Here is a 57,542-nt window from a genome sequence, read left to right as displayed (position 1 = left end):
CGAGGAATGCCCGCCCCGGCCTGAGGCGGGTGCAAGCGAATGATGCGCCTTCGCCCCTTGCCCGAATTTTCTGAATTTTCCGCTGCGCCCGCCCGCGCGGCCACGCCCGAGGATATCTGATGCCCGATCTGCTGATTGAACTGTTTTCCGAGGAAATCCCGGCCCGCATGCAGGCGCGCGCTGCCGAGGATCTGAAGAAGCGCGTGACCGATGGTCTGGTCGAGGCGGGCCTCACCTATGCCGGGGCCGCGGCGCTGTCGACGCCGCGCCGCCTGACGCTGGCGGTGGATGGACTGCTGGCGGAAAGCCCGACCATCCGCGAAGAGCGCAAGGGGCCGAAAGTGGGCGCGCCGGACAAGGCGGTCGAGGGCTTCCTGCGCGGTGCGGGCTTGACCCGTGATCAGCTGGAAGAGCGCGAGACGCCGAAGGGCGCGGTGTATTTCGCGATGATCGAAAAGCCGGGCCGCCCGGCAGCCGAAATCATTGCCGAAGTGCTGGAAGACACGATCCGCAACTTCCCCTGGCCGAAATCCATGCGGTGGGGCGCAGGATCCTTGCGCTGGGTGCGCCCGCTGCATTCGATCCTCTGCATCCTGTCGGATGAGGCAGGCGCATCGGTGGTGGATCTGGATATCGACGGCATCAAGTCGGGCAACACCACCCGCGGCCACCGCTTCATGGCGCCGGAGGAAATCACCGTCACCGGTTTTGACGACTACGCCGCCAAGCTGAAGCGCGCGCATGTGGTGCTGGACGCCCGCGAGCGGGCTGAGGCGATCTGGCAGGAGGCGACCAACCAGGCCTTTGCCAGCGGGCTGGAGGTTGTCGAGGACAGGGGGCTGCTGGCCGAGGTTGCCGGGCTGGTGGAATGGCCCGTCGTTCTGATGGGCGCCATCGACGAGGAATTCCTGGAACTGCCGCCGGAGGTGCTGCAGACCTCGATGAAGGAGCATCAGAAGTTCTTCTCGGTGAAGAACCCCAAGACGGGCCGGATCGAGAAGTTCATCACCGTGGCCAACCGCGAGACCGCGGACAATGGCGCGACGATCCTGGCGGGCAACCAAAAGGTGCTGTCGGCGCGTCTGGCTGATGCCAAGTTCTTCTGGGAGAACGACCTGCGCACGGTGAAGGAACAGGGCTTTGAGCCTTGGGTGGAAAAGCTGGAAAGCGTGACCTTCCACGCGCAGCTGGGCTCAGTCGGCGATCAGGTGAACCGCATTGCCGCGCTGGCGCAGGCGCTGGCGCCCAAAGTGGATGCGGACCCGGCGCTGGCGCTGCTGGCGGCGCAGGCCTGCAAGGGTGATCTCTGCTCCGAGATGGTGTTTGAATTCCCCGAACTGCAGGGGCTGATGGGGCGCTACTATGCCGATGCGGCAGAACTGCCGGCAGCAATCGGCAAGGCCAGCGAGGAGCATTATTCGCCGCTGGGGCCGTCGGATGATGTGCCGTCCGAGCCGGTTTCGGTTGCGGTGGCGCTGGCTGAAAAACTGGATAAGCTGACCGGCTTCTGGGCGATTGATGAAAAACCCACCGGGTCGAAAGACCCCTTCGCGCTGCGCCGAGCCGCGCTGGGGGTGATCCGGCTGGTGCTGGAGAATGATCTGCGGCTGAACCTGCAGGAAAGTTTCGAGGCAGCGCTGCGGACCTTGCTGAAACTGTCCGAGTGGCAGGGGGCGCTGCTGGAAGCCAAAGCTGCGGAGAAAGACGCATCGGGCGAGGAGCTGGATGCCGCGAAGAAGCGCGTGCATGACATGGCGCATCAGGTCGAGGCCGCCAATGCGGTGACCGCGTCCACCTCCGCCGATCTCCTTTCCTTCTTCCACGACCGGCTGAAAGTCTTCCTGCGCGATCAGGGCATCCGCCATGACGTGATCGACGCCTGTGTCGCCATGGAGGGCAACGATGACCTGACCCTCTTGGTCAAGCGCGCCCGCGCGCTGGAGGATTTCCTGAAAACAGAAGATGGCGGGAACCTTTTGCAGGGCTTCAAGCGCGCCAACAACATCCTGTCCCAGGCAGAGGAGAAGGACGGGGTCGAATACTCCTTTGGCGCCGACCGCAAATTTGCCGAGGAGGACGCGGAAAAAGCGCTGTTTGATGCGCTTGCAGCGGGCGGGGATGCGATCTCTCCGGCCATCGAGGCCGAAGATTTCGCGGCAGCCATGCGGGGCATGGCTGCTCTGCGCGCGCCCATCGATGCGTTCTTTGAGGCGGTGCAGGTGAATGCGGAGAACGATATTGTCCGCCGCAACCGCCTGAATCTCCTCAGCCAGATCCGCCAGGTCTGCGGCCAGGTGGCCGATCTCACCAAGGTTGAGGGCTGATCGCGCACCAGCTCTTTCATCTTGCCAAAAATACTCCCGCCGGAGGCACCGGTCTTTCCACCCGGAAAGGCCGGTTTTTTCGTATCCGGGCCCGCATTCACGGTCATCTCCCTGTTACAAAACTCTTGCGCGATCCCCGCATGTCCTTATGGTGACTTGCAAAGGAGACGTGCTGCAGTGCAGAAAGATTTCGAACAGACCCCGCCGGCCTCGCTGATCACTTCGACAGCGCCCATTGCTACGGCCACCCATGGCGGCCGGGCGAAATGCCTGCAGCGGCTGGTGCGGCTGGACCTGCCGGTGCCGCGCACGGTGGCGCTGTCTTTTGATGCGGTGCATGCAATTGCCGAGGGGCAGATGCCGGACCTGAATGCGGTGCTGGCAGAATTCGACCAGGAAGCGCTGTTGTGCGTGCGGCCGTCCTCGGAAGATCCGGATTGGGGCGGCCCCGGGGCGATCCTGAACATCGGCATGAACGATGCGCGCTATGTCGATCTGTGCGACAGCCTGGGCCGCGAGGCTGCGGCGGCGCTGTATCTGCGGTTCGTGCAGTCTTATGCGGTGCATGTGGCGCGGCTGGACCCGGATGTGTTCGACGATGTCGAGGACGGCGGCCCGGATGCGTTGAGTGAAATTCTGCATGCCTATGAGGCGGAGACGGATGAGCCGTTCCCGCAGGACCCGGGTGAGCAGCTGGGGGCGGTGCTGCGGTCGATGGCGCGGGCCTGGGAGGGCACCTCGGCGCGGCTGCTGCGCCAGGCCAAGGGCGCGCCGGCCGATGCGGGCCTCGGGCTGGTGGTGCAGGAGATGATCCCCGGTGTCGGCCAGGGGGAATGCGGCTCTGGTGTGTTGCAGCTGGTGAATTCAACCACCGGACAGCCGCAGCTGACCGGCCGCTACCTGAGCCAAAGCCAGGGGCGCGATGCGCTGGGGGCAGGGGCCAAGGCGCTGTATCTGGGTAAGGACGCGCGTGGCCTGTCGCTGGAGGAACTGGCGCCGGAGGCCTTTGCGGACCTGAAGGCCCATGCGGCACTGATGCGCCGCAAGCTGCGCGAGGAGATGCAGCTGGAATTCGTGATCGAGAACGGCCGGGTGCATATCCTTGACGGTGTGCGCGTCGCGCGCACGGCGCAGGCTGCGGTGCAGATCGCGGTGGCGCTGGCCGACGATGGTATTATCCCGCAGGAAGAGGCGCTGATGCGTGTCGATGCGCATATCCTGAACGAGCTTTTGCACCGCCAGGTGGCGCCTGACGCCAAGCGCGACGTGATCGGCAGCGGCATTGCCGCCAGCCCCGGGGCCGCCACTGGCAAGCTGGTGTTCACTGCCGCCGGGGCTCAGGCCAGTGCGGCGCGGGGCGAACCCTGCATTCTGGTCCGGCGGGAGACCTCGCCCGAGGATGTGCGCGGTATGCATGCGGCGGCGGGGGTGCTTACGGAAAAGGGCGGCATGACCAGCCACGCGGCGGTGATCGGCCGCGGTCTGGGGCTGCCGTGCATTGTCGGCGCCTCCAACATGAAGTTCCATAGCAAGCGCAAGATGCTGGAAGCCGCAGATGGCCGGGTGTTCAAGCCGGGTGATATCATTACCATCGACGGCAGCAGCGGCCAGGTTCTGGCAGGGCAGCCGGAGATGCTGGAAGCGGCTGAGGATGGGGCGCTTTTGACCTTGCTGACCTGGGCCGACGAGGCGCGTGACATTGGCATCCGGGCCAATGCAGACACGCCGGAAGATGCTGAAATGGCAAGGAAATTTAATGCGCAAGGCATCGGGCTGTGCCGTACGGAGCACATGTTTTTTGAACCTGGGCGGCTAACCGTGATGCGGGAGATGATCTTTGCCGAGACGCCCTCGGGCCGGGAAGCGGTGCTGGAGCGTCTGCTGCCGATGCAGCGCGACGACTTCCGGGAATTGTTCCGGATCATGGGGGGCATGCCGGTCTGCATCCGCCTGTTCGACCCGCCGCTGCATGAGTTTCTGCCGGCCACCAAAACCGGCCAGCGGGAGCTGTCGGAGGCTTTGGGCATTCCCGTGAGCGATGTCACCCGCCGGGTCGAGGAAATGGGCGAATACAACCCGATGCTGGGGCTGCGCGGCGTGCGGCTGGGGGTTACTGTGCCGGAAATCTACGACATGCAGGCGCGGGCGATTTTCGAGGCCACGCTGGAGGCCTCGAAATGGGGTGAGCCGGTGGTGCCGGAAATCATGATTCCGCTGGTGTCGGCTAAACGCGAAGTGGAGCTGGTCAAGGCCCGCATTGATGCGGTGGCCGCTGCGGTCAAATCGGAGCGCGGCGAAGATTTCACCTACCGGCTGGGGGTGATGGTGGAAACGCCGCGCGCGGCGCTGCGCGCGGGGGAGATTTCGCCGCACACGGCCTTCCTGAGTTTTGGCACCAATGACCTGACCCAGATGACCTATGGGCTGTCGCGTGACGACGCGGGGCGGTTCATGTCGGACTACGTCAATCAGGGCGTTTTTCCGGAAGATCCGTTCCACGTTCTGGACACGGACGGGGTTGGGGAGCTGCTGAAACTGGGCGTTCAGCGCGGCCGGGCCGAGAACGGAGACATCACCCTGTCGATCTGCGGCGAGCATGGCGGCAACCCCGAATTGATTGCATTCTGCCGCGATGCGGGCTTTGATTATGTATCGTGTTCACCATTCCGGGTGCCGGTTGCGCGTTTAGCCGCAGCCCAGTTGGCAATTTCCAGCAAGACCGGGCAGACGGCGCCAACATACACAAAATATTAAGAAAAATCAGGGCATCCAGCGGCTGCCGGTGTCAGGTCGGCGCTATGTGCATGTTCCCCTTGAGTGCGATTGCGGCCCGGAAGCTGGACGTTTCGGGCCATTTCCATTAAGGGATGCGATCGCATGTACCGGGGGAACCGGGTACAAGCTGCTAGGACGGGGGAACCCTGAATGAAATTGTTGACTATGATTGCCGTGATGGCTGCCACCATCACGATGGGTAAAAGTGTTGCCGCCGAATCCGGCCTGGATGCGCTGATCGAGCGGGAACAGGCCAGCCTGAGTGCGGTGCCTGCGCGGAAGTTCAGCGGATTCTTCGGAATCCGGAACAATCCGTTTAAAAGCCGGAAAGCACCAAAGCAGGTCGAATACAGCAAGGCTTGGCTGGATGCCCAGCCAAAGGCCACCGGCGGCGAGCAATTCGCCTGCCTGGCAGAAGCGCTGTATTTCGAAGCCCGCGGCGAAACTGTAAAGGGCCAGTTCGCGGTTGCAGAGGTGATCCTGAACCGGGTCAGAAGCGCGCAGTTTCCGAATACGCTCTGCGGGGTGATCAAACAGGGGACCGGGCGCAAGTACCAGTGCCAGTTCACCTACACCTGCGACGGCTACAAGGAAGTGATCAACGAAAAGAAGGCTTACCAGCGGGTGGCCAAGGTGGCGCGCGCCGCGCTGGATGGGTTCAAGAGCGAATTGACAGAGGGCGCGACCTACTATCACACGACCGCGGTGCGCCCGCGCTGGAGCCGGAGCTTCACCAAGACGGCGCGCATTGGCGTGCATCTGTTCTACCGTGACGATCGCTATCGGACTGCGCTGAGCAACTGACCGCCTGAAGGCGGCATCGCGGTGCCGCTTTCAGCCACTGGCGTGGCGTTTGCGGGCCTGTTATGAGGGCGCTGAAATAGTAATGTCGGGTCCCATCACCTGACTCTGCCAGCCAAAGGCCCGTTGTTTCTCATGCCCTCTGAAATCCGCCTTGCCTTTGCGCATCCCTCCGAGCGTTCCATGGCCACTGCTGCGCCGGGCCCGCTGGACCGTATCTCCCTGCGCGACCACACGGTCGAGGTTGAGATCGGTGCCTTTCAGGCCGAGCGCGGCTCTACCCAGCGGATCAGCTTCAATGTGGTGGTTGAAATTGCACCGCTGCCCAAGGACCTGGACGATGATGTTGACCGGATCCTGTCTTATGACAAGCTGACCGAAGCGATTGCCCATGAGCTGGCTGCCGAGCGGCTGAACCTGCTGGAAACCCTGGCAGAACGGGTCGCCGAGCGGATCCTGCTGGAGCATCAGGCGGTGCGCGCCTTTGTGCGGATCGAGAAGCTGGACCGCGGCCCCGGCGCGCTGGGCGTCGAAGTGGTGCGCTCCAAGGATCAGCTGACCCATTCGGTGAATGAGGAAGAGCGCCCGCATCCGCGGCTGATGTATCTGTCAAACACGGCGATCGACAGCGGCAATCTGACTGGCTGGATCGACCAGATGCAGTGCCGCCAGCGGCCGCTGATCCTGTGCACCGAGGCGCATCCGCTGCAAGTGCCGCAGACCGGCCATAAATGGACCCAGCGGCGGATTGACCTGCTGGCGATTGAGCAGAATGCCTGGCGTCTGGCAGCCAAGGACGACCGCTGTGTGGTGGTCTCGACCCGGACCGAGCTGGACTGGGCGATGAAGAACGGGCAGATCTGTGTTTGGGCGCCGTCCAAGATTGTGCTGGACGCAGTTGAGGGGCCGTCGGCGCCGCCGTCGGATTCCGTTGCCCTGGCGGCCTGGTTTGCCGCCACGTTTGAAGCAGGTGAAATGATTGTGCTTGGCGGGGATTTGCCTGATAATCCCGGTGTCCCCTTGCGGGCCGTCAGCGTGGAGCAAGCACAACTGTGACATATTACCGGCCGTTGGTTCAGCATGGCGAGGCGCGCCCCGAGGGTGCGGTTCCGCTGGCGGGCAGTGCCCTGTGGTTCACTGAGGTAGAGATCCTCAGCCGCGAGGCGCCGCCGCGGATTGTGCCTGCCGGGCTGGTGCCCGAGATGGAGCGCCGCCGCCTGAGCGCACGGCGTGCCTCGATCGCTGGGCTGGATATGACCCAGCCGCAGATCATGGGTATTCTGAATGTGACGCCGGACAGTTTCTCGGACGGCGGCCGCCATGCGGGGGTTGAGGCCGGCAGGGCGGCGGCGCTGCAGATGGTGGCCGAGGGTGCCACGATCATTGATGTGGGCGGTGAATCCACCCGTCCCGGGGCCGAAGAAGTGCCCGAGGCCGAGGAAATCACCCGCACCGCGCCTGTGATCGCGGCTATACGCGCCGACAGCCCGGTGCCGGTGTCCATTGACACCCGCAAGGCCAATGTGGGGATGGAAGCGCTGGAAGCTGGCGCCAGCCTGCTGAATGACGTCTCCGGCTTTACCTTTGACCCGGCGCTGGCGCCGCTGGCGGCGCAGGCCAGCGTGCCGGTCTGCATCATGCATGCGCAGGGCGATCCGGCCACCATGCAGGATGACCCGCATTACGCCAACGTGCTGCTGGATGTTTATGATTTCCTGAGCGCACAGATCGACAGGCTGGAAGCGATCGGCGTGGTGCGCGAGCAAATTGTGATCGATCCCGGTATCGGTTTTGGCAAAACACTGGACCATAATCTGACGCTCTTGCGCAATCTCAGCCTGTTTCACGGGCTTGGCTGTCCGATCCTGCTGGGTGTGTCCCGCAAGGGATTTATCGGCAAAATCGGCGAAGTGCCGCGTGCCGATGCCCGCGCGCCCGGTTCTATCGCGGTAGGGCTTGCAGCCCTGGCGCAAGGCGTGCAATTCCTGCGGGTGCATGACGTGGCCGAGACGGTTCAGGCGCTGCGCCTTTGGCAGGCTGTCCGCTGAGGCCCTTTTGGGCAGGAAAGCATAATGCGTAAACTCTTTGGTACCGATGGCGTGCGCGGCACAGCCAATGTTCATCCCATGACCGCCGAGATGGCGTTGCGCATTGGCGCGGCAGTTGGCCGGTACTTCCGGCGTGACGGGTCTGCTGCGCACCGGGTGGTGATTGGCAAGGATACCCGGCTGTCCGGCTATATGTTTGAAAATGCGCTGACGGCCGGGCTGACCTCCACCGGCATGAACGTGCTGCTGCTGGGGCCTGTGCCGACGCCTGCAGTGGGTTTGATGACCCGTTCGATGCGGGCCGATCTGGGGGTGATGATTTCAGCCAGCCACAACCCGTCGGAAGATAACGGTATCAAATTCTTCGGTCCCGATGGTTTTAAGCTTTCGGACAGCGCTGAAATCGAGATCGAAGCGCTGATTGACAGTGGTGTCGAGCCTGCCCAGGCCGCCAATATCGGCCGGGCCAAGCGGATCGACGACGCCCGTTTCCGCTATGGCGAGCGGGTCAAAAGCTCGTTGCCGCGCAATCTGGGCCTGAACGGGCTGAAAGTGGTGATCGACTGCGCCAATGGGGCGGCGCACCGGGCGGCGCCGGAGATCCTTTGGGAGCTGGGCGCGGATGTAATCCCCGTGGGTGTCGCCCCCGACGGTCTGAACATCAACCGCGGCTGCGGCTCGACCCAGCCGCAGACGGCTGCCGAGGCCGTGGTTGCGCATGGCGCCCATGTAGGCATCTGCCTGGATGGGGACGCCGATAGGGTGATCGTGATCGACGAGACCGGCACCGTGGCCGATGGCGACCAGCTGATGGCGCTGCTGGCAGCCCGCTGGGCGGAGCAGGGTCAGCTGGCAGGCGGAGCGCTGGTGGCGACGGTGATGTCGAACCTCGGGCTGGAGCGTCATTTGGAGAGCCATGGGCTGGGGCTGGAACGCACCGCCGTGGGCGACCGCTATGTGGTGGAGCGGATGCGCGAGGGCGGCTTCAACCTGGGCGGCGAACAGTCCGGTCACATCGTGATGAGTGACTATGCCACCACCGGCGACGGGCTGATGGCCGGGCTGCATTTTCTGGCTGAGGTGGTGCAGACGGGCAGGAAGGCATCTGAATTGGCGCATCAGTTTGAGACCGTGCCGCAACGGTTGCGCAATGTGCGCTTTCAGGCGGGGCAGGCGCCGCTGGAGAATGACCGGGTGCAGGAGGCGATTGCCGCCGCAGAAAAGATGCTGGACGGGCAGGGCCGCTTGCTGATCCGCAAATCGGGGACCGAGCCGCTGGTCCGTGTGATGGCGGAAAGCGAGGACGCCGGGCTGATGACGCTGGCGGTCGATAGCGTGGTTGCCGCAGTGGAGGCTGCAGTTGCGGAATAAGGCCGGGGGTGTCAGCCCCCTTTGCCAAACAGCCGCCTCAGTCTGCCGAACTGGCTGAGGCCGAGGCCGCCGAGGATCATCACCATTGCCAGCAGCATCGAAGGCGGCAGTTCCTCACCCAGGAAAACGGCTCCCAGTACCACCGCCCAAACCGGCACCTGGTAGTTGGTGAGGGTCATGAAGGTGGGGCCTGCCTCGCGCACCACAATGACGCGCAAGAGGTTGGCGGCGGCTGTTGGGATCAGGCCGAGGACGGCGGCAATCAGCAGCGTCTTGGTATCCGGCATCACCGGCGGCCCTTCGGTAAGCCAGGCCGCCGGGAAGATGATGAAGCAGCCGATCACCAGAAAAACGGCCGCCAGTCCCACGGGGTCTGCTGGCGGCAGGCGGCGGGTCAGGATCGAGCTGACCGAGTAGCAGGCCGCCGCTGACAGGCAGGCGGCGCGGCCATAGGATTCGAGCGCCGCACCGCTGCTTTCAAATGCCTTGCCGCCGATCAGCAGGGCGACGCCAGCGAAACCGATGCAGAAACCGATGAGGCGGCGCAGGGTCATTTGTTCGCCCGGTACAAAGACATGCGCCAAGGGCAGCACCATCAGCGGGATTGCCGCCATGCTGACGCCGGTAAAGCCGGAGGAGACATGCTGCTGCCCCCAGGAGATCAGCATGAAGGGCAGGGCGGTGCTGAGGATGCCGATGAGGATCAGCGAGGGCCAGTTGGTTTCAGCCTTGAACAGCTTGAACCCGCGCCAGCCCCAGACCGCGCAGAGCAGCAGCGCGGCAAATCCGATCCTTCCGGCGGCGAGCCAGAACGGGGTGATGCCATCGAGGGCCAGCTTGATCAGCAGAAAGGTTGCACCCCAGACAAAGCCCAGGGTGGCGATCATCAGCCAGTAGCGCGGAGCGATATCGGGCATGGGTGCCTCTTGCCGGTTCACCGCGCGACAAGACCCCGCCGGGCGGGCGGGGTCAATGGCAATTGCTTTGTTATCGATCGAACGGTTTGCGGTTCACGCCGCGCGCGGGTGGCGGCTGCGGCTGAGCAGCAGGCCGCCGAGGATCAGCGCCAGGGCGGCAAACAGCTGCGGCGGCAGGGTTTCCCCAAGGAGGGCCGCGCCGAAGATCACCGACCAGACCGGCACCTGGTAGTTCACGGTGGACAGGAAGGCAGGTCCTGCGCTGCGGGCGACCTGGACCAGCAGCACCTGCGCCAGCGCTGTTGGCAGCAGGCCGAGGTAGATGACGGCGCCGAGCGCCAGACCAGCGGGCAGTTCGGGCACGCCTTCGGCCCAAAGCGCGGCGGGGGTCATCATCGCGGCGCCGCACAGGAGCGCCGCGGCGGAGAGAGACAGCATGTTCACCTGCGGGCAAAGCCGGGTAATGATCGAGCCGATGGCATAGCAGAGCGAGGCGCCGAGGCAGGCGAGGCGGGCCAGCGATTCAAAATCCGTGCCGGCAGAGCGGAAAGCATCAAGCCCGATCAGCACCACTACACCGGCAAAACCGATGAGGAAGCTGATGGCGCGGCGCAGGGTCATGTGCTCGCCCGGCACCAGCACATGCGCCAGCGGCAGCACAAACAGCGGCACCACCGCCATGCAGACCCCGGCAAAGCCGCTGGCCACATAAGTCTGCCCCCAGCTGAGCAGGGTGAAGGGCAGGGCGTTGGTAAAGAACCCCATGCCAAGGGCGCAGGCCCAGATGATGCGGCCGTCGCGTGAGCGCGGGGAGGGCAGGCCAATGCCCATCGCATAGACCACGCCCAGGAGGCACAGCGCGCCGATCGAGATCCTGAGCGCGGCGATGGTCATCGGCGGGAAGCCTCGCAGCGCCAGTGACACCGCCATGAAAGAGGCGCCCCAGATCACGCCGAGAAACAAAAGCTTGGCCCAATTGGCGGCACCGGGGGAGTCTGGCATATCTTCCTCCTTGCAATAACGTCACGCGTCAGAAGCTGAGGGCAGCGCCTGACCCTGGGTGGGTGCGAAGCGCCCTCCCGTAGGGAGGGGCGGGCGCGGCTCGGCCTATCGGCCGGGCGGCAGGGTCATTGAATGGCTTTCTGAAGAAAAAGGGCGCCCCGAGATGGAGCGCCCTGCAGAGGAAAAGGCTGCGGAAAATTCCGCGGGCGCCTTAGTTCTTTTCTTTGTCGACCATCTTGCCGGCCGAGATCCAGGGCATCATGCCGCGCAGCTTGGCGCCGGTCTCTTCGATCAGATGCTCGTCGTTGGCACGGCGGGAGGCTTTCAGGGTCGGCTGGCCAACCTGGTTCTCCAGCATGAAGTCGCGCACGAATTTGCCCTGCTGGATGTCTTCCAGAACCGCTTTCATGCGGGCTTTGGTTTCGTCGTACTTCAGGATGCGCGGGCCGGTGACGTACTGGCCGTACTCGGCGGTGTTGGAGATCGAGTAGTCCATGTTGGCGATGCCGCCTTCATAGATCAGGTCAACGATCAGCTTCACTTCGTGCAGGCATTCGAAGTAGGCCATTTCCGGGGCATAGCCGGCTTCGACCAGGGTCTCGAAACCGCAGCGGATCAGTTCAACCAGGCCGCCGCAGAGAACTGCCTGCTCGCCGAACAGGTCGGTTTCGCATTCTTCGCGGAAGTTGGTTTCAATGATGCCGGAGCGGCCGCCGCCGATGGCGGAGCAGTAGGACAGGCCGGTTTCCAGCGCTTTGCCGGTGGCGTCGGTGTGAACCGCAACCAGGCAGGGCACGCCGCCGCCTTTGGTGTATTCGCCGCGCACGGTGTGGCCCGGGCCTTTGGGCGCCATCATGATGACGTCGACGCCTTCTTTCGGCTCAATCAGGCCGAAGTGCACGTTCAGGCCGTGGGCGAATGCGATGGCGGCACCCGGACGGATGTTGTCGTGGACGTATTTCTTGTAGGTCTCAGCCTGCAGTTCGTCGGGCATGGTGAACATGATCACGTCGCACCAGGCGGCCGCTTCTGCGATGCCCATGACCTGCAGGCCTTCGCCTTCGGCTTTCTTGGCGGAGGGGGAGCCTTCGCGCAGAGCAACGACAAGGTTCTTGGCACCGCTGTCGCGCAGGTTCAGCGCGTGGGCGTGGCCCTGGGAGCCATAGCCCAGGATGGCCACTTTCTTGTCCTTGATCAGGTTCACATCGCAATCGCGGTCGTAATAAACGCGCATGATCCACGTCCTTTCGTTTGGTGTTTGAGGGCATCATAGGCATGTGGGCGGGGAAGGCGATTGCTGTTGCGCGATAATATCGCAGTATTATCGCGGTAGTTATTCGCGATTTTGCGTGATAGTGATGAAGTCATGCTTGATGACCTCGACCGGCGCATTCTGCGCTACATGCAAAGCGACCCGGAGCAATCGATTCCGGATCTGGCCGAACGGCTGGGCCTCAGCGCCTCGCGCCTGTCGCGGCGGCTGGAGAAGCTGCGCGAGAGCGGCGTGATCCTGGGCCAGCGGGCGGTGATCGACTGGCGGGCCTTGGGCTATGAGGTCGAGGTCTCGCTGCGGGTCACCCTGGACAAAACCAATCCGCGCGCCTTTGACGAGTTCATCGAGGCGGCCCGCACCATCGCCGAGGTGATCGAAATCCAGACTTTTCTGGGGCAGGTGGATGTGCGGCTTTCGGTGATTGCGCGCGACATGCCGCATTACCAGCAGATCTACCGCGCCGCCATTTTGAACCTGCCGCATATCACTGACATCGAGGCGCTGATGCATGTGGCGCGGATCAAGTCGGACGAGGTGCTGCCGGTATGAACGCGCTGGACGATCTTGATTTTACCATTCTGCGGGCACTGTCCGAGGATGCGACCCTGTCGGCAGGGGCGCTGGGGCGGCAATTGGGCCTCAGCCAGCCCGCCACCTGGCGGCGGATCAAGCGGCTGCAGGAGGCGGGCATCATCGCGGGCCGCAAGCTGGATCTCGACAAGGAGAAGCTGGGGTTCGGCGTGACCGTCTTTCTGGGGGTGAAACTGGCCACCAAGGGGCGGGTCTCACTGGAGGATTTTGAACGCGCGGTGTCCGCCATTCCCGAGGTGCAGACGGTGGAGCATGTGCTGGGCATGTATGATTACCGCCTGCGGGTGACGGCGCGGGATATCTCCGACTTTGAGCGCGTTTTGCGGCGCCGGGTGATGACATTGCCGGGAGTGGGGAATGTCGAGGCCAATGTGCTCCTTAGCGAGGAGCGGCGGCCCGGGCCATTGGGCTGACGTTTGTTTCCGATGCGAAACACCCTTGGCGCAAATTCACCTGCATTCTGTCGCCCATGGGCTGTCTTTTATCCGTGCCTTCGCCAGTATCGCCCCTCGGAGGACGGCTGCCGGATGTATGCCATGGTAGGCTTTGCCAAACCGCGCGGCACCGGCTAGCCGTAGGATGAGGAATTTTAGGGAGGCCAAGATGGCACTGCTCGAGACCGTCGACCCGCAGGGTCTGGATGAATTTTCGGTGGTTTTCACCGACCGCTCGCTGAATCACATGTCCAAGACTTTCCAGCAGGTGATGCTGGACATCAACGGGATGCTGAAAGAGGTTTATAACGCCGAAGCGGTGGCATTGGTGCCGGGCGGCGGGACCTATGCGATGGAGGCGGTTGCCCGCCAGTTTGCCCGTGGGGCCAATGCGCTGGTCGTGCGCAATGGCTGGTTCTCCTACCGCTGGAGCCAGATCTTTGAGGCCGGCGGTTTCACCGCATCCTCCACCGTGATGAAGGCGCGCCGCACCGGCAATGAAAGCGCTTCGCCGTTTGAGCCGGCGCCGATTGCCGACGTGGTGGCTGCGATTCACGAGCAGAAGCCCGACATCGTTTTTGCCCCGCATGTGGAAACCGCAGCCGGTGTGATCCTGCCCGACGATTACGTGACCACGATGGCCGCAGCCGCGCATGAGGTCGGCGCGCTGATGGTGTTGGACTGCATCGCGTCGGGCTGCGCCTGGATCGACATGAAGGCGACCGGCGTCGATGTGCTGATTTCCGCCCCGCAAAAGGGCTGGAGCGCCTCGCCGTCCGCGGGTCTGGTGATGTTCTCTGAGAAGGCGCTGGCGCGGCTGGAAGAGACCACCTCCGACAGCTTTGCCATCAACCTGAAACAGTGGCGCACCATCATGAAGGCGTATGAGGATGGCGGCCACGCCTATCACGCCACCATGCCGACGGACGCGCTGAAGGCCTTCCGCGACACCATGCTGGAGACCAAGGAATACGGGTTCGATAAGCTGCGCGATGCGCAATGGGCGCTGGGCAATGGCGTGCGGGCGATGCTGAAGGAAAAGGGCATCACCTCCGTGGCTGCCGAGGGCTTTGGCGCGCCGGGCGTGGTGGTGAGCTATACCACCGATCCGGAGGTGCAGAACGGCAAGAAGTTCCTCGCACTTGGCACCCAGATCGCGGCAGGCGTGCCGCTGCAATGCGATGAGCCTGCGGACTTCCGCACCTTCCGTCTGGGCCTGTTCGGTCTCGACAAACTCTATGACGTCGACGCCACCATTGCCCGGCTGAAAACCGTCGTGGATCAGGTGCTCTAAGCCCTTCCCGGGCGGGAAGCCGCCCGGATTCGCTCTTCTTCTGGCTGAAAATATCCCCGCCGGAGGCAGCGGCTTTCCCTTTGGGAAAGCCGCTTTTCTTATTTAACCCCCAGCCCCATCTGCATCAGGGTCTTGCGCACCGGCGCCAGCGAATAAAGCGCATTGAGGCCAATAGCGCGCAGGTCGCGCAAGGGGCGCGGCGCCAGCATCGAGGTGCGATTGAGCAGGTCGATGCCCTTCACCCGCAGCATGATCTCGCTGTGGCGGGCCTTGTGATAGGCGGCCAGCATCTGCGCGTCCCCCAGGCCTTCGGGGCGGGTCTCGGCCAGTTCCAGCAGGCTGCGCAGATCACCCAGCGACATGTTCAAACCTTGCGCGCCGATTGGCGGCACCACATGGGCGGCTTCGGCCATCAGCGCCAGGCGCTCGCCGTTGAGCCGCTCTGCCGACTGGCTGATGATCGGCCAGATGGTCCGGCGCGAGGCTAGTTTCAGGTCGCCGAACAGCCCGCAGCTGCGCTCGGTCATGGCGGCTTCAAAGGCGGCGGGGGCCAGGTTCAGCAGCTCCTGCGCCCGCGGGCCCCGCTCCATCCAGACAATCGCTGAGGAGGGCTGGCCCTGGTAGTCGGGCAGCGGCACCAGCGTGAAGGGGCCGCCGGAGCGGTGGATCTCGGTGGAGACGTTTTCATGCGGCACCGGATGGGTGACGGCAAAGGCCAGCGCCTTCTGGCCATAGCGCGTGGTCTTGACCGGGATGCCCGCAGCCGCGCGCATCGGCGAGTTGCGGCCGTCGCAAGCGACCACCAGTTTCGCGGTCACCTGGCTGCCGCCGCTGAGGCTGACGCGTGCCTCATCGGTGCGGGTGAACAGGCCCGTGGTGCCGGTGCCAAAGCGCAGGTCCACGTTCGGCAGCTCTGCCAACCGGGCAATCATCTCCCGCCGCAAGAGCCAGTTGGGCAGGTTCCAGCCAAACGGCTGTTCAGAGATGTCAGCGGCGTTGAAATCCTTGACCACCCGCGGCTCGGGCCGGGCGCCGCCGGCATCGACGATGCGCATGATCTGCAAGGGGGCGGCGTGCTCTGCCAGCCGGGCCCAGATGCCACAGCGCTCCAGCAGGGCTTGCGCAGGCTGCAGGAAGGCGGTGGTGCGCAGGTCGGAGCCTTCGGCGTCGCGCTCGGTCACCGGCGGGGCCGGGTCGGCGCAGATCACGCTGAAGCCTTGGGAAGCAAAAGCGGCGGCTGCGGCCAATCCCGCAATGCCGCCGCCGGAAATCAGGATGTCGCAGGTATCGGCCATGGTCTCAGCCCTCCGTCTCTTGGCTCAGAGATAGGCCCGGGGGCAGGGGGAAGACAAGCCGATACCGGCAGATACGGCTTTTAGCCGCGGGTGATGGTGATCAGCAGGATGAACATCACCGGCACCATGCACAGGGCGGGGATGTAAAGACCCGGAAGGCCGAACAGCAGGATTGCGCAGCCCCAGGCGCTGACCAGGGTTGCCAGCGCGTAATAGAGGTTCTCCTCCGGGCCATAGGCGACCTCCTTGATCATCCGTCCCAGCAGCGGCACGGCAAACAGGATTCGCTGCCACAGCGTCAGGCGGGCGGGAAGGGCATATGCGCTCATCGGTCAGGCTCCATCAGTTCGTTTCGCGGCGCATATATGCAGGAAAAGATACGGCAAACAGGTATATTTTGCCGCAGTTGCAAAGATTTGCCGGCATGCGTTTGTACACATTCTGCAATGCGGCAAACCGCGCCTGAAAAGCGTCCGGCGGGCAGCTTGGGATCAGGTCAGGGAAGACAGAAAACCGGCCAAGTCATCAGAGTGGTGATGGATGTGTTCCGCCTGAACCGGCTGCGGCGCCACGTGAACGGTGCGCATACCCATGTCGTGCGGCGCCGCCAGGTTGCGCGGGTCATCCTCGAACATGGCAGCCTGCTGAGGGATCACACCGGCGCGGGAAAAGATCCTGTCAAAGGCGCGGCGTTCCGGTTTGGGATGGTAATCGGCATGCTCGACACCGTAGACATCATCGAAAGGGCCGGACAGCCCGCGCGCTGCCAGCACCCGCTCGGCATAGGGGGCGGAGCCGTTGGTGTAGACGATCTTCTTTCCCGGCAGGTTGCGGATCGCCGTAGCCAAGGGTTCGTCTTCTTCCAGGTGGTCCATTGAGATGTCATGCACCGCGACCAGATAGGGAGCCGGGTCCAAGTCATGCTCGCGCATCAGTCCGGCAAGAGTTGTGCCATGCTCGCGCCAGTAGTGGCTGCGCAGCCGGTCGGCCTCTGCCCGCTCAACGCCCAAGGCCTCCATCACGTAAGCCGTCATCTTGACCTCAATCTGGTCGAACAGGCGCGCCGACGGGTGGTACAGCGTGTTGTCGAGGTCGAACACCCATTGGGTGACATGGGAAAAAGCATGTTTTGGCATGAGGCCCAAGTAGGCACCCCTGGCCGCATTTGCAATCAAAAGCGCATTTTGCCCGCAGGATTGAGATACATTAGCGCCATCAGGGTTGATTGCCGCCCAGCGGGCTGTAGAGATTGGCGGACCGGTAAAGACAGGAACAACTATGAGCCAGAACCGCAGCAACCAGAAAGATGCCTATGCGCTGATCCTCGAAGCGATTGACGTTGGCGTTTACAAGCCGGGCGACCGGCTGGTCGAAAGCGATCTGGCCGAGCGTTTCGGCGTTTCACGCACCCCGATCCGCGAGGCGCTGCAGCGGCTGGAGACGCAATCCTTGCTGGAGCGTGACGGACGGTCGCTGATCGTGGCCTCGCTGGACCATAACCAAATGGCGGAACTCTATGTCGTCCGGCGCGAGCTGGAAGGGCTGGCAGCGCGGCTGGCGGCGCGCCATGCCACCGAGGAAGAGATCAAGGTGCTGAGGGAGATGGTCGAAGCGGACAATGAGCTTGTTGGTGATCCTGCGGCGTTGTCCAAGGCCAACCGGCGCTTTCACGAGCAAATCCATCTGGCTTCGCACAACCGCTATCTGGTGCAGCAGCTGGATCTGGTGCACCGGACCATGGCGCTGATGGCGACCACTTCGCTTGCTGCCGAGGGGCGCAGCGAAATCGCCCAGTCGGAGCATAAGGGCATTGTAGATGCCATCAGCCGCCGTGACGAGGACGCGGCCGGCGACGCGCTGAAAGAGCATATCTCGATTGCCTTCATGACCCGGTTGAAGCAGGACGCCAGCGGGCGGGGATGATGCGGCGGCGGCGGCCCTGCGGGGGCTTTACCCCATGTGCCGTCTTGTCGCAGAAAAACGGGCGGGCCAGCAGCTCGTAGGCCGCCTTGGCCACCGCAACGGCGCCCATCGGGAAGTACAGGATCATCACCGGCGCCCAGACCGCCAGCCATGGGCGCCCCATTGCAGCGGCTGCGGTGGCGCTGATCACAAGGCCCAGCAGCTCAAAGAAGACCAGAGCCGCGGCGGCCAGTGACAGCAGCATAGGGGGCACAATACCCGCACTGGGATGCGGCAGGCCCAGTGCGACCAGCCAGAAGCTCCACAACAGCGGGGCAAACAGGAATTGCCCGATGGTGCCCAGGAAAAAGGCCTGAAAGCCGAAGAAGCGTTTCCAGCCAAGCTCCTTCAGCAGCTGAAGCGGCTGACGCATGTGGACCAGATAAGTCACCATAAAGCCCTTGAGCCAGCGGGAGCGCTGCTTAACCCACGGCCAGGGGCGGCAATTGGCCTCCTCGTAGGTTGTGCTGGGCAGCATTTCGGTGCGGTATCCGGCACGGTAGAGGCGGACCCCCAGGTCAGCATCCTCAGTAACGTTATGGGCATCCCAGCCGCCGAGTTCCTCCAGCACCTTCCGGCGGATGAACATGGTCGTGCCGCCCAGGGGCACCACCAGGCCGAGCCGGGCAAGGCCATGCAGCACGACGCGGAACCAGCTGCCGTATTCCAGCGTGAAGCAGCGGGAAATCCAGTTGGTGCGGGGGTTATAATAATCGAGCACCCCCTGGAAACACGCTGTTCTGCTGCCGGCCCGGGCAAAGGCCTGCGCGGCCTGATCCAGCTGGTCTGGAAGAGGGGCATCTTCTGCGTCCCAGACCCCGATGATATCGCCCCGGCAGAAGTTCAATGCATAGTTCATCGCCCGCGGCTTGGTGGTCAGCCCGCCGCAAGCGGGCACTTCCACAACTCGGATCCAGGGGGGCAGGCGGGTCTTTGCCAGGGCGCTGCGGGTAACGGTGTCATGCTGTTCCAGCACTAGGATCACATCCGTCAGCGCACGCGGGTAGCGCAGTTTGCGGATGCGGGTGAGCAGCGCCCGGCTGATTTCGGCCTCTTTGTAAAGCGGGACGAGCATGGATATGACCGGACGCTTCTGCAGAGCCGGCTGGTGTGTCTGCCGCTGCCGCTCTAACAGGCGGCGGCGGCGGGCGCGGGAGGTCCAATAGGCTGCCAGCCCGAAAAGCTTCAGCGCAGTGAACAGGAGCACCGACAGAAGTGCCATCAGGCAGAGCGCCGAAAAGACCGCTGCGGGCGCCGCCCAGCAGATCCAGAGCCCGGGCAGTGCACAGGCCGAAAATACTGCGCGTGACCTGGCGGGCTCAAGCGTCCGGCAGCTGAGCCGGGGCACCACACTGCAGTTCGCCTGGTGTGCCAGGTCCGGGCTGAAATGCTCTGTCAGCAGGCTTGTGATCTGGCCTTCGCTGGCCAGAACCGGAGTGATCTGGCCGAATGCGGCCTGCAGTTCGTGCTTCAGCGCATCAAAGCGGTCGGGATGGGCGATTGCAATGGTGACCGTCTGCCCAAACTGCATCCATGGCACAGCGCAGTGGCGAAGCCAGAATTGCGCGGGTTTACGGGCCAGCAGCCGGGCGTTGGGCATCTGGCCTGCCAGATCTGCCCGTTGCATTCTGTATTGGCGGGCGAGGGTGTCCTGGACCTGTGCCTCGCTGGCGAGGCCCTCTGCCACCAGCACGCGGCCTAATGCCGCTTTTTGATGCTGCCGCAAAACCAGGGCTTTCATCATGCTGCCGCCGTCCACAGGCCGGCTTCGCCCGCCGGCAAGGCCGGTGGCGCGTGAGGGTGGTGCCTGGCAGGCTGCGGCTGGCTGGCCTGCCGCAGCGGTTTTGACATAAAGCTCATCGTCAGCCCGCAGCAATTTCAGCAGAGACTGTCAGGCTGGCTGCGCTGGCTTAAGAAAGGGTGAATGCGGCATTAACCATGCCGCTTGCCGGCATGGTTAACAGCTTTTTTACGCGGATTTACGATCGGCCATGGCCTCGGCGAAACGCTCGAACAGGTAGAAGCTGTCCTGCGGGCCAGGGCTGGCCTCGGGATGGTGCTGGACAGAGAACACCGGCTTGCCGGAAATGCGGATGCCGCAGTTGGAACCGTCGAACAGCGACACATGCAATTCCTCGACCCCTTCCGGCAGGGTTTGTGCGTCGACCGCAAAGCCGTGGTTCATCGAGGTGATCTCTACCTTGCCGGTGGAATGCTCCTTGACCGGATGGTTGGCGCCATGGTGGCCGTGGTTCATCTTGACGGTCTTGGCACCCAGCGCCAGCGCCAGCATCTGATGGCCGAGGCAGATGCCAAAGACCGGCAGGTCTGCCTTCAGGACTTCCTGGATCATCGGCACCGCGTATTCGCCGGTGGCTGCCGGGTCGCCGGGGCCGTTGGACAGGAAAACGCCGTCGGGGTTGTGCGCCAGCACTTCCTCGGCCGTCGCAGTGGCGGGCAGCACGGTCACGTCGCATCCCGCGCTGGCCAGGCAGCGCAGGATGTTGCGCTTGGCGCCATAGTCAACGGCGACAACTTTGTGCGCAGGCGCCTCCTGGCGGGAATATCCGTCCGGCCAGGCCCAGCGCATTTCGTCCCAGCGGTAGCTTTGCGCGCAGGTCACGTCCTTGGCCAGGTCCAGGCCGACCAGGCCGGACCATTCGCGGGCCTTGGCAACCAGCGCCTCAACGTCGAAGTTGCCCTCAGGGTCATGGGCCAGCGCCACATGCGGCGCGCCCTGCTGGCGGATCGCACGGGTCAGGCGGCGGGTATCGACGCCGCCAATGGCGATGCGGCCGGTGCGGGTGAGCCAGTCCTTCAGCTCTTCCGTTGCGCGCCAGTTGGAGGCCAGCGTCGGATCCCATTTCACCACCATGCCTGCTGCAACCGGATCGCCGGTTTCGTCATCCTCAGGCGTAACGCCGGTGTTGCCGATGTGGGGGAAGGTGAAGGTGACGATCTGGCCGGCATAGGAGGGATCGGTCATGATCTCCTGATAGCCGGTCATCGCGGTGTTGAAGCAGAGCTCGGCCACGGTGTCGCCGGTCGCGCCGAAACCGGTGCCGTAAAAGACGGTGCCATCAGCGAGCGCCAGGCATGCGGTGGGCTTGGTCGGGGCGGAAGCGGCCATTGCGCGAGTCTCCATGCGGGTAAAATTCATGGGCTTGTAAGGGGGGCGCGGCAGCGGGTCAAGCCTGCAAGAGGCGGGCAGGCTGACGCCGGGTCCGGAATTGAAAATTTACTGTAAACTTGCACAGCGGCGGCAGAATGGATAACCATCGGTGTCCGGCAACCACAAGGATGCTTTTGCACATGGATACGCGCACACGGGTCAATCAGGCTCTGAAGCAGGCGATGAAAGACAAGGCCGCTGAGCGGCTGGCCACGCTGCGGCTGATCAACGCCGCCATCAAGGACCGGGAGATCGCAGCCCGGGCCGATGGTGAGGAAACCAGCATCGGTGACGAGGAAATCCTTGCGATTCTGGGCAAGATGACCAAGCAGCGCAACGAAAGCGCGCGCGCCTATGAGGAAGGCGGGCGGCTGGATCTGGCGGAGCGGGAGCTGGGCGAGATCAGTGTGATCGAGGAGTTCCTGCCGCAGCAGCTGAGCGAGGAGGAGGTCGCAGAGGCGATCTCTGCAGCGGTGGCGGAAACCGGTGCCGAATTGATTCGCGACATGGGCAAGGTGATGGGCGCGCTGAAGGCGAAATACACCGGCCAGATGGATTTCGGCAAGGCGGGTCCGATGGTGAAGGATCAGCTCTGCAGCAAGGGCGATTGCTGATATGCGGCTGCCGGGGCTGATACCGCGCTGGCGCGCGGTGCCTGCGGCGCGAGTATTTTAGACCAGAAAGAAGCTTGAAGGTCCGCGTCTGCGGGCCTTTTTGTTTGCCGCTCAGCGGGCAAAGGCGGATTTGAGGTCGCCGTAGAGCGCCAGCCGCTCATCCTCGGACAGGAAGGCGCCGATCTCCACTTCGCGGCCGCCGCCCTGCAGGGTGACATAGTGGGGGACCGGGCCGTCGTCGTCATGCATTTCGACGCGGGTCCAGTAGCGGTTGCACTGCCAGCTTTGGCGGTGGCCGTCGGGGTTGAAGCGCTCCAGCCTGGCGTCTTCGGGGCCGATTGTGAGAACTTCCAAAATTTGGTGGTCGCGGCGGCTGCGGTCCAGCGCCCATTTCATGCCGAACAGGGTGAGCAGCAGGAACGGCAAGAGCCCCCACAGCAGGAACGAGCCGAGCACCGGCACCAGCGGCACGCAAATCAATGCCGCAGTCAGGCCCAGGAAGCGCGCATAGCCTTTGGGCGGCAGCGACTGATGCGGCCAGAGGTGCATTTCGCGCTCGGCGCCATTGTGCGGTCGGGTCCAGTTGTAGGGCATCGCATCTGGCCTGTTGCGGTCGTGGGGTCACACTAAAAGATGTGCTGGAAAAGCGGAATTTCCACTGCGGGTTTTCCGCGCAGGCTTTCAAGAAAAAGGCCCCGGCGCATCTGCTCCGGGGCCTTTCGGTGTTCAGGGGCTAGAGCCGCTTAGTGCGAATGCGAGCGGTCCCAGTCTTCCTGCTTGGGCAGGATTTCAAAGGTGTGCTCCGGCGGCGGAGAGGGCAGGGTCCACTCCAGAGTGTCCGCGTATTCGTTCCAGTAGTTGTTCTGGGTGACGCGGGCGCCGCGCAGCAGCGAATAGATCACCACGCCGAAGAACAGCAGGAAGGAAGCGAAGGAGATGAACGCGCCGTAGGAGGAGATCTTGTTCCAGTAGGCAAAACCTTCCGGGTAGTCGATATAGCGGCGCGGCATGCCCTGGCGGCCCAGGAAGTGCTGCGGGAAGAAGGTCAGGTTGGCGCCGATGAAGAACATCCAGAAATGGATCTGTGCGCCCAGCTCGTTGTACTGGCGGCCTGTCATCTTACCGAAGTAGAAGTAGATGCCTGCGAAGATCGCGAAGACGGCACCCAGGGACATAACGTAGTGGAAGTGGGCAACCACGTAGTAGGTGTCGTGGTAAGCACGGTCCACGGAAGCCTGCGACAGCACCACACCCGTCACACCGCCGACGGTGAACAGGAACAGGAAGCCGAAGGCAAACATCATCGGTGCTTTGAACTCGATGGAGCCGCCCCACATGGTGGCGATCCAGGAGAACACCTTAACCCCGGTAGGCACGGCGATCACCATGGTGGCCAGCATGAAGTAGGCCTGCTGGTTCAGCGACATGCCGACGGTGTACATGTGGTGCGCCCAGACGACAAAGCCCAGCACGCCGATGGCGATGATCGCCCAGACCATCGGCAGGTAGCCGAAGACCGGTTTGCGCGCAAAGGTGGCGATGACGTGGGAGATGATGCCGAAGCCGGGCAGGATCACGATGTACACTTCCGGGTGGCCGAAGAACCACAGGATGTGCTGGTACAGGATCGGGTCGCCGCCGCCGGCTGCATCAAAGAAGGTGAAGCCGAAGTTGCGGTCCATCAGCAGCATGGTGATGGCGCCGGCCAGAACCGGCAGCGACAGAAGGATCAGCCAGGAGGTGACGAAGATCGACCAGGAGAACAGCGGCACTTTGAACAGAGTCATGCCCGGTGCGCGCATGTTCAGGAAGGTGGTGATCATGTTAATCGCACCCAGGATCGACGACGCGCCCGAGACGTGCACGGCGAAGATTGCCAGATCCATCGAGTAGCCGCCCTCGTTCACGGACAGCGGCGGGTACAGAACCCAGCCGACGCCGGAACCCAGCTGGTCATTGCCGCCCGGGGAGACAACCGAGAGGACCGCCAGCGAGGTGCCTGCAACATACATCCAGAACGACAGGTTGTTCATCCGCGGGAACGCCATGTCCGGCGCGCCGATCTGCAGCGGCATGAAATAGTTGCCGAAACCGCCGAACAGAGCCGGAATCACCACGAAGAACATCATCAGGATGCCGTGGGCAGTGATCATCACGTTCCAGAGATGGCCGTTCGGGGTACATTCCGCAGAGGCGTCTGCGAACAGGCGCGCGCCTTCCAGGCACATGTACTGAACGCCAGGGTCCATCAGCTCCAGCCGCATGTAGACGGTGAAGATGACGGAGATGAGACCTGCAATCGCCGAAACGATCAGGTAAAGAATGCCGATATCCTTATGGTTCGTGCTCATGAACCAGCGGGTGAAAAAGCTCCGCTCGTCCTCGTGGCCGTGACCATGAATGGCTGCGTCTGCCATTTAGGTGCCTCCTGCTGCATAACGAAAGGCCCCCGGAGAGGGACTCCGGGCGGCCTGGATTCCTTTGGAGTATTAGAGCGGCGTGACGGGGCCTTCAATGGCGGAGTTTGATCTGGATCAAGATTTATTGCCGCAGGGGCTTGAATGCCATTTCGGCCGGGCGATGCTGCGTGCTTGACCTGGCCGCTGGGCGGGCGCACAACCGGGACAATGCGAGAACAGGAGGCCTGACTGATGCCTGATTATGATCCCGAAAACATCTTTGCCAAGCTTTTGCGGGGCGAGATTCCTTCAACCCGTGTTTATGAGGATGACGACACGCTGGCATTTATGGATATCATGCCGCGGTCCGACGGGCATTTGCTGGTTATTCCCAAGACCCCTTGCCGGAACGTGCTGGACGCAAGCCCTGAGCAGTTGTCGGCTGTGATGCGGACGGTGCAGAAACTGTCCCATGCGGTGATCAAGGCTTTCGGGGCGGACGGGGTCACTGTGCAGCAGTTCAATGAGGCGGCCGGCGGCCAGGAAGTTTTCCACCTGCATATGCATGTGCTGCCGCGCCATGAAGGCGACCGCTTGCGCCCGCCGGGCAAAATGGGGGACCTGGACGCAATCCAAGCGCAGGCAGAAAAAATCAGGGCTGCATTGGCCGGAGAGTGAACCGCGGCGGCTGGCCTGTCCATTTTGTTTCCTGAAAACACCGGCTGTGCGGCAGCCGGTGTTTCGCATATGAATTTGTGCATTAGAAATAGATGTTGAATTTTAGTTGAATTTGATCATAGCTGTTTCGCAAATTGGTTGTAGGTCAATGAGGGCGTGTGCGCCCGAGCGTATGGGACCCAAGAATTGGGGGAAGCCGGCACCGAATGCGGGCTTGATTGAAAGCAGCATCAGCCGGGTGTTTTCAGTTTACAGGCTGGCAGCCTGAAACAGGCGGGGCAAAAGCCCGCGCCAATTCCTATGCTTGCAAAGCGCGCATCGGCTCAGTTGACGCATAAGCAGTATTGGAGGGCGCGCAGTGACGCTCTTTTGCCGTACGCAGGCCTTGTCGCAGGATCAGGTCGCCGCAGCAATTTATGAAACCATGATCCGGGCGGAGCAGTTCGACCGGTTCCTGCCTGTATCGTCACCCGATGGCGGCAATGACGCCGGGCCGGAGAAATTTGGAGGACGGCAGCGGGCGCTGCCGCTCCTGCGGGCGCATTTTGCCCGGGCCGCAGAAATCCAGGAACAGCAATGGCAGCGGGACGGGCGGCCGCTGCCTGGCGCGTATTCCGGGGAGTGCTGCCGCTTTTGGTTGCTGGCGGGTACCGGGGGACGGCTTTTGAACGCGTCTCAGCGCGCCGCCCGCCAGATGGCTGCAGGCGGCGGGCTAACCTCGGCAATGGGGATGAGCAGGGCGGCGGCCGAACGCTGGGCCAATTTTCTGGAGCAGGTGCGGGATGGCGCCTTTACCCGCCGCGATGTCCTCGTTTTGGGGGCTGGCCGCTCCGGTGAGATGTTTCTCTGCCGGCCAGTTCCGCTCAGCGGCGGCAGCTGTCCGGAATATGCAGTCATGGCGGAGCGGCTGGATTGCGAATGGAGCGCCGGGGCGGCTGGCCTGCTCGCGGCGGCATTTGGCTTGCAATCCGGTGATCTGGACCAGGTCCGACAGGTGATGACCGGGACCGGCGGGCGGGCGCCCGCCAGCCTTGCTGCGGTTGCTGCCAGGGCAGGGGCTCCTGGCGTGGCTGAGCTGATCCGGCTGACTGCTTTTTTGATGAATGAACACGTCCGGGACCTGAAGATTGCCCGGGGAAACCTGATGCCGCCGGCCCAGGAGATCCAGGACAGCCGCGGGCGCCGCAGCCAGTACTTCCGTCTGGGTTCGGAAACCGGTCAGCCGGTAATTTTTGCGCATGGGATTCTGGACGGGATTGCACCGCTGCAGCGGCTGCAGCCGCAACTCCGGAACCTGGGGTTCCGGGTTTATGCGCCAATGCGTGCGGGTTACGGGCATTCGGACCCGCTGGAACGCGGCCAGGACCCGGCTGACGCTTTTGTGCAGCAGCTGGACGCCTTGATGTCGCACGAGAACCTGCAACGGCCCATTCTGCTCTGCCATCGAGGCGGTGCGCTTTACGGATGTGCTGCCGCCAACCGCTTGCATGACCGTATCGGGGGAATGGTTTCTGTGGCCTCAAATTGCGCCTTCAGCACGCCGCGGCAGTTTCCGGGGCTGAGCGGTTATGCCTGGCTGATCGCTTTTTCCGCGGCGCGCGCCCGCTGGCTGCTGCCGGTCTTGATGAAAGGCTGGTCCGCTGCGCTGCGTTGGTACGGCCATAAGGCTTTGCTGCAAATCCAGACCGTGCGCGGCAGCCGGGAGAGAAATAAGCTGGATCAGCTTGATGTGCTGCCGTTGCTGAAACAAAGCCAATTGCTGTTTCAGCAGCAGGGCGGAGCCGGCTTTAGGGCAGATGTGCAGATGATGCGGCAAGGCTACCAGAAAATGGCGCTGGCCCGGAACACACGGTCCGTCTTCGTTCATGGCGGCGAGGACCATGTGGCGCCACTTCCGCTGATCCGCGACGCGCTGGGCGGCCTGCAGAATGCGCAGCTTTGCGTCAGCCAGGAAGCGGGCGCCTTGGTGTTTTATACTTTTCCGGAACTGGTGCTGACCGCTCTGCAGGATTGTGCTGCCGCCAGAAACTGAGCTTAGCCCGCTTCGAAGATCTGTTCAAAGCTGCGTTTCAGGGCGACATCTACATCGGCCATGGTCACAGGCAGTCCCAAGTCGACCAGGCTGGTCACACCGTATTCTGTGATGCCGCAGGGCACGATGCCGCTGAAATGCTCCAGCGTTGGCTCCACGTTGATGGAAATGCCGTGAAAGCTCACCCATTTCCGCAATCGGATTCCGATGGCGGCAATTTTGTCTTCTGCAATGTGGCCGGCCGCAGTGCGTGCCTTGTCCGGGCGTTCAACCCAGACCCCGACCCGGCCTTCGCGAATATGGCCTGTGATATTGAATTCATCCAGGGCGGCGATCACCCAGGTTTCCAGCTGCTGCACAAAACGCCGCACGTCATGGCCGCGCCGGCCCACGTTCAGCATCACATAAACCACCCGCTGGCCCGGCCCGTGGTAGGTGTACTGACCGCCGCGTTTGCTCTCGTAAACCGGGAAGCGGTCCGGGTCGGTCAGGTCTTCGCGCCTTGCGGAGGTGCCAGCCGTGTAGAGCGGCGGATGTTCCACCAGCCATATGCATTCTTCCGCCGACCCGCCGGCGATTGCAGCGGCGCGCGCCTCCATGAAGGCAACCGCTTGATCATACTCAACAAGACCGTCTGATGTGATCCATTCTACCATGACCGCTGCCGTCCTTCTGCGTCTACCGGATAGATTTGCCGCGCCAGGGCCTTAAAACCCTAGGTGCAGACCCCTCCAGTGGAGTATCCTGATTCCATTGTTAGTATCCATAGGGGGCGAGTTTCATGATTGCCAAACCGCTCAAGCCGGCTTTGACGGCAATTTTTCTGGCAACTACGGCTGCAGGGCCGGCAGTTTCAAGCGATTTGGGGGCCGCAATTGTCGGCGGCGTCATTGGCGGTGTTATCGTCAATGAGGTCCACAAGAACAAGCAGCGCCAGCGCAGCACCACCTACCGCAGGGCCCCGGCCTATTCAGCCACCCGGGCAGAGAACCGGGAAACCCAGGTTGCGCTGAATTATTTCGGGTTCCCCGCCGGCACGCCGGACGGGGTGCTGGGGCGCCGGTCGCGCGCGGCCATTTCCCAGTATCAGATCCATATGGGCTATCCAGCCACTGGCCATTTGGCGCCATATGAGCGTAACTTCCTGGTCAGTTCCTATAACCGCGCGCAGATCGGCGGCCCGCAGGTGATCAAGGCAATGCAGGGCCCGCAGGGCGTGCGCGGCCTTCTGCATACCTGGCGTGACGAGGCCGCGGGCCTGCGTACTGCAGGCAGCGGGTATGGCGGCAACACCTATGGCGGCCTGCCGCCGGAAGTCAGCCATGCCGTCGACGAAGTGGCAGCAAGCTCTGAGCCGACCGGCGAGCAGCTTTTGCAGCGCACCGGCTTCATGCAGCTGGCGGACCTGAACGGCGACGGCCGCAATGACTATGTGCTGGATACTTCGGTTTCCGGCAGTTCATTCTGGTGCGGCGCTTCGAATTGCTCTGTGATGGTCTTTGCGTCGACGCCGCAGGGCTATCAGCGCAACGATTTTCTGGCCCGCAATGTGACACCTGCCAGCTTTGCCTGTCACCAAGGGACCTGCCGCATAGCGGACACGGCAGGAGATGCGCCGGTCCAGGCAACCCAGCAGAGCGGCGGCACAGTGGCAGCCTTTGCCAGCCAGGACAGCGCGTCGCTGGGCGGTATCACCCTGTTCGACCAGCCGGAGCAGAGCGCCTCATTGACCAGCTATTGCAGCAAGGTGAGCCTCCTGACCAGCTCTAACGGCGGTTTCACCACCGTGTCGAATATGACCGACCCGGAACTGGCGCTGGGCGAGCAGTTCTGCTTGGCCCGCACTTATGCGATCAATTCAGGCGAAACCCGCGCCGCAAAGGTCAAAGGGGCCTCTCAGGCGCAGATCGACAGCCAGTGCGATGCCTTCGGCCCGGCAGTGCAGCCTTTCCTTGCCAAGCTCGGCACTGCGGGCAGCGGCGAAGTGATGGGCGATGTTCAGAAGTTTGTCCTGCAATCCGGCATGTCGCTGGAGCAGCTGGCCAATACCGCTGGGATCTGCCTGTTCTCCGGCTACCGCCGCGATGACATGGATGTGGCGCTGGGGGCTGCCTTGATTCTGTCCGGCACCGGCCAGCGCCCCTATGCAGAGCTGATCGGCCATCACCTGGCGCTTGGCTTTGGTGTCCCAGCGCTGGCTGAGCGGGCGCAAGACTGGTACGGGATGGCGGTGATTTCGCTCGAAGGCGGCGCGGCGCCTGTCTTTGCCCCTGGCCAGCCTGACCGGGCGGAACTGATCAAGACTGCTTCGTCCAAGCTGGCAGGCGGCCGGGTTCAGCCCGTGCAGGCTTCCGGTGGTGCGGCATTGCCCTCGTTCTCGACCGACTGACCAAGGCGGATTGCGGGGCAAGGCCATTTGCCCTGGATCGTGAGCGGCTGGTTTCACGGCCAGCCGTCACCGGGCACAAAATGTTCAGGCCATGCGGATCATTGACTGACGGCATGGCCTGCCAGCGGCATCCCTGATTCTGGCCTGGGTCAGGACAGAAAGGGGGCCTGTCCAGATCCTGAACAGGCCAATTCGGAAAGCTGCTTTCCAGCGCTTTGCGACGGGTAAACGAAATGGGTTACTGGCTCAGCTGATCAAAGCACTCCATCGCTTTGGCCGCATACATCATTGCAGGGCCGCCGCCCATCTGAATGGACATTGCCAAAACATCACCAACTTCTGAGCGTGCGGCTCCCGATTTGACCAGCGCCTCAACATGCAAACCAATGCAATCTTCGCAGCGCAAAGCGACCGCGATACCAAGTGCCACGAATTCCTTGTGCTTGAATTCCAGAACACCGCCTTGTTTCACCGACTTGCCAAGGGCGCCGAAGGCCTGAGCTGTCTCTGGGATTGCGCCATTCAAATTGCGCAGGCCCTTGCGGGTGCCGTCCAGTTTGCCGTGCCAGTCCATTTACTGCTCCTTCCATACATATTCTAATTTATAAATTTGTAAGGGCAGTCTTTTGTGCGGGCTTTGATCCAAGTCAGGCGGCAGGTTTTCCTGAGATGAGCGCCAGGTTGTTTGCGGGCATTTCCACAGCTTGCATCAGATTCAAACCGGCGCTGTGAAGCCAATCGATCACGTCAAAATCGTCCTTGTACCCGGTTTCCGGGTCGTGAGTGCTGAGGCTGGCGTGAAAGGCCCGCTCCCCTTCGCTGGTCAGTTCGCCGCCCCGCATGAAGGGTCCGTAGACCAAAAAGCACCCGCCAGGGGAGAGGGCTGCGGCAGCCTCTCGGATCAGGGTGCGGGCTTCCTCTTCGCTGATCAGATGCAGAAGGTTCACCAGAACAATCAGGTCCTGGCCTGTGTGCTCCGCGCCCCAGCCGGGGGCGGTGGCATCCAGATCTATGGGCGGCGCAATGTTGCTCAACCCTGCTTCATCGGCATATGCCCGGATGCTGGCGCGGCGGGTCGCGTCAACCTCCGTTGGCTGCCAGGTCAGGCCGGGCAGGCGGGCGGCGTAGGCCACTGCGTGCTGGCCGGTGCCGCTGGCCAGTTCCAGGGCGCGGCCCTGCGGCGGGGCAATCTCCGCCAGCAGATCGCAGATGGCGCTGCTGTTGCGCTCAGCCGCCGGCGCAAACAATTTGCCATCCTGCGGCTGGGCGACCGAAGCGGTGCCGGGAACAGAGCGCACCGGCATCAGCGCAGCCGTGCAGGCGACAGGGCGGCGACCGTAGCGGCGTCCAGTACCGGCGCCCGGCCGGCTGCCAGATCGGCAATCAGTTGCGAGGCAGCGGGCGCTGTCATGATGCCATAGCCGCCCTGGCCCGCGCACCAGATGAAATCCGGCTGATCCGGATCCGGCCCCAGCACTAGGGTGCCGTCAGCGACGAAGCTTCGCAGGCCGGCAAAATTGCTTTCCACCCGCGTTACCGGTTCTGTCACCATTTCCTCATAGCGGGCCAGCCCTTCGGCCAGCACCATGTCGTCGGCATAGGCGTCATGCGGTTCCACCGGGTCGGTATCGGCGGGAGAGACCAAGAGCTTGCCGGCGTCGGGCTTGGCGTACCAGGTCTCACCTACGCCCAGCAGCATCGGCCAGCCGCTGACGTCATGGCCGCCGGGCGCGGGCAGCCGCGCCATCGAGCGGCGCTTGGGCTGCAGGCCGATGGCGGCGACCCCAGCAAGCGCGGCAACTTTATCGGCCCAAGCGCCCGCGGCGTTGACCAGATTGCGTGCCACATAAACCTCGCCACCTGCGATGACCTGCCAGCCGCCGCTGATGCGGGTGATCGCGGTCACCGGCGCCTTGGTCACGATATGGCCGCCCGCGGCGCGCAAGGCCTTGGCGAAATCCTGCAGCATCCGGTCGGTGTCGATATCCTCTGCCGCGCCGCTGATGGCGGTGAACCCGACCGTTTCAGGGTTCAGGATCGGCACCATGGCGCGGGCCTCGTCGAGCTCCAGCGTCGCCATGCCCAGCTCATCCACGTCGCGGGCAAAGCCGTCGGCGTCCCCCTTGGCCCCGACCAGCATCAGCCCGCGCGGTGACAGGTAGCCGTTCTCGCGCAGGTGCGCCGCGCTGGCGCGGTTCAGGCCGATGGTGGGGCCGTGGCCGTAGTTTTCCTCAAACAGCGCGGCGGAGCGGCCAGAGGAATGGTAGCCAAGCGCGTCTTCCATCTCCAGCAAGGTGACGCTGCCGAGGGCAGCCAGCCGGGCAGCGGCGCTGGTGCCAGCCATGCCGCCGCCGATCACGATGAAATTCTGCATGGGTCTAGTCCTTGTCGTCTTCTTGTTCTTCCAGCCGGTCGGTAGCGGGCGCGGGCCGCGTACTGAGCGCCTCAATCGCTTGGTAGAGGTCTGCGTCCATGGCGAAGTCCAGCGCCGCCAGCGAGGGCTGCAGCTGCTGTGCGTTGCGGGCAGAGATGATCGGCACCGGTGCGGCAGGGTGGGCAGCGGCCCAGGCCACGGCCAGGGTGGCCGGGTGAATGCCGTGCTGCGCGGCAAGTTCAGTGAGCGCCACAGAGGTTTGATGCATTGCGGCAGGGCTGTAGCGGATATTGTAACCCTTGTCCTCAGTGATGCGGCCCGTGCCGCCAGTTGCATATTTGCCGGTGAGGAGGCCGCCGCCAAGGGGCGAATAGGGCACCGCGGTGATGCTCTGATCAGCGCACATCGGCAGGATCTCCACCTCGGCCTGGCGCTTCACCAGGGAATACATCGGCTGCAGAATATCCACGGAAATGCCGGAGGCCAGCCCGGCCATCTGTGCCTTCATGACCTGCCAGGCGGCAAAGTTTGACAGCGCGGCATAGCGGATCAGCCCTTCGGCCTTGAGGGCGGCGAAACAGTCCATGGTCTCGCGCAGGTCGGTGTGCGGGTCGAACCGGTGCAGGTAGAAGACATCGACCATGTCCAGGTCCAGCCGACGGCGGCTTTCGTCCAGCTGGGCGCGCAGGTTGGCAGCGCCGGCGCCGCCTTCGTAGCCTGCTTTGGTGGCAATCAGCAACTGGTCGCGCTCCTGCTTGATAAGGCGGCCAAGGATCTGTTCCGAGTTGCCATCGGTATAGACCCAGGCGGTGTCGAAATGGCTGATGCCGGCAGCGCGGCAGGCGGCATACATTTCAGCCGACTGCGCCTCAGATGCGCGGCCGCCGAACTGCATGCATCCAAAGGCGAAACGGCTGGCGGGGGTGCCATCAGGACTGGTGAGAATCTGGCGTTTGGTTCGGGTCATGGCGCAGAGCTTGGCATAGGGCCGGGCGCCTGGAAAGGCGGTATTACGGGGCTGCCTGCGGATCCGGCGCCCGCCACAATGCCGCCCGGTTTTTCTGGCAGGATGCGGGTACGCGGAATGGAGAGTGAATGTGAAACAGTTTCTGATGATCGGGGCTGCGGCGCTGTTGGGAGCCTGTTCGGCGCCGGAGCAGCTGGACTATTGGTCGGCGACACGGACCGGGTATGGCACCCAGACGGCAGCGCAGGCTTCTGCCCCGGGCACGCCGGATTACCGCACCGCAGCCTTGGCCGAGGCCGGGCACTTCACCACCGCAATGCGGCCCGGCCTGCACAAGACCCGGACCGGCGCGCCCTGGCTGGTCACCCATACCGCCCGTTTTCAGGCAGGCGGCCCGCCTGCTGCCGGACGGCCGGCGGCGCAGACGGCGATGGGGTACATGAGTTCTAAGCGGAAGTCTCCCTATGCGGCGCAAACTTATCTGGGCAAGTCGAGAACCAGATTCCGGATTGTCACGGTCGACGGCAGCAGCTTTGCGGTGCTGTTCAAGATAAGCCTGCCGCTGAAACACCTGGTGGTGTCCGACAAGGAGGCGCTGAAACAGCTTTATACCCATGTGGCAGGGCTGTCGGGCTGCCAGGTCACCGGCTCTGCCCTGATCAAGCGGCAGGACGGCGTTGCGGTGCAGCTTGCGGTTCCGGTCGCCTGTTCGTGAACAGACGAGACTTGGCGGCGGCATCTGCCGCCTCTGCCTTTCAATCCGCAAAGCAAAGCTTGTTGCCGTCCAGATCCCGCACATAGGCCGAAAACCGCGGGCCGCGCTGGCCTGGCTCACCTTCGCAAGTGCCGCCCAGCTCAATTGCCTTCGTGTGCAGCCTGGTGACTTCGGCTGCGGAGCCAAGGCTGACCCCCACCATGGTTCCGTTACCATTGGTAGCTGGTGCACCGTCAAAGGGGAGGGCGGCGGCAAATGCAAAATCGTCCTTCAGCCAGTAAGTCATCCGTCCGCTAGGCCGGACTTGGGTAAATCCCTGGTTCTCAAAAAGTGCGTCATAGAATTTGACTGTGGCATCCATGTTGTTGGTGCCGACAACGAAGTAATTCATTTTCAAGGGCGTTCTCCAATTTGCCTAAGCGTTCCGCGGGCAAATTCCCGCGGGCTGGTGGAGCGGGGAGTACATCAGGCCAGTGACAGGGCGTGTCAGCAGGCTTGGAGAAAACCGGGATCTTGATCAAAAAAAGGCCCGCCATTTGGCGGGCCTTTGGTTTTTGGGAAGGGGCCGCTTACTGCGGGATGTCGCCTTCGATGCCTTCGACATAGAAGTTCATGCCGGCCAGGGTGCCGTCATCGGCGACCTCGCCCTCTGCAAGCCAGGCAGAGCCGTCCTGTTTGTTAATCGGGCCGGTGAAGGCGTGGTAGGAGCCGTCGGCTTGCGAGTTTTTGATTGCCAGTGCAGCGGCCTTGACGTCTGCCGGAACCGCATCCGAGATTTCACCGATGCCCACCATGCCGGCGCCAATGCCGTCCCAGGTGTCTGCGCTCTCCCAGGTGCCGTCCATCACGGCGCGGGTGCGGGCGATGTAGTAGGGCGCCCAGTCGTCGATGATCGAGGAAACACGCGGCTTCGGCGCATATTCCGACATGTCGGAGGCCTGGCCGAAGGTGATCACGTTGCCGGCGGCCTGGGCCGCGGCCTGCGGCGCGGTGGAGTCGGTGTGCTGCAGGATCACGTCAGCGCCCTGTTCGATCAGCACCTTGGCGGCGTCAGCCTCTTTCGCCGGGTCGAACCACGTAAAGGCCCAGACGATCTTGAATTCGACGTCGGGGTTCACCTTCTTGGCGTGGATGTAGGCAGAATTGATGCCGCGGATCACTTCCGGGATCGGGTAAGAGCCGATGTAGCCGATGATGTTGCTCTCAGTCATGTGGCCCGCGATGGTGCCCTGCACCGCGCGGCCCTCATAGAAGCGGGCAGAATAGGTCGAGACGTTGTCGGCGCGCTTGTAGCCGGTGGCGTGCTCGAACTTCACGTTCGGGAATTTCTTGGCGACGTTGATGGTCGGATCCATGTAGCCAAAGGAGGTGGTGAAGATCAGGTCGGCGCCTTCCAGCGCCATCTGGGTCATCACGCGCTCTGCGTCCGGTCCTTCGGCGACGTTTTCGACATAGACGGTTTCGACCTTGTCGCCGAATTCGGCCTCAACCGCCTTGCGGCCCTGGTCGTGCTCATAGGTCCAGCCGCCGTCGCCGACGGGGCCGACATAGACAAAGCCTACCTTGGTGGTGTCGGCCATTGCCGCGCCGGCGGCCAGGCCAAGCGCCACGGCGGCGCTGGTCAGAAGATTGGTCAGTTTCATCAGGTTCTCCCCAGTTTGATCTTTTGGCCCCGGCAGGGGGCAGTGAAAAGCCCCCCGTCTAGCGGGAGGCGTGGAAGTTGCGGCCAAGCGAGGCAGGTGCGCTGCTTTTGTCCGCGGAAAGGATAACAAGCACAATGATTGTAATCAGATAGGGCGACATTGCCAGATACTCGACCGGAATGGCAACGCCTGCGGCCTGCAGATTGAGCTGCACCACGGTGACGCCGCCGAACAGATAGGCACCCAGCAGCGCACGCCAGGGTTTCCAGCTGGCAAAAACCACCAGCGCCAGCGCGATCCAGCCGATGCCGGCGGTCATGCCCTCGGTCCATTGCGGGACGCGGATCAGGCTGATGTAGGCGCCGCCAAGGCCTGCGCAGGCGCCGCCGAACATGATCGCCAGCAGTCGGATCTTGATCACCTTGTATCCCAGCGCGTGGGCGGCGTCGTGGTTCTCACCCACTGCGCGCAGCACCAGGCCGATGCGGGAATACTTCAGCACCCACCAGACAGCGGCGGTCAGGGCGATACCGAAGTAGAGGATGATGTCATGGCCGAAGATAATCGGGCCGACAACGGGCAGGTCGCTCAGGACCGGGATATGGATGTCGCCCATCTGCGGCGGTTTGATGCCGACATAGGACTGCCCCATCAGCGCCGACAGGCCCAGCCCGAACAGCGTCAGCGACAGGCCGGAGGCGACCTGGTTGGCCTGGGCAAACTGGGTGAGGATGGCGAACAGGATTGACAGCGCTGCGCCTGCGATGGCGGCAGCGATGAAACCAAGGAGCGGCGAGCCGCTTTCCACCGCGGTGGCAAAGCCCGCGATGGCGCCGACGATCATCATTCCCTCGACGCCGAGGTTCAGGACGCCGGCCTTTTCGACCACCAGTTCACCGATGGCCGCCAGCAGCAGCGGGGTTGCCGCCACCATCAGCGAGGCAATGAGCAGGACCGGGTTGATTGCAGAAAGATCCATGTTACGCCACCTCAGGCTTGCCGATTGCGATGCGGAAATTGGTCAAGAGGTCGAAGGCCAGGAGGAAGAACAGCAGCATCCCCTGGAAGACCTGGATGGCCGCGGCGGGCAGCTGCAGGTTCGACTGCGCGATGTCGCCGCCGATGTAAGTCAGCGCCATCAGCCCGCCTGCCAGCAGGATGCCCACCGGGTGCAGGCGGCCCAGGAAGGCGACGATGATCGCAGTAAAGCCATAGCCCACGTTGAAGTCGATGGAGATCTGGCCGGAGGGGCCGGAGACTTCGAACATGCCGGCCAGCCCCGCCAGCGCGCCGGAGGTGCCAAGGCAGAACAGCACAAGGCGGGTGGGGTTCACGCCGGCGAATTTCGCCGCCCGCGGTGCCTCCCCAGTCAGGCGGATGTGGTAGCCGGTCATGTGGCGGTTCAGCAGAACATAGGCAAAGATCACCGCAATCAGCGCCGCCACAACGCCCCAATGCATGCCGGTGCCTGCAATCAGCTCGGCATTATGGGCGGCGTCCCAGGACTGCAGGTTGCGCGAGCCGGGGAAGCCGAAGCCCTCGGGGTTCTTCAAAAGACCCAGGGAGACCGAGGCGAGGAATTGCTCGGCCACATAGACCAGCATCAGCGAGACCAGGATTTCGTTGGTGCCGAAGCGGGTTTTCAGCACCGCCGGGATCATCGCCCAGATCCAGCCGCCAAAGGCGCCTGCGAGGACCATGAAGGGAAAAATCAGGAAGGATTCGGAGGGGTAGAAAGCCAAGCCTGCCCCGGCGCCAAAGATGGCGCCCATGATGTACTGGCCCTCGGCGCCGATGTTCCAGATGCCGGCGCGGAAGCCGAGGCTGAGGCCGATGGCGATCAGCACCAGCGGTGCGCCTTTGACCAGCAACTGCGGGCGGTAGTAGAAGGAGAACTCGCCAAACAGCGGTTCCCAGAAGATGGTGCGGATCGCCTCCACCGGCGGTTTGCCGAGCACTGCGAACAAAAGCCCGCCAAACAGCATCGTCGCCAGCACCGCCACCAGCGGCGTAGCCATCGACCAGGCGCGCGACGGCTGCGGCCGTTTCTCAAGCCGGATCATAAGGCGGCTCCCTGTTTTTTCTTATGATTTCTGTTGCGGAGGTCAGACATGCGCCACCTCCATGCCGTGGGCGCCGCCCATCATCAGGCCGATCTCGTCCACCGTCAGGCCCGCCGCTTCGCGCGGGGCGCTGAGGCGGCCTTCGTTCAGGGCGGCAAAGCTGTCGGAGATTTCCATCAGTTCGTCCAGGTCCTGGCTGATGCAGACCACCGCGGCACCCTTGGCCGCCAGATCCAGCAGCGACTGGCGGATGGAAGCGGCGGCGGCGGCATCGACGCCCCAGGTCGGCTGGTTCACCACCAGCACATCCGGGTCCTGCAGCACCTCGCGGCCGATCACGAACTTCTGCAGGTTGCCGCCGGACAGCGAACGGGCTGCATTGCCGGGACCGGGGGTGCGGACGTCGAACGCCTTGATAATGCGCTCGGCAAAGTCCTTGGTGGCGCCCCAGTCGAGGAAGCCGTTCTTTTCCAGCCCTTCACGAACGGATCCGGTGAGCATGGCATTTTCGGTCAGGCTCATGTCCGGAGCGGCGGCGTGGCCCAGGCGTTCCTCCGGCGCGGCCAGAACGCCGAGCTTGCGCCGGGCGGTGGGGCCGAGCTTGCCGATCGGCTCGCCATGCAGTTTCACTGCATCCGCCTCGGTCAGAGTTTCGCCCGACAGCACGCCCAGCAATTCGTCCTGGCCATTGCCGGCCACACCGCCGATGCCCAGGATTTCACCCTTGCGCACGGTCAGATGCACGTTCTTGAGCGCGGTGCCAAAGGCCGAAGGGGCTGGCACCGACAGGCCGGAGATGTCCATTGCCACGGCGCCGAAGTCACGGCTGCCGCGTTCAGGCGTTTGCAGGGTGCTGCCGACCATCATTTCGGCCATGTCGCGGGCGGAGGTCTCAGCCGGGATGCACTCCCCCACGTTCTTGCCTAAGCGCAGGATGGTGGCGTGGTCGCAAAGCGTGCGGATTTCCTCCAGCTTGTGCGAGATATAGAGGATCGAGGTGCCCTCGGACTGCAGTTTCTGCAGCGTCTTGAACAGGATCTCAACCTCTTGCGGCGTCAGCACCGAAGTCGGCTCATCCATGATCAGCAGTTTTGGATCCTGCAGAAGGCAGCGGATAATCTCGACCCGCTGGCGCTCGCCCGCGGACAGGTCGCCGACGGTGCGAAAGGGGTCGAGCGGCAGGCCGTAGTTCTCCGACACTTCACGGATACGGGCCGCGAGGTCGCGCATTTCCGGCGGGTTCTCCATGCCGAGCGCGATGTTTTCCGCCACATTGAGCGCATCAAACAGCGAAAAATGCTGGAACACCATGGCGATGCCGTCGGCGCGCGCTTGACGGGGCTCGGCGGGCGCAAAGGGCTCGCCGCGCAACAGCATCTGGCCGCTGTCGGGTTTCACCAGCCCGTAGATCATCTTGACCAAGGTGGACTTCCCGGCGCCGTTCTCGCCCAGCAAGGCATGCACTTCGCCCTCACCGATGTCAAAGGAGACGGTGTCATTTGCCACCACGCCGGGATAGGCCTTGGTCAGCCCTTGCAGGCTCAGAAGTGGTACAGTCACGTGTGCCGGTCCTCTTTCATTGTTCTGATACCCCAATCATCCGCCGCCGCGGCAGGTGTCCCGGCATCCGTATCATTCCGGACATCCAGTCTCAGCAACGCCAAGGGATACTGCCGGTTTCCTGCCTTGGGAATAGTGTTTGGGCAAATGCCCTGCGATTTCAGCGGTATGGCGGAGGAAAAATCTGCAGGTAACGGCACCAGCGATGTCTGCGCTGGGCTGCTTAAGCCCTGAGCACAGATCAAACCGACCCACATTGCATTGCGAGTTGCACATCATCCCGATACCGCCGCTTTACCCTGTTGACCCGGTGTGCCGCCCCCTCGATGCGGCGCAGAAGGGATGGCGGGCTGATTATTGCTTGCTGGCAACAGCCTAGGGAGCGGTCCGTTGCCAAAGCAAGGAAAACCGGTGCTGCGCTGCAGTATTCTGAAAAGTAAGAAAATTGCCGGTGATGCGTGTAGAGTATTCATATTTATGCGTTTTATCCGCAGCTTTGCGAAGGCTCTACGCGCTGGCTGCGAAAGAGTTTCAACAAAATGGATAAAATGCAACGTCCACCGCACCGGTTTTGGCGGGTGTTCAGTGCGCAGATCGCCCTTTCACCCATCCATGTCAATAAGATAGCGTGGCGGCATGACAAGCTCTCCCCGATTCATTCACCTGCGCACCCATACCGAATACTCTCTGCTGGAAGGCGCCATGCGGCTAAAGAAGCTGCCGGACCTCTGCAAGAAGCACGAGATGCCCGCGATTGCGGTGACGGATACCAACAACCTGTTCTCGGCGCTGGAGTTTTCGGTGTCGGCAAGCGGGGCAGGAGTGCAGCCGATCATTGGCTGCCAGGTGGATCTGCGGTTCACCGACCCGGCCCCGGGTGAGCGGCCCAAACCGCCCGCGCCGCTGGTGCTGCTGGCGCAAAGCGAGGCGGGTTATGAGCATCTGATGAAGCTGAACTCCTGCCTGTACCTGCGCCAGGGCGGCGAGCTGCCGCATGTGACGCTGGAGGAGCTGGAGGCGAATGCCGGTGATGTGATCTGCCTCAGCGGCGGGCCGGATGGGCCGGTTGGGCGGCTGCTGCAGATGGGCCAGCGCCCGGCAGCGGAGGCGCTGATGCAGCGGCTGAAGGCCATCTTCCCGAACCGGTTGTATGTTGAACTGCAGCGCCATCCGGGGGAACACGGCCAGCCGGAGGCAGAGAAGCAGACCGAACGCGGCCATGTGGAGATGGCCTATGCGATGGACTTGCCGCTGGTTGCCACCAATGACGTCTATTTCCCCAGTACGGAAATGTTCGAGGCGCATGATGCGATGATCTGCATCGCCGAGGGCGCCTATGTCGATCAGGTGGAGCCGCGCCGCCGGCTGACCGCGCAGCATTACTTCAAGAGCCAGGAGGAAATGGTTGCGCTGTTTGCCGACCTGCCGGAGGCGGTTGAGAACACCGTGGAAATCGCCAAGCGCTGCGCCTTCATGGCCTACCGGCGCGACCCGATCCTGCCCAAGTTCGCCGATGACGAGGTAGCCGAACTGCGCCGCATCGCCAACGAGGGCCTGCAGCAGCGTCTGGCGGTGATCCCCCATGCGGTGAGCGTGGAGGAATACCAGGAACGGCTCGATTTCGAGCTGGGCATCATCGAGGGTATGGGCTTTCCCGGCTACTTCCTGATCGTTGCCGACTTTATCCAATGGGCCAAGGATCACGATATTCCGGTGGGACCGGGGCGGGGCTCCGGTGCGGGCTCCCTGGTGGCCTATGCGCTGACGATCACCGACCTTGACCCGCTTCGCTATTCCCTGCTGTTCGAACGCTTCCTGAACCCGGAACGGGTGTCGATGCCCGACTTCGACATCGACTTCTGCATGGACCGCCGGGAAGAGGTGATCCGCTACGTGCAGGAGAAGTACGGGCGCGACAAGGTGGGGCAGATCATCACCTTCGGCGCGCTTTTGTCCAAGGCAGCGGTGCGCGACATGGGGCGGGTTTTGCAGATGCCCTACGGCCAGGTGGACCGGCTGTCCAAGCTGATCCCGGTCGAGGGCGTGAAGCCGATGTCCATCGCCGATGCGCTGAAGGAAGAGCCGCGGCTGAGCGAGGAGGCGCGGAACGAGCCGGTGGTGGACCGGCTCCTGACCTATGGCCAGCAGGTCGAGGGCCTCTTGCGCTCTGCCGGTACCCACGCCGCGGGTGTGGTAATCGGCGACCGGCCGCTGGACGCGCTGGTGCCGCTTTACCGCGATCCGCGCTCCGACATGCCCGCCACCCAGTTCAACATGAAATGGGTGGAGCAGGCGGGGCTGGTGAAGTTCGACTTCCTTGGCCTCAAGACCCTGACGGTTATTCAGAACGCGATGGACCTGATCTTCCAGTCGGGCCGCGACCTGCATATCGCCGAGGATGGCACCCAGCTCTATGATCCGCCGGAGGGCGCCGAGAACCAGATCAACGCCATCCCGCTGGATGACAAGGTTACCTACGACCTCTACTCCCGCGCCAAGACGGTGGCGGTGTTCCAGGTGGAATCCACCGGCATGATGGATGCGCTGAAGCGCATGAAACCCACCTGTATCGAAGACATCGTGGCGCTGGTGGCGCTGTACCGGCCCGGCCCGATGGAAAACATCCCGGTCTACTGCGAGGTGAAGAACGGCCAGCGCGAGATCACCTCTGTCCACCCCTTGATCGACCACATCCTGGAAGAGACCCAGGGCATCATCGTCTACCAGGAACAGGTGATGCAGATCGCCCAGGTGATGGCGAATTACACGCTGGGCGGCGCTGACCTTTTGCGCCGGGCGATGGGTAAGAAGATCAAAGAGGCGATGGACGCCGAACGCCCGAAATTCGAGAAGGGCGCGGCGGAGAACGGCGTCGACAAGAAGAAGGCCTCCGAGGTTTTCGACCTTCTGGAGAAATTCGCCAACTACGGCTTCAACAAATCCCACGCCGCGGCCTATGCGGTGGTCAGCTATCAGACCGGCTGGCTCAAGGCGAACCACCCGGTGGAGTTCATGGCCGGTGTCATGAACTGCGATATTCACCTGACCGACAAGCTGGCGATCTACTTCGAGGAAGTGAAGAAGGGCCTGGGGCTGAAATACGTGCCGCCTTGCATCAACCGCTCGCTGGCGACCTTCAACGTGGTGAACGGGGAGCTGGTCTATGCGCTGGGCGCGCTGAAGAACGTCGGCCTGGACGTGATGCGGCTGGTGGCTGAGGCGCGTAATGAGGGCGGCCGCGAGCGTCCCTTTGTCAACGTCTATGACTTTGCCCGCCGGGTGAACCTCAAGAAAGTGGGCAAGCGCCCCTTGGAGATGCTGGCGCGGGCGGGGGCGTTTGACCAGCTGGACAGCAACCGCCGCCGGGTGTTCGAGAGCCTGGGCGCGCTGGTGGATTACTCGGCGGCAGTGCATGACCAGCGCGCCTCCAGCCAGGTGTCGCTGTTTGGCGAGGCAGGCGAAGACCTGCCGGAGCCGCGCCTGCCATCGGTGCCGGACTGGCTGCCGGCCGAGCGGCTGTCGGAAGAGTTCAAGGCGATTGGCTTTTACCTGTCGGGCCACCCGCTGGACGACTACATGCCCGCACTGAAGCGCAAGAAGGTGATGACGCTGGATGAGGTGACGGCCAAGGCCGAGCGCGGGCCGTTTATGGCCAAGATGGGCGGTGTTGTTGCCGGGCGCCAGGAGCGGAAATCTGCCCGCGGCAACCGCTTTGCCTTTGCCCAGCTCAGCGACCCGTCGGGCGCCTATGAGGTGACGCTGTTCTCCGAGGTGCTGGAAAAGTCCCGCGAGTTTCTGGAGACCGGCGCCAAGGTGGTGATCACCGCCGAGGCGACAATGGAAAGCGACCAGCTGAAACTTCTGGTGCGCTCCGTCGGACCGGTCGACAGCGCCATTGCCGACGCCGGGCGCAGTTCCCTGAGGGTCTACCTGAGCGATGCGGGGGCGGTCGGCACCGTGGCGCAGGTGCTGGAGGACGCCAAGGCCGGGGCCCGCAATGCGTCCCGCGGCGAGGTCTATATGTACCTGCAGGACCCCGCTCTGCCCGGCGATGTGGAGATGGATCTGGGCCAGGCGTTTCCAATCAACCCGCAGATCAAGGGTGCGCTGAAGTCGCTGGAAGGCGTGCTGGATGTGGAGGAGATTTGAGGTTGGGTAGCCGAAGGCTGACTTTTGAGAAGCTGTTCAGTAGTTTCTTATTTTCTGTATTCCTGTTTTTCGCGATGGCGGCGGGTTTTTCAGTTAATGCGGCTGAAAGTAAAGAGAGCAACTGTGACGATCTTCCTGAGGCAAAGGTTTGCAGTGCTCCACGCCCATGGAAAAAAGTAACTGATTTTCCATGGGGGAATTATTCACAAGATCCTAAAGGTGAAGTTGTGATCTTTCACCTTGATGGCAGGGGGGGCGGTCTCATTCAACGCCTTGAGCTTCCCTACTTCGAGAGTGCAACAAAATTAGCTGATTGGTGGGTTTTCATGTTGTCTATCAGGTATCGGGAGGGAGAATCCGACCTGCTTTTCGACAAGGAAGGTTGGGATAATTTCGAGGTCGCGGTGCGAAATCAGCGTTACGTAGGAAGGAAAACCCGAGTCAACAATCAGGGGCTAGCGGGAGTGGCACGTATTAGCTTTGTGCAAACAGAGGCAGGACAGCTGATAATCACGTCAATTGTTAACGAGAAAATGAACTCGCAAGCTGGCGAGTATCTGCATAACGGGCTTCTGAAATCCATATCCCTTAAGGATTAGCCTGTAAGTGCCCAACTTGCCGGAATTGCCGTCCTACAGCGTCCAATCTCGGTAGTTCCCTTGGCACTAGGCCTCGCTCCAAACAGGTAAAGCTGTGGGGTGCTTCCTGACAAAATCACCTGTGGTGAAGCACCTTCTAGGCTGGCCGCAGCCCTCACCTTCGAAACGACCCCGGCCCGGAACAACCTCGCTGAGCGCCTTGGGCCTAAGATAGTTTTGGCCTCCACCCGTTCACGCCTGAAATGAGCTGCGGGTCACTTCTAAGACGGAGTGCGCTTCGGACGAACTGCCGCAGGCCCGTTCTTGAGGGGGGAGAGTCAAGCCTCCTTAGGCACCGGCAGCTTGGCGACGTCCTTGAGCAGGCGGATGGCCTCCTTCACCTCCAACCGCAGGGTTTTCAGGACCTTTTTCAGCATCGACTTCACCTTTTTCACCGCGCCCAGGATGCCGGTCAGGTCGCGGATCCAGCGGAAGACCAATTGCAGAACAGAGGCAAAGCGGCTGATCACCGAGAGCGCGGTGTCGAGCACGCCAAGCTCGTCCCAGATCTCGCGGATCCAGCCCCAGACCTGGCGGATCATCTCGACATATTTGCGGATCACGGTTTTCAGAATGCGGATGACGCGGGTGCGGTCGGCGTTCTTGCGGATGTTGTCGAGGATGCGCTTGCCCAGCTTCACCAGGCTTTTCAGGGTATGCTCAACCCGGTCGATCAATTTCAGAATGTACTGGGCGGCTGAGGTGACTTGCTTCACCACTGCCTTGCCGACGGTCTTGGCCAGAGATTTGGCGCCGGAGATCAGGTTTTTCAGGAATTTGCTGAGCGGGGTGAGCAGGGCGCGGATGTGCTTCCAGGTGGTTTTCAGGTAGTAGAGCATGCGCGCATGCAGTTTGCCGACGCCCTTTTCGACGAATTCCACCGGGTCGTTGGACGGTGCCATGGCCGTGTCTCCCAATCACTTGTCACAAAATACCTGAGTGACAGCCTGCGCGGGGCGGGCGTTTGGATCAAGGGAAACCGTGGTGTGCTGGTCGCTGATCAGTAATGCGGCGGGCGCTCGTCGGCAAAGACCATGCCGCCGGTGCCTTCCTGTTCGCGGGTGGCCTCGCGCTGCATCAGCATGGCAACGCGGCGGGTCAGCAGGTCGATCTCCTGCTGCTGGCGGGCGATCACGTCGCTCATCTCCTCCACGCTGCGGGTCAGATGGGCGATTTGCTCTTCCAGATGCTGCATGGGGTGCTCCTTGGGTTTGATGCTGCTCATAAAGGAGCAACGCTCGAATGCAAAGTCCCGCCCGGGCGTGAGGCCGGGCCGCGTCATGCTGGAAGCATGCCTCCGGCATGACCCGCCCCTCGGAACGGCTCAGCCCTCGTTTTTCAACGAGCTGCGGCATTGCCTCCGCCGGCTCTGTCTTGCTGTTGTGACCCGCTTCCGTTAGACCGCCACGCGAGTGAAACCGCTACCCGTGAGGAGGCCTCAGATGGCCAAAGTGAAGAAACAGCCCCGCCCCAAGGCGCAGACGCCGAAGGGGTTCCGTGACTATTTCGGTGTGGAGGTGACCCAGCGCAGCGAGATGCTGCGGGCCATCGCGGGTGTGTATCATCATTACGGGTTCGAGGCGCTGGAGTCCTCGGCGGTGGAAACCGTTGAAGCGCTGGGCAAATTCCTGCCCGATGTGGACCGCCCGAACGAGGGCGTGTTTGCCTGGCAGGAGACCGAAGAGGACGGGAACGGCGACTGGATGGCTCTGCGCTATGATCTGACGGCGCCCTTGGCGCGGGTTTATGCGCAGCACCGCAACGATTTGCCGACCCCCTACCGCCGCTATGCGATGGGGCCGGTCTGGCGCAATGAAAAGCCGGGGCCGGGCCGCTTCCGCCAGTTCTATCAGTGCGACGCGGACACCGTGGGCACCGCCTCGATGGCGGCGGATGCAGAGATCTGCGCGATGCTGTCCGACACGCTGGAGACCGTTGGCATTCCGCGCGGCGATTACCTGGTGCGGGTGAACAACCGCAAGGTTCTGAACGGCGTGCTGGAGGCGATGGGCCTTGGCGACGGTGATGCCAAGCGCGACGACGTGCTGCGCACCATCGACAAATTCGACAAGGTGGGCGAGGCCGGCGTGCGCGAGCTGCTGACCAGTGGGCGGCTGGATGCTTCGGGCGCCTTCATTGACGGTGTGGGCTTGTCTGATGATCAGGCCGCGCCGGTGCTGGCGTTTCTGACGTCCAAGGCGGCGGATGCGGCTGGGACCATCGCCAACCTGCGTGCGGCTGTTGGCGACAGCAAGGTGGGCCAGGAGGGCATTGCTGAGTTGGAGCAGATCGGCGAATTGCTGGCTGCGGGCGGTTATGGCAAGGACCGGATTGAGATCGACCCTTCCGTTGTGCGCGGTCTGGGCTATTACACCGGGCCGGTGTTCGAGGCGGAACTTACTTTCGAAATCCTCGACGAGAAGGGCCGCAAGCGGCAGTTCGGCTCGGTCTCGGGCGGCGGCCGTTATGATGGCTTGGTCAAGCGCTTTACCGGGCAGGAAGTGCCTGCGGTGGGTGTGTCTGTCGGCGTGGATCGTTTGCTGGCGGCGCTGCATGCCAAGGGGCGGCTGAGCGCTGAAGCAACTGGACCTGTCGTGGTGACCGTGATGGACCGGGACCGGATGGCGGATTACCAGGCGATGGTGGCAGAGCTGCGCAACGCGGGCATCCGGGCCGAGGTATACCTGGGCAACCCCAAGAACTTTGGCAACCAGCTGAAATACGCGGACAAGCGGAACTCGCCTGTCGCCGTTATCGAAGGCGGCGACGAGAAGGCCAATGGCGTGGTGCAGATCAAGGACCTGATTCTGGGCGCCAAGATCGCCGAAAGCGCCACCTTGGAAGAGTGGAAGGAACGCCCCAGCCAGTTCGAAGTGCCGCGCAGCGAGCTGGTCGCCAAGGTGCGGGATATCCTGGACGGGCAGGGCTGATCATGACGCTTCGTTCTGACATTCAGGCCCGCGCTGCACAGCTGCGGGTCCGCTTCGAGGCCGCGGGCGCGCAGGTGGTGGATACACCGCTGCTGCAGCCGGCGGGCACCTTGCTGGATCTTTACGGCGAAGACATCCGGGCCCGCGCCTATGTGACCTCTGATGCGCTGCGGGGCGAGCAGATGCTGCGGCCGGACTTTACCGTACCGGTGGTGGAGGCGCATATGCGCCATGGCGCAGAGCCTGCACGCTACACCTATTCGGGCGAGGTGTTCCGGCGCCAGGAGATGGACCCGGACCGGCCCAACGAATACCTGCAGGTCGGCTATGAGGTGTTTGAACGCGATGATGCGGCGGCGGCGGACGCGGAAGTGTTCTCGCTGTTTGCCCTGCAGGTGCGCGGGCTGCCGCTGCGGGCGGCAACCGGCGACATCGGTATCTTGATGGCTGCGGTCGAGGGGCTGAACACCACGGGCAAGCGCAAGGCAGCGCTGATGCGCCACATCTGGCGGCCGCGCCGTTTCCGTTCCCTGCTGGACCGGTTCGCGGGCCGGGCGCCGGTGCCGGAGAGCCGAAAGAGGCTGTTGGAAACCGAGGGCGATCTGACCGGCTCTGCAGTGGAATTGGGCAAACGCCGCGCGGCAGAGGTGCAGGCGCGGGTAGAAGCGCTGCGCGAGGATGCCAAGCATCCGCCGATAGCCGAAAACGAGCTCTTGGCGCTGGAAGCGCTGATGGCTGTGCGCGAGACTGTGCCCTTTGCAACCGAGCAGATGCGCGACATTGCGGTGGATCTGCCGCAGATCAATCCCGCGCTGGACCGGCTGGATGCGCGCACCGCGGCGATGAAGGCGCGCGGTGTCGATGTGGACAACCTCGATTTCGAGGCCTCCTACGGGCGCACCTCGATGGAGTATTACGACGGCTTTGTCTTTGGTTTCTACGCCGAGGCGCGGCCTGATCTGCCGCCGGTGGCCAGCGGCGGACGCTATGATGCGCTGACCCGGCAGCTTGGTGAGGGGGAGGAAATCCCCGCAGTGGGGGGCGTGCTGCGCCCGGACCTGATGCTGCAGCTTGAGGAGGCGCGCAAATGACCCTGAAGCTGGGAGTGCCGTCCAAGGGACGGTTGATGGAAAAGACCTTTGACTGGTTTGCTAAGCGCGGCGTGACGCTGTCGCGCACCGGGTCGGACCGGGAATATGCCGGCGCCGTCGAAGGTGTTGCGAACATGGAGCTGGTGCTGCTGTCGGCGGGAGAAATCCCGCGCGAGCTGGCGGCCGGGCGCATACACCTCGGCGTCACCGGCACCGATCTGGTGCAAGAGAAGCTGCCGAGGTTCGAGCAGCAAATAGAAGGCCTGGCGGAGATGGGGTTCGGCCATGCCGATCTGATCCTGGCGGTGCCGCAGTTCTGGATCGACGTGGATACGCTGGATGATCTGGACGCCGCGGCTTCCGCCTTCCGGGCCGCGCATGGCCACAGGCTGCGGATTGCCACCAAATACCACCGGCTGGTGCGGGAGTTCCTGACCGACGCCGGAGTGGCGGATTACCAGCTGGTCGACAGTCAGGGTGCCACCGAAGGCACGGTGAAAAACGAAACCGCCGAGATGGTGGCCGATATCACCTCCACCGGTGAGACGCTGCGCGCCAACCACTTGAAGCTGCTGAGCGATGGTCTGGTGCTGAAGTCGCAGGCCACCCTGTGGCGCAGCCGGGTGGCGAAATACGGCAATGATGAGAAGGCGGCGCTGAACACGCTGCTGGATCTGCTGGAGCACCGCAGGTAAGCACTGCTGCCCGCGCGTCAGCGCGGGCTTGGCCCAACGCCTTCAAGGCATCTATGGATGCCTGCAAAGGGGGCGGGAGCGCTTTGTTGGTTCCGGGTGCATGCCGCCTGCCGGGGTGCTCCCGCCCGTTGCTGGAAACATCACAGATGTTTCCGCCCCGGTTGGGCCGGGCGCCGGGCTGACGCCCGGCGCTGGCGAGGCTGCCGCGGGGGGAGTGCAGACGGCCTCAGATAACCCCGATTTCCGCCAGTGCCTGCGATAGTTCCGGCGGCAGCGGCTCCTCCTGTTTTTTACCTGCGGGCAGGTCGGCGGGGGAGTCTTCGGTCTTCAGGTACCGCCAGCCTTGGAACGGGCGTTTCGGCGCGGTATGGGTGCGGTGCAGTTCCGGGTCCAGGATGATGGCGCAGCGGCGGATGCCGTCCTCGCCCATGACCTCATCCATGCGCAGTATGCGCTGGCGGCATTGGATCAGCCCTTTAATCACCCAGTAGATCGAACCGCCGTTCAGGATCTCCGCTTCGCGTTTCGGCCACATGCGGGTCACGTGGCGCGGCAGGCCTTCGGGCAGTTCCAATCGGCGCATTTCCTGCCAGGCCATCAGGCTTTCGACGCTTTCGGTGCCGACCGAAAGCTTCACGAGATTCACGCGCTTATCCACAGGTTCCCCACAGAGTCGTCCAGAGCTTTGACAGTATATAGTAGTTTGCTGGTTGCCGACTTCAAGGTATAGTGTTCTTCCACGTATTTGCTGCAAGTAAGCCTGAACAAGAAAGGATTCACTACGGTGCTCTGAAAAAGCAGCCGCGGCGGAGCCTTTGCATGAAGCCCGAACGACTCAAAGGAATAAGTCTTGCGCAAGAAGCTAGGAACAATTTCGGTTAGTGCGAGTGGCCGCGGGAGGTCTCTTCGTGTTCAAGGGGATCATTGGGCAGTCCTTTTTGTGGCCACCCTTTACTACTTTAGTCGTCCTGTGATGCTATTGGTCGCCGGGGTCGTCCTCTACTACCTTGAACTGCCAGTTGAGTTCTTTCCAGCAATTTTGATCTCGGAGTAGGAGCACAGGCCTACCTCGTGTGTTTGATAGCAAGTGGCAGGGTATAAGGCTTTTGGCTTTGAAACTTGCTCACAAGTTATCCACAGTTTCATCCAGAGGGGTGCCTCTATTTAGTGGTTTGTGAGCCGCTAGCTTCAAGGTATTGTGTCATGTCGGGTGCGTCTGCGGATAAAAAATGCTAAGATTACTCTAAACGGCGTTGAGACAGCGCTCCGCAGCGGCTATCCAGTCGCCCACTCAATATTCACGACCGACCATAGGGATTCGCCATATGAGCCGCTTTGCCGCCCCCATCGCCGAGCAGATCTGGGATATGAAATACCGTTTCAAGCAGGCCGACGGCGCGCCGATCGACGTGACAGTCGAGGATACCTGGCGGCGCATCGCACGCGACCTGGCGCGGGCGGAAAAGAAGCCGGACGTGTGGGAAGAGAAGTTCTTTGGCGCGCTAGAGGATTTCAAATACCTGCCCGCGGGCCGGATCACCGCAGGCGCCGGCACCGCGCGCCAGGTGACCCTGTTCAACTGCTTTGTGATGGGCACGGTGCCGGACAGCATGTCGGGCATCTTTGACATGCTGAAAGAGGCGGCGTTGACCATGCAGCAGGGCGGTGGCATCGGCTATGACTTTTCCACCATCCGGCCGCGCGGCGCAGACGTAAAAGGCGTGGCAGCGGATGCCTCCGGCCCGCTGTCGTTCATGGATGTGTGGGACGCGATGTGCCGCACCATCATGTCCGCAGGCTCCCGCCGGGGCGCGATGATGGCGACCATGCGCTGCGACCACCCGGATATCGAGGCCTTCATCACTGCCAAATCCAACTCTGCCCGCCTGCGCATGTTCAACATGTCGGTGCTGGTGACCGATGACTTCATGGATGCGGTCAAGGCCGACGGCTCCTGGGAGCTGCAGTTCGACGGCAAGGTCTATCACACTGTCGAGGCGCGCGACCTGTGGAATAAGATCATGCAGGCGACCTATGATTACGCCGAGCCGGGCGTGATCTTCATCGACCGCATCAACAAGGCCAACAACCTCAGCTACATCGAGAACATCTGCGCCACCAACCCCTGCGGCGAGCAGCCGCTGCCGCCATACGGCGCCTGTCTGCTGGGCTCGATCAACATGGCGCGGCTGGTGGCCAATCCGTTCGAGAAGGGCGCGCAGCTGGACCAGTCCGCGATGCAGGAACTGGTCGCCACCGCGGTCCGGATGATGGACAACGTGGTCGACGTTTCCAAGTTCCCCCTGGAGGCGCAGGCGCAGGAAGCCAAGAACAAGCGCCGGATCGGCCTGGGTGTCACCGGCCTCGCCGATGCGCTGCTGATGCTTGGGCTGGAATACGGCTCCGACGAGGCGGCGCGCCAGACCGACGAATGGCTGCACGCGATTGCCCGCGCCGCCTATCTGGCGTCGGTGGACCTGGCCAAGGAAAAGGGCGCCTTCCCGCTATTCGATGCGGAGGCCTACCTCAGCTCCGGCAACATGCTGAACATGGACGATGACGTGCGCGACGCAATCCGCGAGCACGGTATCCGCAACGCGCTGCTGACCTCCATCGCGCCGACCGGAACCATTTCTCTGTACGCAGGCAACGTGTCCTCGGGCATCGAGCCGGTGTTTGCCTATGCCTATACCCGCAAGGTGCTGCAGAAGGACGGCTCGCGCACCGAGGAGGAAGTGGTCGACTACGCGGTGCAGATGTACCGCGAGAAATTCGGCGCGGACGCCAAGCTTCCCGATTACTTCGTCAACGCGCAGACGCTAAGCCCTGCGGCCCACGTCAAAATGCAAGCGGCAGCGCAGAAATGGATCAACTCGTCGATTTCCAAGACCATCAACTGCCCGGAAGATATCTCCTTTGACGACTTCAAGGACGTCTACATGCAGGCCTGGGATCAGGGCTGCAAGGGCTGCACCACCTACCGTCCGAACGACGTGACCGGCTCGGTCCTGTCAGTGAGCGAAAGCGCTGACACCGCGCCGGGCGAGACCGCGCAGGCACCGCATGAGAGCGACAGCGCGGAAGTGGTCTACATGTCCGAGCCGCTGGACCGGCCGCAGTCGCTGGAGGGCCATACCTACAAGCTGAAGTGGCCGGATAGCGAGCACGCAATCTACCTCACCATCAACGACATCATCATCAACGGCCACCGCCGCCCGTTCGAGGTGTTCATCAACTCCAAGAACATGGAGCATTACGCCTGGACGCTGGCGCTGACCCGGATGATCTCTGCCGTGTTCCGCCGCGGCGGCGACGTGTCCTTTGTCGTCGAGGAGCTGAAAGCGGTATTCGACCCGCGCGGCGGCGCCTGGGTGCAGGGCAAGTACATCCCTTCGATCCTGGCAGCGATCGGCGGCGTGATCGAAACCCATATGGTCAAGACCGGCTTCCTGGAAGGCGAGGGCATGGGGCTCAAGTCCGACCCGCAGGCGCAGGTTGTGAACCTGAACGCACCCCGCGGCAAGGCTTGCCCCAGCTGCGGCCAATTCGACATGCAGATGGTCGAGGGCTGCATGACTTGCCGCAGCTGCGGCCATTCCAAATGCGGGTGAATGGCCGGGCTACCAGCAGCGTCTTCCCTTGGCGCTAAGCGCCAAGGGTTTTTTCCCTAACAGCGTGACGCAACAGCATGCTCAATCCAGCCTCCGGGACTTGCGACGGTAAAATCCTTGAGCGCGAACTCAGCGCGCTGTCCTTTAGCGGGGCAGTGCTGCTGGATGCGGTGGAAACCTCAGGTTCCGGCAGCGGCAAGGCGCGGCTGTTCTTCAAGTCCGGAACCCCGCGCGAAGACCTGAGCGGTCTGGACCCTGACAGCAAGCCTGCAGTGCATAACATTGGCGGAGCGCCGGTTCTGGATGTCCTTGTCCAAAAGGGGCAGGGAGAGGCCGGTTTTTCTGTTGACGGAACGCCGCACAGGCTGACGCTGCATCCCGATGAGACAGAGCTGTTTGCGGGGCTGAACGTACTGGCAGCCGTCCGCAATGGCGAAACCGCCGTGGCGGCAGTGCAGTGGCTGCAATACCACGTGGCACAGCACGGGATGCAGGGCGCCGTCATTTTCGACCGGGCGCCGCCGCAGGAAAGCCGCCGTTTCATTGCGGAGCTGCGGGAGCAGGCCGGGGAAATCGCTGGGCTGCAGCGGGTCGTGGTCGTGCATTGCGCGCTGCCTTTGGGCAAGGACGGCCTGCCGGAAGAGGCGCATCCTTTCAATGTTCCGGGCGCGCCAGGCAAGGACCGGATGGAGATCCCGCCCGCTGATCCCTGGCGCGCGCCTTTGGGTGAATTCCTGATCTATGAGATCTTGCGGGCGCGCTTTCTGGCCCGCGCCCGGGCGGTGGCCAATATCGACCTGTTTGATCTGCTTGCACCGGGCGAGGGCCTGAATGTCTTTGACAAGACGGTTGAGGCACCTTCGGGCTGCCTGCGCCTTGGCGGGGTTCAGGCTTATCCCTGGCGGGTGCGCAAGGGGGCGGAGGCGTCATTTGCCGACCATATTTGCACCCAGTTCGACGCGGCAGGCCAGCGCCCGCGCTGGTGCCTGGCGCCTGCCAAGGCTGGGGAGAAATGCATCTGGCGGCTGATCCGGGTAGTGGGGGTGGACCCTGACCCCGCACAGGAGGCGCGCTTCTACCGCTGCATGGCATTGCGACATCCAACGGACACAATTTCCAAGATCGTGCCAAAGACCAGCCTGGTTGAAACTCCTGAGCTGCTGGAACTTGCAACAGGGCATTTCAAGGCCAACCCGGTGCGCATTCCGGAGGAGAAGCCAGTTATACGCCCCGGCGGCAAACCGAAAACCACCATCGTCACCACGATGAAGAATGAGGGGCCGTTCATCCTGGAATGGCTGGCCTATCACCGGGCCATCGGGGTGGATGATTTTTTGGTCTATACAAACGATTGCACCGACGGCACCGACACCATGCTGCAGATGCTGCAGGACAAAGGTATCGTGCAGCACCGCGAGAACCCGTTCCGCAACACCGATCTGAAACCGCAGCACGCGGCGCTGCAGGCGGCCGAGGAAGAGCCGGTGATCCGGAACGCCGACTGGCTGGTCTGTATGGATGTGGATGAGTTCATCAACATCAAATGCGGCGGGGGGAGGCTGGACGACCTGTTTGCGGCTGTCGGTGATGCCAATATGATCTCGATGACCTGGCGCCTGTTCGGCAACAACGATGTCCGCGATTTCACGGGCGACCTGCTGCTGCGCGAGTTTACCCGCTGCGCATTTGAGGTCACCCGCAAGCCGCATCAGGCCTGGGGCTTCAAGACCCTGTTCCGCAACACTGGCATCTTCAAGAAACTTGGGGTGCACCGGCCCAAGGGGCTGAAGCCGCAGCTGTGGGAGGATATCCGCTGGGTCAACGGCTCGGGGCAGGACATGCCGCGGGAGATGTTCCGCAACGGCTGGCGCTCCTCAATGAGCACCTATGGCTATGATCTGGTGCAGCTGAACCACTACGCCGTGCGCAGCGCCGAAAGTTTCCTGGTCAAGCGCGACCGGGGCCGTGTCAACCACGTGGATCGCGACCAGGGGCTGTCCTACTGGTTCCGGATGAACAACAACGCCGAAGAGGAACGCTCGATCCAGCGGATGATCCCGGCGCTGGAGGCAGAGATGGCGCGGCTCTTGGCAGACCCGGATATCGCTGCCGCGCATGAACACTCCTGCCGCAAGCACCGCGAGAAGATCGAGGAGCTGAAGCTGCGCGATGACATGATTGAGCTGTTCCGCGAACTGACCAGCCGCAAACTGTGCCGGCTGTCGCGGATGCACGCGCATTTCGGGGCCAATGTCTTCCTCAGCGGCCCCGGGGTGATCCCGGACGGCGTTGCTGAGAACGAACCCGGCAGCGATTTCTGGTTCACGGTGGAGCGCGGCGAAACCACCCATTAAGGGCTTTGGCACCCTGCGTTGACAGCCCTCCGGGGCACGCGCTAAAATTCGTTAACAATAACATCCAGCTGCCGCGCAGCAGCAGGCAACTCGAGGGCAGTTATCATGGCACTTCCAGCCGTTGCGTCGCTATGGGTGGGTCCGGAGCTCAGCTGGCTTGAGCAGCTTTGCCTGCAGTCTTTTCTGGACAATGGTCATGAGACCATCCTCTACACGTATGACGATGTGCAGGGGGTGCCGGATGGTGTCAAGCTGGAGGATGCCAATGATATCCTGCCGTCAGACCGGATCATCCGCCACGCACGCACCGGCAGCCCGGCCTATCATGCCGACGTGTTCCGCCTGCATATGCTGCGCAAGACCAATCACGTCTGGGCAGATACCGATGCCTATTGCTGCCAGCCGTGGAACATCAAGGGCAAGCATTTCCACGGCTGGATCTCCGATGACAAGCCGATGATCAACAACGGCGTGCTGCGGCTGCCTAAGACCTCCAAGACGCTCTCCGCGATGCTGCGGTTCACCAGCGATGAATACCCCATCCCGCCCTGGTACAGCGCTCAGAAACAGGCGGATCTTCAGGCGCGCAAGGATCGCGGCGACGGCGTTCATGTTTCGCTGCTGCCCTGGGGGGTCTGGGGGCCGGATGCGCTGACCTGGTTCTTGCAGGAAACGGGCGAGGTCTCGCACTCCCGGCCTGGCCATGTAATTTACCCCGTACCGTTCAAGAACGCCGGCGTTGTCCTGAACCCGAACCGGCCGAACCAGGCGCGCAGCTACGTGCGCAGCGACACGCTGTCGATCCACTTCTGGGGCCGCCGCTTCCGCAATATCGCGGCAAAATACGGCGGCGTGCCGGCGCCGGGCTGCTATGTGCATGACCTGCTGGCCAAGCACCGGATCGACCCGGAGCAGACCCGGCATCTGCTGCTGCCTGCGTCCGCACCGGAACAGGTAGCAGAGGAATTGATTGACCCGACGGGTTTGGATTTTTCCATGTTCAGCGATCAGGATGTGGCGAACATCCTGCTGCAGCGTTCTGAACTGGCACAGTCGAACCAGGCCATCAAGGAATGGGTCGGCGGCAATATGGAGCCTTTGCTGGCAGAAGCCCGGCAGAACCGCGATCAGATTCTGCCGGGTGCCATCCGGATTGCCGAGCGCGAATGCGGGCACTTCCTTCGCTCGGCTGACATGATTGAGCCCAAACGGATTGCCGATATCGGATGCGGCTATGCTTTTGCCAGCCTGATCCTGCAGCGCCGTTACGGCTGCGAGGCTGTGCTGATTGACATCGAAAGCAGCGATACCCGGCAGTTCGGTTTTCAAAGCGAAGGCTCAGGCTACGCCTGCTTGCAGACCGCCCGCGCCTTTCTGGAGCAAAACGGCGTGCCGGCGGAAAAGATCACCACGGTTAATCCCAAGACAGAGGATGTTCCGGCGCTGGGTGATTTTGACTTGGTTGTCAGCCTTGCGTCCTGCGGGTTCCACTATCCGGTGCAGGCCTATGAAAACCTGTTCAGCCGTCAGATATCCAAGGGTGGCGGCATTGTCCTGGATATCCGCAAGGGATCCGGCGGCATCCCGGCGATGAAGGCCTTTGGCGCGGTCGAAGTCCTGGCGAAACACGGCAAATACTCCACAGTCATCACGCGGGCGGGGCAGCAGCAATGATGGAAATTCTTGAAACGCACGGGGTCAAGATCCCGCTCAATCCGGATGTCATTACCTCCAAGATCGAACGCGCAATCCGCAAGGACCGCTACGAGCTGGATGAGGTTTCCGGCACGCCCAAGTTCATCGGCAAGGAGGACCGGGTGATCGAGCTGGGCGCCGGGATCGGCTTCATTTCCTCCTTTCTCGGTGTCACCCTGGGGGTGGAAAATGTCCTCTGTGTCGAAGCGGACCCTTCCTTGTGCAAGTTCATCAGCCAGGTGCATGAACTGAACGGGCTGGCCTCCGCGCAGGTACGCAATTGCGTGGCGCTGAACGACGCAACCGCCGAAGGCCCGATGTCCTTTTACGTCCGCGAGCAGTTCTGGTCCTCTTCCCTGGACGGTGAAGAACCCTACGAAAAGGCCATAGAAGTGCCCGGCATCCGCCTGTCGCAGCTGATCCGTGATTTTAGGGCCAACACGCTGATCGTGGATATCGAGGGCGGCGAGCGCGATCTCTTTTCGCCTGCCGACCTGACCGGGATCGACAAGGTATTCCTCGAAATCCATACGCGGAAAATTAAGAGAATTGGTATAAAACAGTGCTTCGACGCGCTGTCGCAGAGCGGTTTCTGCTATGATCAGCAGGTCAGCCGCGGCGGTTCGGTTCTGTTCCGGCGCATCCCAAGATGGCAGCTCAAGCAATATGCTGGATGACAGCTTTGAAGTTAAATCGGTTTTGTCCGCCCTTGATGCGGACGAAATCGGGAGTGTCGCGGACATAAACGGCCAGGCGCCTGAACTGGCAATTCTGCTGCATCAGCGCTATGGCTGCACGGTTGATGTGCTGTGCCTGAATGGCAAGGGCGCCTTTGCCCCGCTGCCGGATACGCAGCTGCAACACTATCTGGCAGAGCTGGAACGCGGCGGCGTGGACCCGCAGGCGGTCCGCGTCGTGGCCCGCCCGCGCAAGCTGCGCCAGTATGACGTGCTGCTCTCCCTCAATGGCTTCGGAGCCGCGCACAAGCCCCAGAACCTCAGATATGTCATGGACCGCGCGCTGCATCCGCTCAGCCGGGCGGTGTTCGAAATCCGCAAAGGATCGGGCAGCTATCCGTTCCTCAAGGGGTACGGCGGCTGCAATACCCTGAAAATGCCGGAAGCCGGCGCCAATGGCCTCGCCGTCCTCTCGGTCGAACCGCAGGAGGAGGCAAAACCGGCCGAAGGCTGGGCTGAGGTGGCCCGGGGCCTGGCCGGGGATCAGGGTTTTTTTACGGACCTCAGCGCGCATTCGTTCCTTTATGTGCCGCGCGGCAGCACTCTGGTTGTGACATTCGACAATCTTGACATTGCGATGTCCAAGCGGGAGGAGCGCCGCCCCTGGGGATACAGTTTCATTGAATCGCAGGGCTGGTCGATGCTGGGGGTCATGGCCAACGGCTGGACCTGGTTCCGCCACCCGGAAGTCACCCGGAAATTCGAGGAGCTGCGGGACAGCGGTTTCTTTTCCCGGTTTGACCGGGTGGTATTCTACGGCGCCTCAATGGGCGGCTATGCGGCGGCAGCCTTTGCTGCTGCGGCGCCTGGTTCCACGGTTTTTGCCATCAGCCCGCAATCGACGCTCGACAAGACGGTGGTGCCTTGGGAAATGCGCTACAAGAAGGTCTGGGAGCGCGACTTTTCCGGCCCGTTCGGGGACGCGGCACAGGCCAGCCGGGCGGCAGGT

General features: G+C 62.8%; 48 protein-coding genes and 1 pseudogene (2 of these 49 running past the window's edge). 26 read left to right on the top strand and 23 right to left on the bottom strand.

Features of this window, described 5'->3' with window-relative positions; all coding sequences use genetic code 11:
- The 7 genes from ACXAEK_RS20425 to glmM form a co-directional block, all read left to right on the top strand.
- Positions 1-43 carry the final stretch of a DUF6446 family protein gene (locus ACXAEK_RS20425; protein WP_475044738.1) on the top strand. 491 nt of this gene lie to the left of the window's left edge, so only the last 43 of its 534 coding nucleotides appear in the window; its start codon lies beyond the left edge, outside the window; its stop codon occupies positions 41-43.
- Positions 44-119: 76 nt separating this feature from the next.
- Entirely contained in the window at positions 120-2,324 is a 2,205-nt protein-coding gene (gene glyS, locus ACXAEK_RS20420) for a glycine--tRNA ligase subunit beta (RefSeq protein ID WP_475044737.1), read from the top strand.
- Positions 2,325-2,501: 177 nt separating this feature from the next.
- A complete protein-coding gene (locus ACXAEK_RS20415; RefSeq protein WP_475044736.1) occupies positions 2,502-5,078 on the top strand; it encodes a putative PEP-binding protein in 2,577 nt (858 codons plus the stop codon).
- 186 nt (positions 5,079-5,264) lie between these two features.
- Positions 5,265-5,903 (top strand): cell wall hydrolase, encoded by a 639-nt coding sequence (locus ACXAEK_RS20410; RefSeq protein WP_475045328.1) that lies wholly within the window; start codon positions 5,265-5,267, stop codon positions 5,901-5,903.
- Between the two features lie 132 nt (positions 5,904-6,035).
- Complete coding sequence (locus tag ACXAEK_RS20405; protein WP_475044734.1) at positions 6,036-6,956, top strand: dihydroneopterin aldolase; 921 nt, start codon at positions 6,036-6,038, stop codon at positions 6,954-6,956.
- Positions 6,953-7,948: a dihydropteroate synthase gene (folP, locus tag ACXAEK_RS20400; RefSeq protein WP_475044733.1), complete on the top strand. Its 996-nt coding sequence runs from the start codon at positions 6,953-6,955 to the stop codon at positions 7,946-7,948. The genes ACXAEK_RS20405 and folP overlap by 4 nt, the downstream gene beginning before the upstream one ends.
- Positions 7,949-7,972: 24 nt before the next feature.
- The gene (glmM, locus tag ACXAEK_RS20395) at positions 7,973-9,319 is read left to right on the top strand and encodes a phosphoglucosamine mutase (protein WP_475044731.1); all 1,347 of its coding nucleotides are present in this window, start codon (positions 7,973-7,975) and stop codon (positions 9,317-9,319) included.
- Between the two features lie 11 nt (positions 9,320-9,330).
- On the opposite strand, the gene ACXAEK_RS20390 is transcribed toward glmM, so the two are convergent.
- The 3 genes from ACXAEK_RS20390 to ilvC form a co-directional block, all read right to left on the bottom strand.
- Positions 9,331-10,236, bottom strand: coding sequence for a DMT family transporter (locus ACXAEK_RS20390; protein ID WP_475044729.1), 906 nt, complete (start codon positions 10,234-10,236; stop codon positions 9,331-9,333).
- A 93-nt stretch (positions 10,237-10,329) separates the two neighbouring features.
- Positions 10,330-11,238 carry a DMT family transporter gene (locus ACXAEK_RS20385; protein WP_475044727.1) on the bottom strand — a complete coding sequence of 303 codons (909 nt, stop codon included), beginning with the start codon at positions 11,236-11,238 and terminating at the stop codon, positions 10,330-10,332.
- A 211-nt stretch (positions 11,239-11,449) separates the two neighbouring features.
- Positions 11,450-12,472: a ketol-acid reductoisomerase gene (gene ilvC, locus ACXAEK_RS20380; protein ID WP_019298383.1), complete on the bottom strand. Its 1,023-nt coding sequence runs from the start codon at positions 12,470-12,472 to the stop codon at positions 11,450-11,452.
- Between the two features lie 132 nt (positions 12,473-12,604).
- On the opposite strand from ilvC, the gene ACXAEK_RS20375 reads away from it, so the two are divergent.
- The 3 genes from ACXAEK_RS20375 to ACXAEK_RS20365 all read left to right on the top strand — a co-directional run bounded on the left by ACXAEK_RS20375 (position 12,605) and on the right by ACXAEK_RS20365 (position 14,830).
- Positions 12,605-13,060 (top strand): Lrp/AsnC family transcriptional regulator, encoded by a 456-nt coding sequence (locus ACXAEK_RS20375; RefSeq protein WP_475044725.1) that lies wholly within the window; start codon positions 12,605-12,607, stop codon positions 13,058-13,060.
- Positions 13,057-13,515, top strand: a complete 459-nt coding sequence (locus tag ACXAEK_RS20370; RefSeq protein ID WP_475044724.1) for an Lrp/AsnC family transcriptional regulator — start codon at positions 13,057-13,059, stop codon at positions 13,513-13,515. Before ACXAEK_RS20375 ends, ACXAEK_RS20370 begins: the two co-directional genes overlap by 4 nt.
- 190 nt (positions 13,516-13,705) lie before the next feature.
- Positions 13,706-14,830, top strand: a complete 1,125-nt coding sequence (locus ACXAEK_RS20365) for an aminotransferase class V-fold PLP-dependent enzyme (protein WP_475044722.1) — start codon at positions 13,706-13,708, stop codon at positions 14,828-14,830.
- A 98-nt stretch (positions 14,831-14,928) separates the two neighbouring features.
- Here ACXAEK_RS20365 and ACXAEK_RS20360 read toward each other — a convergent pair whose 3' ends face one another.
- The 3 genes from ACXAEK_RS20360 to ACXAEK_RS20350 form a co-directional block, all read right to left on the bottom strand.
- Entirely contained in the window at positions 14,929-16,125 is a 1,197-nt protein-coding gene (locus tag ACXAEK_RS20360) for a UbiH/UbiF family hydroxylase (protein ID WP_475044721.1), read from the bottom strand.
- 80 nt (positions 16,126-16,205) lie between these two features.
- A complete protein-coding gene (locus ACXAEK_RS20355; protein ID WP_475044720.1) occupies positions 16,206-16,454 on the bottom strand; it encodes a hypothetical protein in 249 nt (82 codons plus the stop codon).
- Between the two features lie 162 nt (positions 16,455-16,616).
- On the bottom strand, positions 16,617-17,261 hold the full coding sequence (locus tag ACXAEK_RS20350; RefSeq protein ID WP_475044718.1) for a pyrimidine 5'-nucleotidase: 645 nt from the start codon (positions 17,259-17,261) through the stop codon (positions 16,617-16,619).
- Positions 17,262-17,403: 142 nt separating this feature from the next.
- Here ACXAEK_RS20350 and ACXAEK_RS20345 point away from each other — a divergent pair, with 142 nt between their 5' ends.
- Complete coding sequence (locus ACXAEK_RS20345) at positions 17,404-18,048, top strand: GntR family transcriptional regulator (RefSeq protein ID WP_475044717.1); 645 nt, start codon at positions 17,404-17,406, stop codon at positions 18,046-18,048.
- Here ACXAEK_RS20345 and ACXAEK_RS20340 read toward each other — a convergent pair.
- Both ACXAEK_RS20340 and carA read right to left on the bottom strand, forming a co-directional pair.
- Positions 18,008-19,831 carry a glycosyltransferase gene (locus tag ACXAEK_RS20340; RefSeq protein WP_475044715.1) on the bottom strand — a complete coding sequence of 608 codons (1,824 nt, stop codon included), beginning with the start codon at positions 19,829-19,831 and terminating at the stop codon, positions 18,008-18,010. The two genes, ACXAEK_RS20345 and ACXAEK_RS20340, sit on opposite strands and share 41 nt — an antisense overlap.
- A gap of 225 nt (positions 19,832-20,056) precedes the next feature.
- Positions 20,057-21,217: a glutamine-hydrolyzing carbamoyl-phosphate synthase small subunit gene (gene carA, locus ACXAEK_RS20335; RefSeq protein WP_475044714.1), complete on the bottom strand. Its 1,161-nt coding sequence runs from the start codon at positions 21,215-21,217 to the stop codon at positions 20,057-20,059.
- Positions 21,218-21,399: 182 nt separating this feature from the next.
- On the opposite strand from carA, the gene ACXAEK_RS20330 reads away from it, so the two are divergent.
- Positions 21,400-21,873: a GatB/YqeY domain-containing protein gene (locus tag ACXAEK_RS20330; RefSeq protein ID WP_475044712.1), complete on the top strand. Its 474-nt coding sequence runs from the start codon at positions 21,400-21,402 to the stop codon at positions 21,871-21,873.
- Between the two features lie 111 nt (positions 21,874-21,984).
- On the opposite strand, the gene ACXAEK_RS20325 is transcribed toward ACXAEK_RS20330, so the two are convergent.
- Both ACXAEK_RS20325 and ctaD read right to left on the bottom strand, forming a co-directional pair.
- A complete protein-coding gene (locus ACXAEK_RS20325) occupies positions 21,985-22,467 on the bottom strand; it encodes a DUF2244 domain-containing protein (protein ID WP_475044710.1) in 483 nt (160 codons plus the stop codon).
- 149 nt (positions 22,468-22,616) lie between these two features.
- On the bottom strand, positions 22,617-24,290 hold the full coding sequence (gene ctaD / locus ACXAEK_RS20320) for a cytochrome c oxidase subunit I (protein ID WP_475044708.1): 1,674 nt from the start codon (positions 24,288-24,290) through the stop codon (positions 22,617-22,619).
- A 234-nt stretch (positions 24,291-24,524) separates the two neighbouring features.
- Here ctaD and ACXAEK_RS20315 point away from each other — a divergent pair, with 234 nt between their 5' ends.
- Both ACXAEK_RS20315 and ACXAEK_RS20310 read left to right on the top strand, forming a co-directional pair.
- On the top strand, positions 24,525-24,950 hold the full coding sequence (locus tag ACXAEK_RS20315) for an HIT family protein (protein ID WP_475044706.1): 426 nt from the start codon (positions 24,525-24,527) through the stop codon (positions 24,948-24,950).
- Between the two features lie 358 nt (positions 24,951-25,308).
- Entirely contained in the window at positions 25,309-26,982 is a 1,674-nt protein-coding gene (locus tag ACXAEK_RS20310; protein ID WP_475044704.1) for an alpha/beta hydrolase, read from the top strand.
- Positions 26,983-26,984: 2 nt separating this feature from the next.
- Here the strand turns inward: ACXAEK_RS20310 and lipB are convergent.
- A pseudogene (gene lipB, locus ACXAEK_RS20305) lies at positions 26,985-27,644 on the bottom strand (lipoyl(octanoyl) transferase LipB); the annotation flags it as partial.
- 119 nt (positions 27,645-27,763) lie between these two features.
- On the opposite strand from lipB, the gene ACXAEK_RS20300 reads away from it, so the two are divergent.
- Positions 27,764-29,371, top strand: a complete 1,608-nt coding sequence (locus tag ACXAEK_RS20300) for a peptidoglycan-binding domain-containing protein (RefSeq protein ID WP_475044703.1) — start codon at positions 27,764-27,766, stop codon at positions 29,369-29,371.
- Positions 29,372-29,609: 238 nt separating this feature from the next.
- On the opposite strand, the gene ACXAEK_RS20295 is transcribed toward ACXAEK_RS20300, so the two are convergent.
- From ACXAEK_RS20295 to ACXAEK_RS20280, 4 genes are all read right to left on the bottom strand, one after another.
- Positions 29,610-29,945, bottom strand: coding sequence for a carboxymuconolactone decarboxylase family protein (locus ACXAEK_RS20295; RefSeq protein ID WP_475044701.1), 336 nt, complete (start codon positions 29,943-29,945; stop codon positions 29,610-29,612).
- A gap of 73 nt (positions 29,946-30,018) precedes the next feature.
- Positions 30,019-30,675, bottom strand: a complete 657-nt coding sequence (locus ACXAEK_RS20290) for a DUF938 domain-containing protein (protein ID WP_475044699.1) — start codon at positions 30,673-30,675, stop codon at positions 30,019-30,021.
- Positions 30,675-31,745, bottom strand: a complete 1,071-nt coding sequence (locus tag ACXAEK_RS20285; RefSeq protein ID WP_475044697.1) for an NAD(P)/FAD-dependent oxidoreductase — start codon at positions 31,743-31,745, stop codon at positions 30,675-30,677. Before ACXAEK_RS20285 ends, ACXAEK_RS20290 begins: the two co-directional genes overlap by 1 nt.
- 4 nt (positions 31,746-31,749) lie before the next feature.
- Entirely contained in the window at positions 31,750-32,712 is a 963-nt protein-coding gene (locus tag ACXAEK_RS20280; RefSeq protein WP_475044695.1) for an aldo/keto reductase, read from the bottom strand.
- A gap of 130 nt (positions 32,713-32,842) precedes the next feature.
- Here ACXAEK_RS20280 and ACXAEK_RS20275 point away from each other — a divergent pair, with 130 nt between their 5' ends.
- On the top strand, positions 32,843-33,427 hold the full coding sequence (locus ACXAEK_RS20275; protein WP_475044694.1) for a hypothetical protein: 585 nt from the start codon (positions 32,843-32,845) through the stop codon (positions 33,425-33,427).
- A gap of 40 nt (positions 33,428-33,467) precedes the next feature.
- On the opposite strand, the gene ACXAEK_RS20270 is transcribed toward ACXAEK_RS20275, so the two are convergent.
- The 5 genes from ACXAEK_RS20270 to ACXAEK_RS20250 all read right to left on the bottom strand — a co-directional run bounded on the left by ACXAEK_RS20270 (position 33,468) and on the right by ACXAEK_RS20250 (position 38,693).
- Positions 33,468-33,818, bottom strand: a complete 351-nt coding sequence (locus tag ACXAEK_RS20270) for a VOC family protein (RefSeq protein WP_475045327.1) — start codon at positions 33,816-33,818, stop codon at positions 33,468-33,470.
- 178 nt (positions 33,819-33,996) lie between these two features.
- Complete coding sequence (locus ACXAEK_RS20265) at positions 33,997-35,070, bottom strand: BMP family ABC transporter substrate-binding protein (RefSeq protein ID WP_475044692.1); 1,074 nt, start codon at positions 35,068-35,070, stop codon at positions 33,997-33,999.
- 58 nt (positions 35,071-35,128) lie between these two features.
- Positions 35,129-36,049 carry an ABC transporter permease gene (locus ACXAEK_RS20260; protein WP_475044690.1) on the bottom strand — a complete coding sequence of 307 codons (921 nt, stop codon included), beginning with the start codon at positions 36,047-36,049 and terminating at the stop codon, positions 35,129-35,131.
- A 1-nt stretch (position 36,050) separates the two neighbouring features.
- Positions 36,051-37,133 carry an ABC transporter permease gene (locus tag ACXAEK_RS20255; protein ID WP_475044688.1) on the bottom strand — a complete coding sequence of 361 codons (1,083 nt, stop codon included), beginning with the start codon at positions 37,131-37,133 and terminating at the stop codon, positions 36,051-36,053.
- A gap of 42 nt (positions 37,134-37,175) precedes the next feature.
- A complete protein-coding gene (locus ACXAEK_RS20250; protein ID WP_475044686.1) occupies positions 37,176-38,693 on the bottom strand; it encodes an ABC transporter ATP-binding protein in 1,518 nt (505 codons plus the stop codon).
- 636 nt (positions 38,694-39,329) lie between these two features.
- On the opposite strand from ACXAEK_RS20250, the gene dnaE reads away from it, so the two are divergent.
- Together dnaE and ACXAEK_RS20240 are read left to right on the top strand one after the other, a co-directional pair.
- Positions 39,330-42,842, top strand: coding sequence for a DNA polymerase III subunit alpha (dnaE, locus tag ACXAEK_RS20245; RefSeq protein WP_475044684.1), 3,513 nt, complete (start codon positions 39,330-39,332; stop codon positions 42,840-42,842).
- Between the two features lie 2 nt (positions 42,843-42,844).
- Positions 42,845-43,441, top strand: coding sequence for a hypothetical protein (locus ACXAEK_RS20240; protein WP_475044683.1), 597 nt, complete (start codon positions 42,845-42,847; stop codon positions 43,439-43,441).
- Between the two features lie 317 nt (positions 43,442-43,758).
- Here ACXAEK_RS20240 and ACXAEK_RS20235 read toward each other — a convergent pair whose 3' ends face one another.
- Together ACXAEK_RS20235 and ACXAEK_RS20230 are read right to left on the bottom strand one after the other, a co-directional pair.
- Positions 43,759-44,382 (bottom strand): hypothetical protein, encoded by a 624-nt coding sequence (locus ACXAEK_RS20235; protein ID WP_475044681.1) that lies wholly within the window; start codon positions 44,380-44,382, stop codon positions 43,759-43,761.
- A 98-nt stretch (positions 44,383-44,480) separates the two neighbouring features.
- Entirely contained in the window at positions 44,481-44,675 is a 195-nt protein-coding gene (locus tag ACXAEK_RS20230) for a SlyX family protein (RefSeq protein WP_475044680.1), read from the bottom strand.
- A gap of 247 nt (positions 44,676-44,922) precedes the next feature.
- On the opposite strand from ACXAEK_RS20230, the gene hisS reads away from it, so the two are divergent.
- The 3 genes from hisS to hisG are packed head-to-tail and all read left to right on the top strand — an operon-like array spanning position 44,923 to position 48,196.
- Entirely contained in the window at positions 44,923-46,410 is a 1,488-nt protein-coding gene (gene hisS / locus ACXAEK_RS20225) for a histidine--tRNA ligase (RefSeq protein ID WP_475044678.1), read from the top strand.
- Positions 46,411-46,412: 2 nt separating this feature from the next.
- Positions 46,413-47,501, top strand: coding sequence for an ATP phosphoribosyltransferase regulatory subunit (locus ACXAEK_RS20220; protein ID WP_475044676.1), 1,089 nt, complete (start codon positions 46,413-46,415; stop codon positions 47,499-47,501).
- Positions 47,498-48,196 carry an ATP phosphoribosyltransferase gene (gene hisG / locus ACXAEK_RS20215; protein ID WP_475044674.1) on the top strand — a complete coding sequence of 233 codons (699 nt, stop codon included), beginning with the start codon at positions 47,498-47,500 and terminating at the stop codon, positions 48,194-48,196. The genes ACXAEK_RS20220 and hisG overlap by 4 nt, the downstream gene beginning before the upstream one ends.
- Before the next feature lie 226 nt (positions 48,197-48,422).
- On the opposite strand, the gene ACXAEK_RS20210 is transcribed toward hisG, so the two are convergent.
- Positions 48,423-48,854, bottom strand: a complete 432-nt coding sequence (locus ACXAEK_RS20210; RefSeq protein ID WP_475044672.1) for a DUF1489 family protein — start codon at positions 48,852-48,854, stop codon at positions 48,423-48,425.
- Positions 48,855-49,521: 667 nt separating this feature from the next.
- Here ACXAEK_RS20210 and ACXAEK_RS20205 point away from each other — a divergent pair.
- The 5 genes from ACXAEK_RS20205 to ACXAEK_RS20185 all read left to right on the top strand — a co-directional run.
- Positions 49,522-51,807 carry an adenosylcobalamin-dependent ribonucleoside-diphosphate reductase gene (locus ACXAEK_RS20205; RefSeq protein WP_475044670.1) on the top strand — a complete coding sequence of 762 codons (2,286 nt, stop codon included), beginning with the start codon at positions 49,522-49,524 and terminating at the stop codon, positions 51,805-51,807.
- Between the two features lie 77 nt (positions 51,808-51,884).
- Positions 51,885-54,161, top strand: coding sequence for a glycosyltransferase family 2 protein (locus ACXAEK_RS20200; protein ID WP_475044668.1), 2,277 nt, complete (start codon positions 51,885-51,887; stop codon positions 54,159-54,161).
- Between the two features lie 105 nt (positions 54,162-54,266).
- Positions 54,267-55,835, top strand: a complete 1,569-nt coding sequence (locus ACXAEK_RS20195; RefSeq protein ID WP_475044666.1) for an SAM-dependent methyltransferase — start codon at positions 54,267-54,269, stop codon at positions 55,833-55,835.
- Positions 55,832-56,533, top strand: a complete 702-nt coding sequence (locus ACXAEK_RS20190; protein ID WP_475044664.1) for an FkbM family methyltransferase — start codon at positions 55,832-55,834, stop codon at positions 56,531-56,533. Before ACXAEK_RS20195 ends, ACXAEK_RS20190 begins: the two co-directional genes overlap by 4 nt.
- Positions 56,523-57,542: the 5' portion of a hypothetical protein gene (locus ACXAEK_RS20185; protein WP_475044662.1), read on the top strand. The gene runs 354 nt beyond the window's last position; the window shows 1,020 of its 1,374 coding nt (coding positions 1-1,020); the start codon lies at positions 56,523-56,525; its stop codon lies off the right edge, out of view. The genes ACXAEK_RS20190 and ACXAEK_RS20185 overlap by 11 nt, the downstream gene beginning before the upstream one ends.

The organism is Leisingera sp. ABM4_101, assembly GCF_056158725.1.
Note: the sequence above shows the minus strand (reverse complement) of the source record. Positions and strands in the feature narration are given on the sequence as shown.

Bases quoted from the DNA above. Each gene is read 5' to 3' on its own strand.
- hisS (WP_475044678.1), top strand. From the start codon at position 44,923: ATGGCCAAAGTGAAGAAACAGCCCCGCCCCAAGGCGCAGACGCCGAAG.
- hisG (WP_475044674.1), top strand. From the start codon at position 47,498: ATGACCCTGAAGCTGGGAGTGCCGTCCAAGGGACGGTTGATGGAAAAG.
- ACXAEK_RS20345 (WP_475044717.1), top strand. From the start codon at position 17,404: ATGAGCCAGAACCGCAGCAACCAGAAAGATGCCTATGCGCTGATCCTC.
- ACXAEK_RS20330 (WP_475044712.1), top strand. From the start codon at position 21,400: ATGGATACGCGCACACGGGTCAATCAGGCTCTGAAGCAGGCGATGAAA.
- ACXAEK_RS20260 (WP_475044690.1), bottom strand. From the start codon at position 36,049: ATGGATCTTTCTGCAATCAACCCGGTCCTGCTCATTGCCTCGCTGATG.
- ACXAEK_RS20255 (WP_475044688.1), bottom strand. From the start codon at position 37,133: ATGATCCGGCTTGAGAAACGGCCGCAGCCGTCGCGCGCCTGGTCGATG.
- glyS (WP_475044737.1), top strand. From the start codon at position 120: ATGCCCGATCTGCTGATTGAACTGTTTTCCGAGGAAATCCCGGCCCGC.
- ACXAEK_RS20200 (WP_475044668.1), top strand. From the start codon at position 51,885: ATGCTCAATCCAGCCTCCGGGACTTGCGACGGTAAAATCCTTGAGCGC.
- ACXAEK_RS20375 (WP_475044725.1), top strand. From the start codon at position 12,605: ATGCTTGATGACCTCGACCGGCGCATTCTGCGCTACATGCAAAGCGAC.
- ACXAEK_RS20325 (WP_475044710.1), bottom strand. From the start codon at position 22,467: ATGCCCTACAACTGGACCCGACCGCACAATGGCGCCGAGCGCGAAATG.
- ACXAEK_RS20230 (WP_475044680.1), bottom strand. From the start codon at position 44,675: ATGCAGCATCTGGAAGAGCAAATCGCCCATCTGACCCGCAGCGTGGAG.
- ACXAEK_RS20235 (WP_475044681.1), bottom strand. From the start codon at position 44,382: ATGGCACCGTCCAACGACCCGGTGGAATTCGTCGAAAAGGGCGTCGGC.
- carA (WP_475044714.1), bottom strand. From the start codon at position 21,217: ATGGCCGCTTCCGCCCCGACCAAGCCCACCGCATGCCTGGCGCTCGCT.
- ACXAEK_RS20410 (WP_475045328.1), top strand. From the start codon at position 5,265: ATGATTGCCGTGATGGCTGCCACCATCACGATGGGTAAAAGTGTTGCC.
- glmM (WP_475044731.1), top strand. From the start codon at position 7,973: ATGCGTAAACTCTTTGGTACCGATGGCGTGCGCGGCACAGCCAATGTT.
- ACXAEK_RS20355 (WP_475044720.1), bottom strand. From the start codon at position 16,454: ATGAGCGCATATGCCCTTCCCGCCCGCCTGACGCTGTGGCAGCGAATC.
- ACXAEK_RS20195 (WP_475044666.1), top strand. From the start codon at position 54,267: ATGGCACTTCCAGCCGTTGCGTCGCTATGGGTGGGTCCGGAGCTCAGC.
- ACXAEK_RS20350 (WP_475044718.1), bottom strand. From the start codon at position 17,261: ATGCCAAAACATGCTTTTTCCCATGTCACCCAATGGGTGTTCGACCTC.
- ACXAEK_RS20370 (WP_475044724.1), top strand. From the start codon at position 13,057: ATGAACGCGCTGGACGATCTTGATTTTACCATTCTGCGGGCACTGTCC.
- ilvC (WP_019298383.1), bottom strand. From the start codon at position 12,472: ATGCGCGTTTATTACGACCGCGATTGCGATGTGAACCTGATCAAGGAC.
- ACXAEK_RS20365 (WP_475044722.1), top strand. From the start codon at position 13,706: ATGGCACTGCTCGAGACCGTCGACCCGCAGGGTCTGGATGAATTTTCG.
- ACXAEK_RS20385 (WP_475044727.1), bottom strand. From the start codon at position 11,238: ATGCCAGACTCCCCCGGTGCCGCCAATTGGGCCAAGCTTTTGTTTCTC.
- dnaE (WP_475044684.1), top strand. From the start codon at position 39,330: ATGACAAGCTCTCCCCGATTCATTCACCTGCGCACCCATACCGAATAC.
- ACXAEK_RS20270 (WP_475045327.1), bottom strand. From the start codon at position 33,818: ATGAATTACTTCGTTGTCGGCACCAACAACATGGATGCCACAGTCAAA.
- ACXAEK_RS20205 (WP_475044670.1), top strand. From the start codon at position 49,522: ATGAGCCGCTTTGCCGCCCCCATCGCCGAGCAGATCTGGGATATGAAA.
- ACXAEK_RS20290 (WP_475044699.1), bottom strand. From the start codon at position 30,675: ATGCCGGTGCGCTCTGTTCCCGGCACCGCTTCGGTCGCCCAGCCGCAG.
- ACXAEK_RS20295 (WP_475044701.1), bottom strand. From the start codon at position 29,945: ATGGACTGGCACGGCAAACTGGACGGCACCCGCAAGGGCCTGCGCAAT.
- ACXAEK_RS20220 (WP_475044676.1), top strand. From the start codon at position 46,413: ATGACGCTTCGTTCTGACATTCAGGCCCGCGCTGCACAGCTGCGGGTC.
- ACXAEK_RS20285 (WP_475044697.1), bottom strand. From the start codon at position 31,745: ATGCAGAATTTCATCGTGATCGGCGGCGGCATGGCTGGCACCAGCGCC.
- ACXAEK_RS20300 (WP_475044703.1), top strand. From the start codon at position 27,764: ATGATTGCCAAACCGCTCAAGCCGGCTTTGACGGCAATTTTTCTGGCA.
- ACXAEK_RS20360 (WP_475044721.1), bottom strand. From the start codon at position 16,125: ATGGCCGATACCTGCGACATCCTGATTTCCGGCGGCGGCATTGCGGGA.
- ACXAEK_RS20405 (WP_475044734.1), top strand. From the start codon at position 6,036: ATGCCCTCTGAAATCCGCCTTGCCTTTGCGCATCCCTCCGAGCGTTCC.
- ACXAEK_RS20340 (WP_475044715.1), bottom strand. From the start codon at position 19,831: ATGATGAAAGCCCTGGTTTTGCGGCAGCATCAAAAAGCGGCATTAGGC.
- ACXAEK_RS20315 (WP_475044706.1), top strand. From the start codon at position 24,525: ATGCCTGATTATGATCCCGAAAACATCTTTGCCAAGCTTTTGCGGGGC.
- ACXAEK_RS20190 (WP_475044664.1), top strand. From the start codon at position 55,832: ATGATGGAAATTCTTGAAACGCACGGGGTCAAGATCCCGCTCAATCCG.
- ACXAEK_RS20280 (WP_475044695.1), bottom strand. From the start codon at position 32,712: ATGACCCGAACCAAACGCCAGATTCTCACCAGTCCTGATGGCACCCCC.
- ACXAEK_RS20265 (WP_475044692.1), bottom strand. From the start codon at position 35,070: ATGAAACTGACCAATCTTCTGACCAGCGCCGCCGTGGCGCTTGGCCTG.
- ctaD (WP_475044708.1), bottom strand. From the start codon at position 24,290: ATGGCAGACGCAGCCATTCATGGTCACGGCCACGAGGACGAGCGGAGC.
- ACXAEK_RS20390 (WP_475044729.1), bottom strand. From the start codon at position 10,236: ATGCCCGATATCGCTCCGCGCTACTGGCTGATGATCGCCACCCTGGGC.